Origin of the sequence: Algoriphagus aurantiacus, assembly GCF_035156405.1 — a bacterium.
Classification (GTDB): Bacteria; Bacteroidota; Bacteroidia; order Cytophagales; family Cyclobacteriaceae; genus Algoriphagus; species Algoriphagus aurantiacus.
In genome coordinates, this window is sequence record NZ_JAXRUT010000003.1 from 230,322 (window position 1) to 287,992 (window position 57,671).

The following is a 57,671-nucleotide window of genomic DNA, read 5'->3' on the forward strand; positions in this document are numbered from 1 at the left end:
CCAATGCTTTTCAGGGCATTTCCTCAGAAGTGGTTTCCTATATGACAGACCACGGAGCCTATCAATGGTATCTAAATAACATGACTTCGCTTTCAGAAAGGTACGGTTTTGCAAAAAGTCTGGACATGGAAAGAGGACAGCGAATCCTGATGTACCACAGAATTATGCTCGAAATGAGGGATGTTCTCAAAAAGTGGGATTACAAGCTGGCTATGTCGGCTAACATGCTTGCATTCCGAACGCTGAACCAGCGGAGAATAAATGGTGAAATCACCTTGTCAGATCCAAAGGATGAAGAGGAAAGAGCGAAAAGAATAGCCAATCAAACTCAAATTCTCCAATGAAAAAGCTAATTACAGGACTATCCATTTTCCTTGGAGTTCCCATCGTTGGATTTGGACAATCAGTCAATCATGACGAATACAAGGAAACAATCAGCTATCTGCAAGGGAATAGCATTTACGACAGGGGAGTAATGACCTTTTTTGAAGAAATGAGGGATTATGGTTTTGCCCATTCAGACCCTTTTATCAGAGATGCGCAGACTTTGGCTTGTATTTTCATGCTGATCTTCTTCAGCCTCAAATGCTACGAAATGATGGCAGGAGATAAGAAGCTTGAAATTATGCCTCTTTTGAGACCTTTCGCATTGGTAATCCTGCTTATGTGGTGGCCGGTTTTCTGTCAGATAATTGCTTTCCCTACTGACTTGATTGCTGCTAAAACTGAAGCACTTTTCAGTACTCAGAATGACACAAATAATGCCTTACGATTAGACCGTTCTGCCTACATGGTAGAGATGGCTGATCAGCTGGTGGAATATCAGGCAGTATCCGAAATGGCAGCGGAACAAGCGCAGGATTCCGACAAGGATTTGGGAACAGTGATAGTTGATGGTGTTAAAGGGTTTTTCTCCGATCAGATTCTTTCACCAATTGTACAAATGCGGATCAGAATGCAAACCAGTCTTCAGCTTTTGGCTACCCAGATCATAGAATTGCTGGCTATATGGATTCTCAGGGTTTGCGTCTATATCATTTTCATGATCCAGATTATCTATTCTACTGTTCTTGTCATTCTTGGTCCATTTTCCGTGGTCGCCAGTATTCTGCCAGCTTTTCGGGATGCTTTCACTACATGGATAGCCCGATTCGTATCGGTGAATCTTTATGTGGGAGTAGCTTTTCTGATTCTTTACATCACCGGAAGACTTCAGCAGTATGCGCTTGAGGTTGAAATAGACAAATATGAATACCTGCTTTCAACAGGTGGGGGAGCGGACAGGCTGGAAAAAATGGCTTGGCTTGCCTCCAACGGATTCTTGAGTTTCGGGCTAGTTATCGTGGCCTTTTTTGTCAGTGCTATCGCCATTGTAACCGTGCCTTCTATTTCTACATGGATCATTTCTACATCAGGAATCACATCAGCTGCAACAACTGCTGGAAGAATGGGTTCTTCCACCTCAAAATCTATTTCTAGAGCCAAACTAATCTAAGCATGATCATCAAAAACATTGAATCGAAAATCAGGTTGGCCACAGTTCTTTCCATTGGGAGTTTTCTGACTTCCATAATCATTTGCGGATTTGTCTCAGCTTATGCCTATAAACAAGTGGCCAATGCCAGACAGTCCATCTATATCTTAGACAATGACATTCCCATTTTGGCGAAGCAAACCAATATGCAGATGAACAGGCCAGCTGAATACAAGGCAGCCGTGGATTTGTTCCACAGCCTCTTTTTCAACCTTACGCCTGATGATAAACATATAGAATATCAGATGGCAAAGGCCATGTATTTTGTAGACGAAACAGGAGTGGGGCAATACAACAATCTCAAAGAAAAAGGCTATTTCAATTCAATCCTTTCATCAAGTTCAGTCCTTTCCATCCAGACGGATTCCATTGTCATTGAGCAAAAAAGATTTCGGTATTACGGAAAGCAGAAGATTGACCGCCGGAGCGCAACGATCACACGATCAATCATTACCGAAGGGGAATTGATCGATATCCCTAGAAGCGAAAACAACAGCCACGGGGTATTGATCACCAATTGGAAAACCATAGAAAATAAAGACCTGTCAAATGTTTCGAAAAATACCTTTTAAGGAAAGGAATACCACCGTATTCCGGGAGCTTAAAAAAGAGTTTTCACCTCAAGTTAAGGCAGTTGATAGTCTGGCCAAGGGGATTCTGGATCGGTACTCAAAAGTCATTTTTTGTGCCATGATTCTACTGATAGTTACCTCTTTCATTTTGACCTTTTTTGTTCTCAAACCCGAAGAGAGAACACAAAGTGAAAACTTTGAAAAAGAGCTGTATGGTATTCCTGAAGGGCTTGGTGGCGAATTTTCAGCATTGCAAAACTTGTCATCCAGAGCGGTGAAAATGGCTGAGTTAAAAGCTGAGATCGATCGGATCATATCTCAGGAGTCTATCTCCAAAGGAGATTCAGCATACCTAGAAAAAGCAATTGAACAGTTGCAATACTTCAACAAACAATCCAAAGAAGATGAACATTGATTTCAAACAGCCAAAATACATTCTGCCTATTATCATGCTTCCCTTTTTGTGTTTGCTTTTTTACGGCTATAAATCATTCAGCAAGGAAAGTATAACGGCTCCCACTCAGGGGCTAAGCGGTATCCAATTCGAAATAGGGAAGGTTTCCGAGCAGATACAGAACAAAGGAATCGATTCCAAAATGGAAGCTTCCAGAGAAACCTATAAAAGGGCAAATGATGGCTACACCGCAATTAAGGGGTTAGAACTCGATGTTGAAGAATCAAGCCAAATCAAAAGCCTTTACAACGAAGAGGAAAAGCGGCTACTGGATTCCATTGATAATGCCTTGAAAAATTCTGGGTTTTACTCGGCTACAGACAATGTATCCAATCCAGTTCCACCGATTACCCAGACGGTACCTAGTCAACAGGTTTATTCCAAAGAGGATGAGGAATTACTAAAGGCCATTAATCAATTGGAGGGAAATAAAACGCCAGCGCCATCCAATAAATATGAAGATCCAATGGATTTGTTTAAGGCGCAAATGACAGTGATTGACTCTATATCCAAAGCGAATGATCCAACCTTCCAAGAAAAACAGCAAAAGGAAAAGGAAGCTGAAAAAGGTGCCAATGAAACCGATAAGGAAGTTTACCGAGTCCAGAAATCTGACAGATCTGCAACCTTATTCAATACCGTCACCAGAGAAGAAAAAGGGAAGTTTATCGAGGCTATCATTGACCAGGACATTAAAAATGGGACACTGGGAGCCAGGTTGAGAATCCGACTTTTGGATGATATCATGATCGGTAATGCCATCGTCAGCAAAGGCACTTATCTCTATGCGTTGATTACAGGATATGAAGCTCAACGGGTGAAGCTTAGCATTTCCTCCGTGATGGTCGGTGACAAAATCTATCCTATAAAATTGTCGATTTACGATATGGATGGAATGGAAGGTCTTTATGTTCCGGCCAGTGCCTTCAGAGACTTTTCCAAAGAACTCGGAAGTAATACTACTGGTGGAATGAACCTGACGATGCAACAAAACTCAGATGAAATGAGCCAACTCTATATGTCAGCTCTTCAGCGAATGTTCACTTCAACTTCTCAGGCTGTTTCCAAAACCATCAAAAAGAACAAGGCCAATATCAAATATGGCACTTCTGTCTTTCTGATTGATCCTAACGAATTGCAGGAAAATGAAAAACTGATCCAAAACCAAAACTGATCCACTATGAAATCGAGAATCATAACATTAATCCTTTGGGCTGTTTCATTTTCAGTCTATTCCCAACAAAATGGAACGCTCTTAAAAAGTCAACTTCCTAAGATCTACATTGACGAGGAAATTTCCCTGCATTTCCTTTCACCTGAACCTATCCAATACGTGGATATTTCCACTAATAATATGATTGGGGATATTCCTCTAGAAAATGTGTTTCGGGTGAAGGCCGTCCATGACAGTGTTTCAGATCTAAATGGATATAATAAATCCCTTGGGGTAGTTACGATCATTGGGCAAAAGTTTATTGCTCAGTATGATTTGTGGTATGCACATGATGAACGTCAACTTAAAACCCAGATTGAGATTCTACCCATCAATACCAATCCTCTAGAAGTCGGCAAAATCCCAATGAGTGACCAAGAGCTTCGCTATTTTTCAGTTGAAGCCATCAAAGATAAAAAGAAGAAAAATGTAATCCGAAGCACTCAGTACGGGGTCACTGGTCAGGTCAATAATATCTATACAGTGGACGATTATATTTTCCTTGATATTTCCTTCAAGAACAAAACCAACCTAAAGTTCGACTTGGACCAACTGAGATTTAAAATAGAGGATAAGAAAATCACCAAGGCAACCAATGTTCAGTCCCTTGAAATAGAGCCGGAGTACCAGCTTTTTACTCCGGAAAGTTTTGAAAAGAATTACCGGAATATCTATGCTTTCAAGAAGTTCACCTTCCCAAATTCAAAGGTTTTTACCATCGAACTAACTGAATCCCAAATCAGTGGTAGGACGATCTCTCTTGAGGTGAAATATTCAGATCTCCTTGATGCTGACACCTTGTAAAAGCACAAGAAAGAATGGTTTTTCCCCTCAATTAATTTTTAGGCATGAATGAGAAAAGAGAATTAAAAAGTCTTCATGGAACCTTCCAGTTTATTGTTTATCTGATGGTGTTCATGGATATACTGCTGTTTGTCTATGCACCGCAGCTGATAATGCTGGAAGGGTTTGGACAAAACCTCATTCCACTTTTCAACAAGATCCTAAACCTGAAAATATACAGCAATGTTTTACTAGGTAAAATAGCCATTCTGGTTGCAATTTGCCTTTCGGCTATTGGGACAAAATCAAGAAAGAATCTGGATCTAAATCCCAAAAATCAAATTGTTATTCCCCTGGCAATCGGATTGATACTTTTCTTTGGATCTGTTTATATCTACACCTTGGAAAATTCCTTTCAGGTAATAGACTATACTTCAATTGAAAATCTGGGCTATATCCTAAGTGTTTTCCTTGGCGCTGTCCTCATTCATACCTCATTGGACAATGTTTCCAAAATGATCAAATCTGGCCTTGGTAAAGATGAATGGAATATAGAAGGGGAGTCTTTCCTGCAAGACAAGAAGAGGATAGAAAATCCCTACTCGGTGAACATTCCCATGAAATTCTATTACAAGGGAAAAGTCCGAAAAGGCTGGATCAATTTGGTTAATCCTTTTAGAGGAACCTTTGTGATCGGTACCCCAGGTTCCGGTAAGTCCTTTGGGATAATCAATCCCTTTATCCGTCAGATGATTGGAAAGGGATTCACTATGTGTCTATACGATTTCAAGTTTCCGGATTTAGCCCAAATCGCCTATTTCCATTATCTAAAAGCGCAGGACAAAAAGAAAAACCCCAATTTCAAATTCCATGTTATTAACCTTGACGAAGTGGAATATTCCAGGAGGATAAACCCAATCGACAAACGGTATTTGAAAACAGTTGCAAATACCTCGGAAACAGCTGAAGCTATTTTTCAGTCCTTGCAAAAATCCGATTCATCGGGAGGAGCAGACAAGTTTTTCGAACAGTCCGCGATCAACTTCCTTTCGGCCTGTATCTTCTTTGTTTCCAGATATAAGGATGGGGAATATTCCACATTTGCCCATGTACTTGATTTTCTGAACAGGGACTATGAGGACATTTTTAATTGCTTGACGAAATACCCAGAACTCAGATCAATGGTTTCTCCTTTTCGGAGTGCCTACGAAAAGAAGGTTTATAAGCAGCTGGAAGGACAGGTCGGGACCCTGAAAATTTTCCTTTCCAGATTGAATACCAAAGAAACCGCATGGGTATTCAGTGGGGATGATTTTGATCTCAAAATATCAGACCCGAATCACCCTTCCATCCTTGTTCTTGCCAACAGCACAGAAACTCAAAGCATCACCGGAACCTGTTATTCAGTGATCATCAACAGACTTACTAGACTGATCAATACCAAGGGGAATCTGCCCACAGCTTTGATTGCGGATGAAGCACCTACTTTCTATATACACAAAATTGAAAACCTGATTTCAACAGCGAGAAGCAATAAAGTAGCTGTTTTACTTGGGCTTCAAGAATTACCCCAGTTAAACCAATTGCAGGGTAAAGAAACAGCTTCAACCATGACTTCAGTAATAGGAAATGTGCTCTGTGGTTCAGTCCGTCACAAGGATACGCTCTCTTGGTTGGAGATGATGTTTGGCAAACGAAAACAATTGGGACAAAGTGTATCTATAGACCGTGATAGGACTTCCGTTTCCTTCAGCGAAAAATACGAACCACTTATCCCTGCCGGTAAAATAGCCTCGATGCATACCGGAGAAATAGCTGGGATTATCGCTTCAGAAGGAACGGAGTTCGATGGGAAATATAAAACCTCTAACATCCATTGCCGGATCAATCTTGATATGAAGGAGATTAGGCAGGAAGAAAATTCCTATCGCAGCACTCCGAGGTACTATGACTTCAAAGGAAAGAAGGAGGAAATCCTAGAAAAGAACTTTGAACGAATTCATAGGGAAGTAAATGAAATCATTGAGAGACACAGAGAAATGGCTTCGGTAGATTAATTCAGCATTCGTATGAAAAGGATTCTTTCAGTTATACTTTTTCTTTTTGTCGCTCACCAGGCATTCTCCCAATTCTATTCCATGGAATTTCAAAAGAAGTTGCCTGAGGTGAATGTGATTGGGCAGGTACCGAACCAACCGAATACAGGGAAGTCTGAATTAAAGTTTATATCCGAATTGATTCAGCCTGCAATAAAGGAGAGGGGAGTAGTGCTTGCTTCTGCCCCATTGGATGATTTTTCCATGACATCAAATTTCGGATTTCGCACCGATCCAATTTCCAACGAACACAAATTCCACAGAGGGATTGATTTAATAACCAGCCGTTCAAAAGTCTATTCAATGTTGCATGGTAAGGTTGTTTCAGTAGGGTATGATTCTCTTTTGGGAAATTTCATCAAAGTCCAACACGGGAAATATGAATCACTTTACGGTCACCTTTCCCTAATCTTTGTTTCTGCCAAAGAAAATGTTTTACCAGGATCAGTTCTCGGGATTTCTGGGAGCACGGGAAGGACCACTGGGGACCATCTTCATTTGACAATTAAAAAAGGTGAAGAGTATATCAATCCAAGCCTATTCATTCGAATGATATCCAAGATCTCCACAAAAGAAGAATTAATTACCTATTTATCAACACTATAATCTTATCAACATGAACAATCAAAAAGTATTACCCATGAAGGACTTGGAGATTTTCGGAGTCGTCAGAGAGGGGAAATTTACCATTCCGGAAAAAGAGGTTACAGCCCTGAAAAACGGTAGAATGACGGACATCGTGGAATTGAGCAATTTGAAGGGAAAGGACATTCATATAGATAAATTACCGGCAAGGCTTTCCATTGTAAGGGGAGAGGATGGGAATCCTGCTTTGCGGATAGATCCAGTCTATAGAGAGCCAGGCATCCATCCCGATCTAAGCGAAGTGGAACGAAGTCAACTTATCAAGAAGGAATTGGCGAATTCTAAAAAAAGCTATGTGGACAAGGAAGGAAACATACAGTCGGAAATCATTGAGTACGATCATAGAACCAATCAGTTTCTTTCCTATAACCCGCGAGACATCAAAGCCCCTCAATTGGTCAATGGTGAAGAATTAACGCCGCTGCAAAAGAAGAAATACAAAGAAGGGGAAACAGTGAAATTGGCTGATGAAACGGAGTTTCAGCTTTCACCATCTTCTCCTAAAGGGATCAGATCCAACTATAAAGGTTTGGTTCTATCGGTGATGCTAGATGGCGGATTGTCTTATCTGTTGATTACTGGTGTTCAGAAAATTCTAGGTAAAGAAAGCCAGGAGGAAAAAGCCTACAGTAAAGGATATCTTCAGGCAATCAAAGAGGTTCAAAAACAAGCAGAACGAAGAATAGCCAGAAATCCCAATGATAAGGATGCAGTCCATGATTTGAACAATATCAAAGAGGAGTACTCTAAAATTTCTGCAGACCCTTCTATACCCAAAGAGGTTCGGAATGATTTTGATATTCATAAAATCAAAGGTCTGAACAGCATTGATACAGAAGAAGGGAGAAATCCAAGAAACCAGTCAAAAGACAGGGACAATGATATGGAACAAGGCATTTGATATTTTGAACTACAAAGGCGTTGATAAAGATATCCAACGCCTATTTTCAAAATATGCTTCCCAGGATAATAAAGGGCAGATCATTTTTGATTTTTTTGATCATCAAGGACAACCATGCGATACTGAGATACTAAGTCTTCACCGGAATAAGCAGGCATTATGTGGTATTTCTGTGCTAAATCTTCCGGAAAATGTACATTCGGTTTTTGTCTCTGACTCCTATGCTTCTTTGATCTTTTTTGCCAATCAGTACAAAGCAAGAATTTCTTTTGAGGAAGCTGGTTTCCTAGTAATAGGGGCTGATTTTGATCAAAACTTAGTGAAGCAAGTTTTTGATAAAATGCCTACAAAGGTCAAAGTAAATACGGTTTTCAGTTCATCGATTTTGGGTAGAGTGATGGATTGCAAAGTTCAAGATTTGATCCATGATCGAGCTTGTTCTTATTTTTTGGCCAATGACCATATTCAGTTCGAAAGCGCAAAGAAGTTCTCATTAGAATCCATTCAATCATTTTCGCTTAGGACCTATTGCATATCCCAAGGAATGAAGCAAACAGTGAGGACTTTCAAACCACGAATCAAGGGAATTGAATCATTCTATCAACTCAATCAGGTGAATTGGAATGCGGTCAGATAATTCGTTTTGCTACAGTTAAAGATTGCATCCACCGGTGCAGAATGGTGTTTCTGCATCATCTGAGTAATTACGAACAAACCCTATCTTTTTGTCCTTATTTAGGGAGTTTAACATGCCGATTGAAAAACTCCCTTTATAACCATCTGTGCAATCAACGTCACAGGCAATGCCTAACAAACCTCCATTTTCATCAAACTCAAGAGATCTGTAAAAAATGCTGATACCATTTTCAGCTAGTTTATTCTTCACTTCCGTAAGTTCATCCAGGCTCAGATCATTGGTGAAAAATGCATTGACCTTTGCTATAGAATTGTCCTTATTAAGGTCGATGGTAAGATTCTTTGTTTTGTCCAAGGAGACCGATTGCGCATCTGTTTGGAAGATTTTCACGAAGAAAAAGCTAGTAAGCAATAGCGTTATAGATAGGATTGAAATCTTTTTCATGGCATTGGATTTTAAATTAAAGAGATCTTTAAAGAAGAATATAAATCGGCTCTGACTAGTGCTGAATTTTTGATTTTCAGTATTAATTTCAGGTGAGCTAAATTGATTATCAAGAAAATCATATTCAAGAGCTTCCGAAATTAACTTAATAGTGAAAGCTCTTGGAGTAACTGTGCCTGCCTCAATTCTCTGAACTGTTCTAGCTGTGATATTGCATCTTTTGGCAAGATCAGCCTGTGTTAATCCTTTGGCATTCCTGATTTCAAATAATTTTTTCCCGAAATCTGTATTAGTCATTTAGGTAGGCGTTTGAGATATGGTTTGGTCAATTTAGAGATTTATTTTAAACCTAATAGGGAGTTTACTACGACATTCAAGCGACATTTTACTGACATTTGATTTAGAGATGATGTTTTCAAATTTTCTCTCTGAATTTATATCATGGCGCAAGGTGTAGTGCAAACAAATCGCTCCTATAAACCTGAAATAAAGGGAATGGAATCATTTTTCGGTCTCAATCAACAAGTTTGGGAGGTGTTAAAATAATATGGTTTTGCTATATTTATCACTTGATTTCCTTTCAATGACTAAACCAATTCCACAATGAAAAAACTGAATTACCTTTTACTTTTTGTTCTTGCCAGCCTATTCAACGCCTGTTCCTCCGAAGATGAAGAACCCAAATTGGTGGAAAAAGATGTGACCATAGAAGTTGAAATGGGAGGGGATTACTCAGGATACCTGGTTAGCTTTTTTGTTCATAGCATGTTGAGTGGAGTATCCACTTTTGTCGCGCCCCAGATCGTTGAGCCAGCCTCACTTGAATGGACTCAGGTAGTAGAAGAGGGGAATTCTTACACGGTGACTTATGAACCTTCTGTGAGTTCAATTGAGGTTCAATCTTCTGCCGATATCCACAGTCTAGGCTTTTTGTTTAATGCGGTTCCACTGGACAGAGAACCGGATGACTCATTTGAGCTTTTGACTGCCACAATTCGAGTTTTGGCTGATGGAGAAGTATATAGAGAATACTATTATGAAGCTTTGCCTTATGACCAGACTTCGATTCCAATTTCGGAGAGTATTATAATTGAATAGCTGTTGATGAACATTGAATCAAATTTGGAGCTGGATATAGGCATTTATTTTAGTTGTCTATAATCACTCATAGAGGGATAGAGTACTTAAACAATATATGAACTAGTTTTTTCAAAAAATCTCAGGATTCGGTTTTAACAGTAATCGTATAATGTAATCTATGCTCAAACCCTTTTACATAATCTTTCATCACCTGATCATGGACTTTTTTGCTTTGTCTCTTACCATTCACATACAAAGCAAAATTTGTAATCTTGACAGTAAAGTTTTCTGGATCTGGGATAATATAGGCATTCTTTAATTGCTGAATTATCCCTTCTGAATCTACCCTGTCACTTTGATATGCAGAAGTATTATTATCTTGAAAAGCACTAAAAACAAATTTATTATCCCAATAAGAAGATTTGTCACTCAGGACAGCGCTTGTGAAAATAGCAGAAACCAAACAAGCCCCAAGAAAAAATTTCTCTAGATAGTTTAGGGAGGGACTTTGCATCCCAAAAATGCGTTTCACACGATTTAAAACTGATTTTTTATTGCTAGAAAATGCGACTTGATAAGCAGGTAATTTATGCTCCATGCATTTGACTAGCGTATTGACGTACTCTTTTTTATTTAATGTGATTTTCAGTGCAATATCATCACAACATTGTTCCCGTTCATTCCTTATCATAGCGGAAAGCCAAATAACTGGCGGGTTAAAAAAGAATATTATTTCGACGAGTGATTGGAATAAGTTCACCAAAAAATCTTTCCTTTTAACATGAGCTAATTCATGTGCAAAAATCGCTTCAATTTGATGAATAGGCATCATTGTAGCAAGTCCAATTGGCAATAATACCATCGGCTTGATGACCCCGATAATCATGGGAGTTTTTGCGATGCTAGATTCAAAAACTGCAATATTACTTTTCAGTTTCATTTTTCGAATAATGGATTGTAGGCTCTCCTCTACCCTTTGGTCCAGAATCCTTGTTCTTGAACCTTTAAGGTTTTGAATAAAAAGTAGATCCACAAACATTCGAGCTAGCTTGAAACATAAAATCACAAACCATATAAAAACGATAATCCTATCAAAATGTGCCAAATAAAAGTCATAGTATTCATAAACTCTATCTGCAACAGCCTGTATCGGATAGTCGATAACTGCCTGTCTATCATTTAAAATTTCCGAAGGTACAACTGCTGAACTAAAAAGAGACCCTTTCCTTGGGTTCATCTCCACAGAAAAAGTATAAATGCTAGCTCCCATGAACGTAAAAAGAGCTGCGGTAAGGAGTAAATACCTAGTGGATGACTGAATTTTTTTCCCTCCTATCACTATTATTCCTACTATAATAGCCAGTATCATTCCTTGCCATAAAGAATGAAGTAGGGTTTTGTAAATTGCATTAAGAAATATATCGAAATCCATTTTTCTCTTACTTCGAATTGTTTAAACTATAGGTTCTATTATATCTCGTCTTCCATATTTTTCATTATCTCCTTAATTTCTTCCAATTCCTTTTTTGATGAGATTCCCTTTCCAGTAAGCTGTACAAATAATGTACTAGCCGAACCTCCATAAAAATTGTTTATGAAATTATTTAACAAACTCTTCTTGGTTTTCTGTTCTTCCTCTACTGGACTGTACACATGCTTCATTTTACTATCGTCTCTTTTTAAGATTCCTTTTTCGAGCATAATCTGCATTAGCTTTAAGGTCGAGGTATATTTAACATCCCTATTTTTATTGATTTCATCATTTACCATCCGAACAGTAGCAGGACCGAGCAGCCACAGTAACTTAAGGATTTCTACTTCAGACTTAGTTAACGTATCGGTGTCAGAGTTCTTTTTCATTTGATTCAAAATTAGTAAATAAAGTTACGAATTAATTCGTAACAAAACACTTTGAATTCTTGATCTCACCGTATCCTGACCATGAATTATAATTCTAAAAACGAAAAATGATTTTTTCAACAGGCTATTTATCAAGTATATGACTTCTAAAATCTGATTTATTAGAAGTGTAATTTGAATTTTTGAATTACTATAAAACCACCAAAAAACCTCTGTTTTTTAAAAATTAATACATAAATATTTTTTCGTACGAAAAAAAACGTACCTTTGAAATTCAATCTTATTAAAACCCTAATTCTATGAAAAATTCGCAAAGTACTACCCCACAGCTCCCCTCAGCTATGAACATTAGTTCCTTCTTATTTAACAGTAATTTCCAATTTCTCATCTTATTCTTTGTATGCTTTCTGACTTCTGCTACCTCCTATGCTGAGGTGGAAATCTCAAGTGGAACAGAATTGATTTCTATGAAATCACTTGATGACCCAATACAAGTGACATTCTTAGACATTACCCAACCAGATGCTACAGAAGAAAGAATATCCAAAGAGAAAATGATTCAATACCTAAAGAAGCAGGGAATTATAACTGACCCAATGAATTATAAGGTGCAGTTGACAAATGAATTCATATCAGTAAACGGACACAAACAGGCAAAAAAAATTCATGAGTATATCATGAAGAATTTTGTAAAGAGACCAGCCGAACATCTTCAGTTTACCATGTCAATTACAACTGATTAACGCTATCCCACAAATAAATTTGAAATTGATGATCGTTTGAAAAATGGACTTAAAACACCTTACAGCGCTAGTATTTTTTTTCTATCTAGCTGGAATTACAATTATCCATGCACAAAGCATAACAGGTAAAGTAATAGATGAAAATGGAAATTCGATGGACGGTACTGTTTACTTAACTCCTATGCAGGATTCTACTGAAATCTTAAAGCTAGAGGTTACAGATGTCCAAGGGAAGTTCAAATTTGAAGAACTTGAATTTGGAGCGTATCAAGTCTATTTCTCCATTTTTGGGACAACAATAAAATTTCCTGAAACTGCAATTTTATCTCCGACTAACCCTATCCTGGAGCTAGCGGATTTTGTCATCAGAAATCAGGCCTTAGAGCTTGAAGAATTTGTATTGATAGAAAAAAAACCGTTGGTAGAGCAAAGAATTGACAGGACTGTGGTAAATGTGGAAGCCATCATCAGCAACCAGGGACTTACTGCACTTGACATCTTTGAAAAATCTCCTGGATTGAGAGTTGATGAAAATGGGGGGATCTACCTAAAAGGAAGGTCAGGAGTCACAGTATATATCGATGACAAACCTACCTATCTTTCTGGAGCAGATTTGGCGAGTTATCTGAGTTCTCTATCCGGTGCCTCTCTAGAGTCCATAGAAATCATGACGAATCCACCTGCAAGGTACGATGCGGCTGGGAACGGAGGTGTGATCAATATAAAAACTAAACGAAAAAACATCATCGGTTTCAATGTTGGGTTAAATCTTGGTCTCATTCAACACCAATATACTGAAACTAGAAATAGCCTAAATTTTAATTTCCGAAAAAACAAAATCAATGTCTATGGTAATTTTGGCTATGGTATAAGGAATGGTTTTGTCAATTTTTATGTCGACAGAAGTTTTCTGGATGACAATGGAAATACACTAACTAATTTTGACCAATATTCTTTCATAAGAAGAAAAGGGTACCAATTTACCTCAACCATTGGTGCTGACTTTTATCAAAGTGACAATACTACCTGGGGAATAGTTTTAGGAGGTATTTCTAGACATCCAAATAGCACAACAAATTCCACCATTGATTTTACCGATGTATTTGGAGTTTTGGATTCTACTACTACTACAAAAAATAGTGAATATTAAAATTTCACCAATGGCAGTATTAATTTGAATTTAAGACATAAGTTCAAGAAGAAAGGCTCAAACTTTGGATTAGATATTGACCATATTATTTACGAAACCGGAAACAATCAAAATTTTGAAGATGTTACTTATGGAGATCAACAAAATCTCTTAGCCCAAGATCTTTTAATCGGAACTTTAAATTCCAAACTTCAGATTTCATCAGCAAAAGCTGACTATACAAATCCTTTAGGAGCCTCTACAATTTTATCCTTTGGCGGTAAGGGATCGTTCACTAAAACTGATAATTCAGCAGAATATTTTTCAATAGTAGCCATGGACTCTATTCCTGACTATGGCAAGACAAACCAATTTCTTTATGACGAAAATATTATTGCTGCATATGTTAATTTGAATAAAGAGTATAAAAAATTAAGTCTTCAAGCTGGGTTACGATATGAAAGAACAATTTCGAACGGGCATCAGCTTGGTATTGCAACCAAACCTGATTCTACTTTTAAAAGAAAATATGATGGTTTATTCCCAACATTTTTTGCTCTATATAAAATAGATTCCTTATTGAAACATCAAATTAGGCTTAACTATGGACGAAGAATTGACAGGCCTTATTTTCAAGACCTTAATCCCTTTATCACCCCACTGAATAAATATACATTTTATGTAGGTAACCCTTTGCTTCTTCCTTCCTTCTCCAAAAAAGTTGAATTAAGTTATATTTTAAATGGGAATACCACTGCTACAATAGGTTACAGCCATTCAAAAGATCAGGTGAATGAAACTATTGAGATTGAAAATGAAATATATTACAGTAGACCAGGCAACATAGGAAGTACTAAACTGATAAACTTTTCTGTAGATGGCAACTATGACATTTCGGACTGGTTCAGATTCCAATTCTTTGGTTCTATGGATTTTGTGAACATCAGAAGTAATTTTTATGATGGTCCCTTAGAACACAAAGGAATCAATGGGTATTTACAAGCACTTTTCTCCTTTGAATTTGGAAATAATTGGAATATTCAACTAGATGGGAATTATCGTTCAAAAGTGACCAATGCCCAATTTTTATATAGTAGCAAAGGAGCTTTGAACATAGGTGTTTCAAAAAAACTTAGCGAGCGATCCTTTTTAAGCCTTACTGGGAGTGATTTATTGTACACCAACATAAATCAAGGTGAAATTAGAAATCTAGACCAGTCTGAAGCTAGATATAAGAATTTAGGAGATACACGAAGAGTTCTTTTAACGTTTCGATTAAACCTTGGAAAGGAGTTTAACAGTAAACCAAGGCATCAATCAAATGGAGCCGAAGATGAAATCAATCGAGTCAAGAATTAGATATAACGAAATATTGATTTTAGAGTGGGCACAGGTTATTCCCGTCTAGCTCAGGGGAATTGATTCCTGACCATCTTCCAATTTATATGGTTGATTTATGGATTAATCAATTTGATTAAAGAGGTACTTGTTGGTGACTAGATTATTGACCGATGCGATTTGACAATTCAGGATTATGAATTGGAGCATGCTCGGATATTTCCGATGCGTCATTATTATCCTCCCAATGTCAATTTGCGTCCGAGAAGAAAACGTATTCCTCCAAATCATTCGGATAGGGATACGTTTTTGGTAATGGATCGATCGCTATCACCGAAGAATAAAGCGCTGCTAAAAGAGCTCGAGGAGCTAAGCGCTCGGGTTGTGGCGAAGCTGAACAAGATAGGATACTCAAAGGGTTGGGAGGAGCGGAAAAGAAAGGAAATGATATCCGACTTCTCGTGGTTGATGCCATTCATAACCTAGAGCTGCGTAGATTTTCCCGCATGGGTGATGCGTAGCGGAAATTAGAAGAACTTGGACTAACTTTTACGAATAGGTGATTTTCTCTAATCTGATTTATGGTGCGTACTACCCATTAATCCTTCTTTTTCCTTGATTTATTTGCCGATGTATTCTAATGCCCCATTCCGGTTTTGTCCAATTGTATGCACAAAGGTCGAACTGTCAGTTAGCTTCAAAAAATTGGGGCTTTGAGCAGAATTTGCTAAAAACAGAGTTTCCTACGGACTGCCTCCCAGTTTTTAAATTCTAAATTTTTTGCGCTTTTCCGGTCCGTTCTAAATGACCCGCATAAATTTTAACTAAAACCAAAATAGTATGGCATTCTCAAAAAAGTACATCGGTAAAGGAAAGCAAGTTGAAAACATGGACATTGTGGAAGTAAGCCTTAACATGGCTGAGCTTCAAAACCACACCTTCGAATATGAGAGCGAAACCTACATAAAGTTCAATGTCGCCAAACTGAAAGAACCAGATCAGTATGGAAAAACTCACACGGTTTACGTTTCTGTCAAAGAGCCGGAATCTGAGGAATCTTGATTGAAAAGCCCTTCGGGGCTTTTTTACTTAGTAAACATATTTTAGGACAAGATTGTAATTAAGTTACATACGTCCCTTGCACTTTGCAAGGGACGTTCAAAATATCTTAAGTTTTTACTTCTCATCCTTTTCTCTATTTTTAACTTACTCTTTCGCACCATATTTTTGATTTATCAATGCAAGCATTTGAAGTTCATAAAAAAATAGTTGAGGATTATAAGGATTACCTGAAAAGTTTTAACATCATTAAAGACTTAAGAATCAACGACGTTGTAGACAGAGCATTTAAAGATCATGAGTACATTCCTGAACCTTTAATCCAGTTTAATCCATCTTTCAAAAAGGCTGCTGCATTAGATGATTTGGTAAAGGAAGGGCTACTTCACCCAAATATGAATAGGGTTTTCAAAGGATATCATCTTTTTACCCATCAAGAACAAGCAATTAGGCTTGGAGCAAACGATCAATCATTCATTGTTACTTCGGGAACTGGCTCGGGCAAATCATTAACATTTCTTGGGACTATATTCGATTTCCTATTTAAGAATCCGGAAAAATCAGGAATCAAAGCAATTTTGGTTTATCCTATGAATGCTTTGATCAATTCTCAATTTGAGGAGATTCAAAAATTTGCATATAATTATGGAGATGATTTTCCTATCTCATTTAAGAAATATACTGGACAGGAATCTGAGCAAGACCGTCAAGAAGTAGAGGGTAATTTTCCTGACATTCTTTTGACAAACTATATGATGCTTGAGTTACTTCTGACGAGAGGAAAAGAGGCATCTATCCGTAATTCAATATCAAATAATCTTCAGTACTTGGTATTCGATGAACTCCACACTTATAGAGGAAGACAAGGTGCTGATGTGTCCATGCTCATTAGAAGATTGAAATCTATTTGTTCAAATAAAGTGATTTCAATAGGCACCTCAGCGACTATGGCATCAGGAGATGATAATCTTGATGAAAAGCAAGTTGTTGCAGATGTAGCCACCGAGATTTTTGGAGAGGACTTTGACAAAGAGCAAATCATTGGAGAAACTCTGGAGACAATAACGAGAGTAGTGAATAAACTGCCATCTGCAATTGACCTTCAAGAAGCGATGGCTATGGATATTGATTTGGAATGGTCTGAAGATCAGTTTAAAACTCATCCATTAGCAATATGGCTGGAAAATGAAATAGCACTTACAACTGGAAATCTTGGTGAAATTAAAAGAGCTAAACCACTTGCGCTTAGCAAGGTTATTGAAAAATTAAATCAAGCATCTAAGCTCAATAATCTATCCAAATGTCAGCTCTTTCTAACAAGGTTTTTTGAATGGTCCGAGAAGCTGAATATCAAAAATGTGTCAAAAAGGCTCTCGTTCTTGCCTTTCAAGATTCATCAGTTTATTTCCCAAACAGGAAATGTATATGTTACTCTTGAGAATAGAGGAAAGCGCAAGATTACACTTGAAGATGGACGATACCTCAAAGAAAATGGAGATGAGAAATTTATCTTTCCAGTTTTATTCAGCAGATATACCGGACATGATTTTATATGTGTCAAAAAGAATTTTTCTGACAATAAGTTCGAGCCTCGTGAGCCGGACGATCTTCCTGCCAGAATCACCAAAGATGAACTTAAGGGGAATAGAGACGAGAAGCGCACAAAGAAAAAACTTGATGAGAAAAATTTCGAAGCAGGTTACTTGGTATTGCCATCCAGTGAGGGGGAAGAGATATGGAATGATGAAATGATAGAATCACTTCCTGAAACTTGGTGGAAAGAAAAAAAAGGTGAAATCCAGATTGATAACTTTTATGAATTTCGTATCCCCAAGAAAGTTTATTTTGATGAACAAGGAAGGTTTTCAGAGGAGCCTATTGGCGGTTTGGATTTAACAGGCTGGTTTGTCGCAGCTCCATTATACCTTGATCCTACTTGCGGGGTAATATATGATCCTCGCACGAGGGAAAATACTAAACTCATGAAGGTTGGGAATGTAGGGCGAAGTACAGCCACTACCATTTCTACTTTTAGTATTCTCAAAGCTCAGTATGAACAAAAGGTATCGAAGAGTGATCAGAAGCTTTTAAGCTTTACAGACAATAGACAAGATGCTTCTTTGCAAACAGGTCATTTTAACGACTTTCTAATGATCGGGAGATTGAGGTCTTCTATATACAGAGCATTGAAATTGGCTGAGAATTATAGTTTGGGAATAGACACAATCTCTGATTCAGTTTTTAAAACCTTGGGTTTAAAAGAAGAAGATTATGCTAAAAACCCAAGTGATCCAGAATGGCCTGATGAAGACAATGAGAAGGCACTTAAGGATTATTTAAAAGTTAGAATACTTTATGATTTGAGAAGAGGGTGGCGATATAATACGCCGAATCTTGAACAGTGTGCTCTTTTAAATATAGATTACTATAGGTTAGATGAGTTCACTCAGAAAGAGTCTTTTTTTGCTGGCAATGAGTTGTTAGAACCTATGGAGCCAGAAGGGAGACAGCAGATTCTTCTTCATGTACTCAATTATTTCCGAACCGCTTTTGCTTTCGATTTTTATCTCTTTGAAGAAGAGAATAGAGAAGCTCTACAAGAGAGATTGAAGCAACGACTGGATTCAAATAAGGAATGGTCTCTGGACGCTGATGAAAGATTGGAGCGACCTCCATTTTTGACATACGAACGAGCTGGAAGAGTAAAAAAGAGAGTGTTCCTTGAAAGTATAGGGGCCACTTCCAACTTAGGTAAGTACATTAAGAGACTATTTATTAGATATGATTTAGGTCCTATCAAAGGGAAAGAGCTTACTGAGTTTATTGATTCTTTATGTAACCTTCTGAAGAAGGGAAATTATCTTTCAGAGAAACCAATCACCGGAGACAAAGGAGTAGTTCGAGGTTTTCAGCTAAGAGTTGAAAAGGTGATTTGGAAGCTTGGAGATTTGGAAAACGTATTGCCCGATGAAGTAAGGATTAATACAACCGGAGAGAGTGTTCAAATTCAACCTAATCATTATTTTAAAAAATTCTATCAACAGGATTTTACACGATTCGATAAATTCTTCAAAGCAGCTGAACATACAGGACAAGTCGGTGCTCAGGATCGAATTATGCGAGAAAAGGATTTTCGAACTGGAGAGATTTCAGCTCTTTACTGTTCGCCAACAATGGAGCTTGGGATTGATATAGCTAATCTGAGTATTGTGCATATGAGAAATGTCCCTCCAAATCCAGCAAATTACGCTCAGCGAAGTGGTAGAGCTGGTAGAAGTGGGCAAACTGCACTTGCATTCACTTATTGCTCAAGCATGTCTCCACATGATCGCCATTATTTCAGGAATTCAATTGATATGGTAGCTGGTTCGGTAAAGGCGCCAAGAATCGACTTGATCAATGAGGAATTAATTGCTTCTCATTTGAATGCCTTCATATTCATGAATTTGGGATTGACTAATATCAATAGTTCAGTTAAGGACTTTGTTGACATCGATCAGAAAAAGGATTTGCCAGTTTTTAAGAAGACTCTTGATTTTATTGAAGATCAAACCAAGCATTTTAAGGATTCATGGATTATAGGATTTAAGAAAGTTATCCTTGACAAACATTTTTATTTGGCAAAATCAAATTGGTTTACGGATGAATGGTTAGATATAAGGTGTAGTGAGTTTGGATCAAACTTGAATAAGAGTTTTGATCGATGGAGAACCTTGTTCAAAAATGCAGCAAAACTTATAGAACAATCCAATAGAATTATTGAAGATCCTACTTATAGTAAGGATAGCTCGGAGGCAAGAGAGGCAAAGCGTATGCAAGCCATTGGTCAGCGTCAAAGGGATTTGTTGTTAAATGTTTCTAAAAGAGATGGTACTAATGATTCTGAATTTTATGTCTACAGATATTTAGCTGCAGAAGGATTTCTTCCAGGGTACAATTTCACTCGACTTCCTGTCAGAGCATTTATAGGCAAGAGGAGTCAAGACGAAGGAGTATTTATTTCGAGGCCTCGATTTATTGCTTTAAGAGAATTTGGTCCAGGTAATTTGATTTATAATAATGGAGGGAAATTCAGAGTTACACGGATGCAACTTTCTGAATCGGATGCCAAGACCGACTTTTTAAAAATCTCCACCAAAACAGGGTATGCTTGGTTGGGAGAAGAAGGAAAGACAGTAAATAATGACCCGATCACTCAAGAGCCATTAAAGGGTCAAGCGAATGCTGCAGTCTATAATAACATCATGGAGCTTGTAGAATCCGACACATGGCCACAAGAAAGAATATCTTCAGAGGAAGAGGAAAGAATGTCATCCGGCTATGAAATAGAGCAGTTTTTCAACTTCCCGAAAGGGATTGATAGCACACAAAAAACAGTTCTCAAATCTTCAGGTCATGCACTGATGAATCTCACCTTTTGTCCCGCAGCGAAGCTCATTCAAGTAAATAAGCGATGGAGATCTTCGAAAACTCCTGAAGGTGATGAAGAAGTAGGTTTTACTATTGGGAAAGTTTCTGGTAAATGGTTAAAAAAAGCAGAATTGGATAATCCTGATCGTGAAAATGATCCTGCTATGACAGTTCATTTATATACTACTGATACAGCGGATAGCCTTTACATGCAGCCCATAAAAGCATTGGCACTGGATGAGGATGGAGTTATATCTCTCACATACGCTTTGAAAAGAGCGATTGAACAAGTCTTCCAGATAGAGGAATCTGAAGTTGGGGTTTGGTTCTTGGGACCCGAAGATTCCAGGAATATTTTAGTCTATGAGTCAGCGGAAGGAAGTTTGGGTATACTTTCTCAGATGGTTCAGAATCCAGCTAAGCTAAGAGAGGTTTTTAGTACAGCTTATTCATTAATGCACTTCGATCCACAAACCAAAGAAGACACTGCGCCCGATAAGCCTAAAGCAAGCTATGACGACCTGTTATCTTATTATAATCAGAGATATCATGAAAGCTTAGACAGGTTTAAAATAAAGTCAGCTCTTGAGCATTTAATGATTTGTGAAGTTGATACAAGTGGAGCTGGAAATAGTGGACATAGCGAAAGGAATGAACATTTTCATGAATTATTAGCTCGGTATGATACAAGTTCAGATATGGAGAGACGTCTGATTGAACACTTGTATAAAAATGACTATTTGCTACCAGATAAAGCTCAAATCAATCTTAGTGGCAGTCTTGGATTTTATATTAGCGCTGACTTTGTTTTCTTAAACCCTGATAAAACCATTCGTACAGTATTATTCTGTGATGGCTCCGTTCACGATCGGAAAGAGGTTCGCGAGGATGATAGTCACAAAAGAACCATCTTGCGTGAAAGCGGGATGGATATTATAGAATGGTATTATTCAGAGTCAATTCCTGATTTGATAGAAAGAAGGAAAGATATTTTTAGAAAAACATGATTACAAAAGAAAAACCATCTCCGGGTAAACTAATATCTCTTCGAGGTAGAGAATGGGTCGTATTACCTACTGATGACGAAGATATACTTAAGGTAAAACCCTTAGGGGGTTCTGATGATGAATCAACTGGAATCTATTTACCATTGATGATTCCTGAAGATCAATGGAAAGAAGCCACTTTTCCAAAACCAGAAAGTACAGACTTAGGAGATTTTGAAACTGCAAAGCTACTTTTTGAAGCTTCCCGACTTTCATTTAGAAATGCCAGCGGTCCATTCAGAGCTATGGGGAAGCTTTCCTTCAGACCAAGATCCTATCAAATTGTACCATTAGTGATGGCGCTGAAGCAAGAAGTCGTGAGGCTTTTGATTGCTGATGATGTAGGGATTGGTAAAACAGTAGAAGCGCTGATTATCTTAAGAGAACAGATTGAAAGAGGTGAAGTAAAGCGTTTTGCAGTAATCTGTCAGCCACACTTGTGTGAGCAATGGCATAAGGAGCTGAAAGACAAATTGGATCTTGATGCTGAGATTATTCGTAGTAGTACAGTTTCATCTTTGGAGAGAAAACTTACAGGTTCGGAAAGCATATTTAAAGCGTTTCCATATCAGGTCATCTCAATTGATTACATCAAAAGTGATCGAAGGAAACCAATATTTCTAAATGATTGCCCAGAGTTTCTGATAGTAGATGAAGCTCATACTGCCACCAAACCTGCAGGTGCAAGCTCCCCTTCTCAACAGCAGCGATATCACTTACTTCATGATCTTGCCAAGGATCAAAAAAGACACATTTTGCTCCTTACAGCTACACCTCATAGTGGGAAAGATGAAGAGTTTCAGGCGCTGTTGGGCTTGCTTAAGCCAGACTTTGAGAAAATCAATTTGGAAGACTTCGATCAGAAAAAGCGGGAAGAACTTTCCAAATATTTTATCCAGCGAAAAAGAGAGCAGATCAAAAAGTGGCTTTCTGAGGAGACTCCTTTTCCTGATCGAGACATCAAAGAAATAGGCTATAAGCTCTCTGCAGATTACATTCACTTTTTTAGAGAGGCTCAGTCTTTTGCAAGAGGATTGACTCAAGGAGCTGAGCAACATAAAGGATTAAAGGGTAAGTATTGGGCAGCCTTAGCATTGCTTCGAGGAATTATGTCTTCCCCGGCAGCAGGTTTGGAGATGCTAAAAGGAAAGATTCAACGTAGTGAAGAGGATGCTCCAGAAATAGTCTATGAAGAAAACCCAGTCATAGAAAGAATTGAAGAAGATACAGATTCCACACAATTGGAACTTCTGGATCAGGCTGGACTGGAAGGGGCTGAGATAGAGGTTTTAAAAAGCCTTGCTGCAGACTTGGAGCAATTGGCAAATATAAAGCAGGATAAAAAAGTAGCTAATGCATTAAGTATTGTAAAGAATTGGATTAAGGAAGGTTTTCATCCTATTATTTTCTGCAAGTACATAGCGACGGCGAAATATTTGGAGGAAATATTCCAAGCTAATTTACCGAAATCTATAGAAGTCCAAGCAATCACTTCCGAGCTCCCTGATGAGCAGCGTAAGGAGCGGATTGAGGTAATGGAGAAATGCGATAAGCGTGTGTTGATTGCTACAGATTGTTTAAGTGAAGGGATCAACTTGCAAAAAGGGTTTAATGCTGTACTGCACTATGATTTACCCTGGAATCCAAATCGCTTAGAGCAGCGGGAAGGAAGGGTTGATAGATATGGCCAAAATAGCCCAGAAGTAAAAACATGGCTTTTGTGGGGTGAGGACAATCCTATTGATGCTATTGTACTAAAAGTATTGATTCGGAAGGTTAGAGATATCCAGAAATCAACTGGTGTATCAATTAGCCTTGGTGAGGATAACCGTTCCATTATGGATGCAGTTCTTAATGAAGTACTACTTGATCCTCAAAAAGCATTGGAAAAATCTCAGATCAGTCTCGATTTTGGTTCAGATTATCAAGAGTCCATTATCACAAGAGAATTGGAAGCCGCTAAGCTTAAAGCTCAAAATTTAAGAAGCATTTTCGCACACATGTCGGTCCCACAGGAAGAGATTGAAGATGATTTAAAGAAGGTAGATGAGGCTATCGGTGATATCCAGTCTGTGGAAACATTGGTGTTGAATGGTATAGTACATCTGAAAGGAAGTTATAAAAAAGAAGATCATGGCTATCGAATTTTACTTCAAAACCTTCCTCCTCATCTTAGAGAAGCTTTGGGGACTAAGTCGGATTACCGAGTTAGTTTCTATTCTCCTACCCCTGAGGGCTATCAATACATTGGCAGGAACCATAAGTTTACGGAGCAATTGTGTCAGTATCTACTTTCACTGGCTTTCGAGAAAAAAGCTGATTTTGACCAAGTAGCACGTGCTGCAGTAATTCAAACTTCTTCAGTCAAAACCCAAACTACCATCATTCAATTTCGGGTAAGAAATGTGATCAAAGAGGTACAGAGTAAAATTGAGAATATTTCAGAAGAGATGTATCTGTGGGGATTTGAAGGCCTTTCACAAGGAGGCGATATTTTAGACTATGCATCTTGCAAGAAATTACTGTTTGAGGCTGAAAGTACCCAGAACTTATCTAAGGAAAGGCAGATAGACACATTTAGTCATCAGATGTCGCTCTTTCAAGGAAGACTGGATGAGTTCGTTGAGATTGCTGAAGAAAGATCTGTTCAGTTAGTGGAAGCGCATGGCAGATTCAAGAAATTGGTTGGAGGAAAGCGCTATGAAGCAGTTCATCCGATTCTGCCTCCAGATATTTTGGGAGTTTATGTATTCCTGCCTACACCTGTACAATTTGTAATAAATTGATATGGCGTTACCAATTAACATTAATGATTTGCTATTAGGGCGTGCAGTTGAGTCTGAACGCGTAGAGTATAAGCGCGGCTGGAATCCCGGCCCGATCTATCGCTCAATCTGTGCCTTTGCCAATGACTTCAATGATATTGGAGGTGGATATGTTATCATAGGAATAGACGAGGAGAATGGGATGCCTATACTTCCTCCTGTCGGGTTGAAGGAGAATGAAATTGATGGGATTCTGAAAGACATGGTTGGCATGAATAATCTGATCAACCCTACCTATCATCCAAAAATTAGTATAGAAGAAGTCCAAGGAGCAAAAGTACTGGTGATCTGGGTCTATGCTGGAGATAACAGGCCTTACGAAGTGCCGGACGAGATCAAAGCCAAAGAGAAGAAGTATAATTACTACATCCGCTATGGATCCAGTAGTATTAAGGCCAATAAAAGCCAAAGAGAAGAGCTTATCACGTTAAGTGGAAAGATTCCTTTTGATGATCGGCCAAACACGCTGACAAGTTATGCCAAGGTTTCGATGATCTTGGTTAAGGATTATCTGAAAAAAGTAGATAGTAAACTTTTGGAGTCTATAGAAACGCTTAGCGTTGAACAGGTTCTTTCACAGATGCAATTGCTTTATGGCCCGCCGGAAATGCTTCATCCCCGCAATGTGGCCTTGATGATGTTTACCGAAAACCCAGAAATTTACTTTCCCTATTCTCGCGTGGAAATTGTCCATTTCCCAAATGGGGAATCTGGCCCTGAGTTTTTTGAGGTACCACCAATTAATGGTCCTGTAGATCACATGATCAAGCAAACATTGGATTACTTAAAGATCAACGTACTGAAACAGAAAACTACAAAGATCAAAGGGCATGCGGAATCTGAGCGGGTTTGGAATTATCCTTATGAAGCGTTAGAAGAAGTAGTTGCTAATGCCTTATACCACCGGGACTATCAAACACGTGAGCCAGTGGAAATCCGCGTTTATCCAGATTGCCTAATGGTCATCAATTATGGAGGGCCAGATCGTAGTATCAAGCTTTCTGAGTTTAAAAATGGGACGGTATTTCCGAGAAGGTACCGGAACCGTAGATTGGGAGATTTCTTGAAGGAGTTGGATTTGACCGAAGGTAAAGCAACTGGGATTCCTGCCATCCGGAAAGCGATGAAGATAAACGGTTCACCTGCTCCAGTGTATAACACGGATGAGGATCGTAGCTATTTTCATGTGACTCTTCCCGTTCATCCAGCCTTTTTGGAGTCAACTAAAGTTCGGAGAAAAACGAAATCAGGTTCGGAGAAAAGCACTGATCTTGCTCTTATGAGTTCGGAGAAAATCATAGAAGAGTTCGGAGAAAACTCCTATAAAATCCTCCTTGCTATCCAGGAAGATCTCACAGTTTCAGCATCTGATGTAGCTCAAAAAATCCACTTGTCAAGCCGTGGGGTAGAAAAAAACATTGCAAAATTAAAGGCCACAGGGGTTTTGGAAAGAATAGGTCCTGATAAAGGAGGGGAATGGAAGCTATTGATCAGAATCAAAAACGATTAGAAAATGAGTATTTTCCAGTTCGGAGTAAAATCAACTAAAGTTCGGAGATCAAAAACTAAAGCTCATAAGACACTGCTTTTGAGTTCGGAGGAAAATTAATCAGAATAGAGAAAACAGCTCAAAATGCCAAAGAGACTAAGAAGAGAACCAATTTATATAGCTCCTCAAATTATTGGGAAAATCAATGAAGATGGTAATCCATGGGTTTTTGATGAGATTACGATGGAGGAGTTAAATCCAAATGAACCCTATGATAAAATCAAAATTTACGAGCGACAGGTAAAAGGATGGTTTTTGGAACCAGCATTTAAATTGGCAAGATATAAAAACGAAAATAAAGGCTTCATTGTCCTCATGATTTGTCTTTCTTATATAGAGGGAGTTGAAGAATATAAAACCGGTCAATCAAGTCGAGATATGAGTAAAGAATTTTTCCGAAATGGTTTACACCGAATTTATCCTGAATTATTTACTAACGACCAATTAAACAGACTCTATAGAGAAGCTCGCTGTGGCCTTTTTCACAACGGCATGGTAAGGGGGCAAATAATTATTAACAATCAATTTGAGAATAGTTTGTCATTTCCTGATGAAGAAACGATAAAGATTAGTCCTCCAAAATTCCTAAAAAAAATTGCCGATGATTTTGATTCTTTTCTTGAATCCCTACAAGAAGATGAAACAGCAAGAAGTAGGTTTAGTGCACGGTTTTCAAATGTTAACAATTAGCAATAACACATGAACTTCCCCAGCATAACCATACAAGGCTCAATTATTAGTACTGAGACACTTGATAAAATTTCTCGCGATGAGATCGATTTTCAGCGCAGCCTGGATTTTGGTTTTAAAAAGGATATAAAAATCAGAGATGAAATAGGTCTCGCCTATGCTATTGCCCGTGGCTATTGGAATAGCTTTCGCTTAAAAGTAGAGCGATTGAGTCTCAACGCAGCGGCAACGACCGAAACACGTAACCTTTGGATGATTCCTTTTTTAACTGAGCTCGGCTATACCGTGGAAAAGGCTAATCAGGAGGTGATCAATGGGAAATCCTACGCAATTTCCCATCGAGCTCAAAATTTAGAGCGATTCCCAATCCATATTGTAGGGATCCGGCAAGACTTAGATAAACGCGATGATTTTACTCAAACCAGACTTTCCTCGCATGGTTTGGTTCAGGAATACATCAACATGACCGATGACCACCTTTATGCGTTGGTCACCAATGGACAAACTCTACGAATTCTTCGCGATTCATCCAGGTTGGTCAAACTTGCCTACGTGGAGTTCAATTTAGAAAAGATTTTTGAAGAGGATCTCTTCTCAGACTTCGCCATCCTTTTTCGTTTGATCCATGCTTCCAGAATGCCTCAACAATCTGGAGAAGGTGAAAAAGCTATTATTGAAAAATACCATCAGTTTTCGCTTGAATCCGGTAATAGAATTCGTAAAAATCTTAGACAAGCGGTCAAAAATTCTCTCGATATTTTGGGATCAGGTTTTTTATATAACCGGTTAAATTCTGAATTTTCTGAAGCAGTGCAGGTTGGTAAGATAGAAGCAAAACCCTACTTCGATACTTTATTAAGGACGATTTATAGACTTTTATTTCTTATTGTGACTGAGGAGCGAAAGCTTATCTACCCTGTGGATTCTCAAAACTCTAAGTCCAGAACTATTTATTTCAACTATTACAGTATTGAACGACTTCGAAGACTTGCCCTCAAGCGCAACTTTGTAGAGAATGATAAAATTGACCTTTGGGAAGGATTGAAAACGACATTCAAGCTTTTTGAATCTAATGGCTATGGTAAACCTCTTGGGATAGAACCTTTGGGTGGAAACCTGTTCAGCGAATCTGCTTTCCAAGTAAATGACTTTTCGCTGCATGAATTAAAGCTGACAAATAAGGACTTGCTTCAAGTTATTGCTAACCTAACGCTAACTCGAAATGAATCAGGAAATCTTTCGAGGGTCAATTATAGTGACTTGGATGTAGAAGAGTTGGGGTCTGTTTATGAAGGGCTCTTAGAACTTCATCCTGTTTTCTATACAGAAAGTAGTTCTCCTACTTTTGGTTTCACAGAAGGATCTGAACGGAAATTAACTGGTTCTTATTACACACGCCATGATCTGGTGGCACAGCTGATCAAAACTTCCCTCATCCCTCTCATAGAGGAGCGACTGTCCGAAGAGTCTAATCCTGCGGATAAAGAAAAAGCCCTGCTTGATATCAAAATCTGCGATCCGGCAGCTGGATCAGGACATTTTCTCTTGGCAGGGGCGCGAACGCTGGCCTATTATCTGGCTGTGGTGCGCTCTGGGGAAGACAATCCAGGTGAAAAATGGATGACACAAGCCAAGCGTGAGGTGATCCAACGTTGTGTCTATGGTGTAGATTTAAATCCGGCAGCAGTCGAGCTTTGCCGTTTGGCCTTATGGATAGAAGGGCACAATTCAGGTAAGCCACTCAGCTTCTTAGAGCATAAAATTAAAAATGGAAATGCCTTAGTCGGGGTAGATAAGCTTGGACTTCTAACAGACGGGATACCCGATGGGGCTTTTCAGGTGGCGGTCGGTGATGAAAAGGAAGTGCTCAAAGTCGAAAAGAAGATTAATGATGGGTTCCGTAAGAAAAAGCAGTTCTCTCTATTTATGGGCAAAACGCATTTCGACGAGGATATCCACCGGTTTGCAGAGAGTAATCGAGCGATCGATGCCATCCGTGGAGATTCTCTCTCAGAAGTGGAGCAACAGAAGAAATGCTATGAGGCTTCACGGGCCAATCAAGGCTGGATGAAGACCATAACCGCATGTAATCTCTACACCTATTCGTTTTATCAGCCGTACAATTCTGATCAACGGCACTTTGTGAACTCCGAATTTCTGGCCCAATACCTGCAGTCAGCAGGTAGCCTAAATGCTCAATTGGAAGCTAAAGCCTTTGCTCAAGGAGTAACCTCGAAGTTTTTTCACTGGGCCTTAGAATTTCCGGAAATCATCGAGAAAGGTGGATTTGATTTAATCTTGGCCAATCCGCCGTGGGAGCGGATTAAGCTGCAAGAGAAGGAATTTTTCATGGAAAAAGACTCAGAAGTAGCCAAAGCAGCTAATTCTGCCTCCAGAAAAAAACTGATTCAAAAACTTCAAGATAAAAATCCCAAACTCTGGTTGGATTTTCTGAATGCTCTCCATGAGTCGGAGTCTTCTTCAAAGTTTGTAAGGGAGAGTGGGCGTTTTCCATTGGCAGGAAGAGGGGATGTCAATACCTATTGGGTATTTTCTGAATTAATTGAAAAGACCACTAATGATCAGGGTGCAGCTGGTTTTATCGTTCCTACTGGAATTGCTACAGATGATACCACCAAGTTTTATTTTGCTGACCTGATTGAGAAAGGAAGGTTGGTCTCTCTATTTGATTTTGAAAATAAGAAGGGGATATTCCCACAAGTCCATCGAAGTACAAAATTCAGCCTAATAACCCTTGGTGCTATCAAAAAAAGGCGACAGTCCACCTTTGGGTTTTTCCTACATGATGTGTTGGATATTTTGGACAAGGAGCGAGTGTTCACTTTAGGTCAACGTGATTTTCTTAACATTAATCCCAACACAAAAACCACCCCGATCTTCCGGACTCGAAAAGATGCGGAACTCACTGCCAAAATCTATAGTCGGGTGCCCGTTCTGATCAACGAAGCCAAAAACCAAAACCCATGGGGGATTAGCTTCAAGACTATGTTCCACATGAGTAGCGATTCTCACCTGTTTAAGACGGAACCAGAACTCTGGGAAATGGGCTTTACCCTAAAGGGAAACCGCTTCCAACAAGGAGAGGAGCTATGGCTTCCGCTGTATGAGAGCAAAATGATCTGGCACTATGACCACCGCTTCGGTACTTATTTAGGAGTCGACAGCCGTACCAGTACCCAAACTCCAACACCATCTTTGGAACAATACCAAGACCCTAACTATTTGATCAAGCCATGGTATTGGGTGGAAAGAAAAGAGATCTTAAAGCAAACCAACTCAAACTTTTTTCATGGATTTAGGGATATCACAAATTCAACAAATGAGCGATCAGTTATTTCCTGTTTTAATGGGTTATCTGCCATTGGACATACTCAACCTATATTAGTTTTCAGTAAATCTAATCCTGTAGATCAGCTGGTCTTCAATAGTTTAATTTCAAGTCTTACACTTGATTTTGTATCTCGACAGAAAGTTGGAGGGACTCATTTGACATACAACTATTTTAAGCAGTTACCAATACTGATTTTTTCTTCGATTTCAAAAATTACGAAGGAGGAGATTGTTTCCATTTCAATTGACCTCATCTACTCATCGTGGGACATAAAGTCCTTTGCCGATGAATTGTGGGAAGAGGCAGATCAAGATCTTCGAAACGCCATTCAAGTCCAATGGGAAGAGAATAGAGCCGAAACTAGTGGGCATAGTATGGACTTGCCCGAGTGGAAAAATGCCTATCCTGAGATCGCTTGGGAAAAAGAGAAAGGTTGTCCACTGCCTCCCTTCAAGTGGGATGAGGAGCGAAGGGCGAATCTTAAGGCGGAGTTGGATGCTTACTTTGCCTTACTCTATGGTTTGGAGCGGGATGAGTTACGCTATATCCTCGATCCTCAGGATGTTTATGGAGACGAGTTCCCCGGGGAGACCTTCCGTGTCCTGAAAGAAAAAGACATCCGAAAGTATGGCGAATACCGTACCCGTCGGTTAGTCCTCGAAGCCTACGACAGCCTCCGTCCCAATTGGGATATGGAAGCACATTTGGAGCTATTGCAGAAGATATGGGAAGAGTGTCAGGTTGATTTGAATTCAGGAGAGAAAAGCCTCAATAAAACCACTCAAAAGAAAACAGTTGTTCGAAAGCCGCAGATAGGCTTAGATTTATTTAATCAGCCAGATAATCAAAATATTATGAAAGAATTTGGGCTAAACGATGGAATTTACTCCATTTCAGATGCTGCCGAAATATCGGGTTTCTCAAGAGACAAGGTTAAAAGGTGGTTTAAAGAATTGGCCTCAGAAAAATACGAAGGGATTTCTGGTTTTGACCCGACTGATCAGGAAAAAACCAGAATCAGCTTTCATGGTCTAATTGAGTTGGTGGTCATTGGTTCACTAAGGGAATACTGCAGCCTGAAGGATATTTTAGTAGCGAGGAAGGATTATGGGGAACGTACTGGTAAATCCTATCCTTTTGCTAATAATAATGTTGATAAAGAAATCAAGGCGGCTGGGAAATCAGTTGTGTTTGAACTTTCAAATGGCGAGTTTATTACTCTGAATGGCAGCGGACAGTATAACTTTTATTTTATAACTGAATTCTTTAAGGATATTAAATTTAATAAAGAAGGAATTGCCGAACGAATGATTCCTTCTAAGGGAAATGGTTCTGTAATTATTGATCCAAAGCTTGCTGGAGGGCTTCCTTATGTCAAAGGAACGAAAGGGGTTACTGCGAAAATGATAGAATCTTTTTATACTGGATCCAACTCTTTGCCTATGATCTCAAAAATGTATAAAATCTCGATTGAGGAAATAAACAATGTATTGAATTACTCCTCATGAAGAGATTAAAGATTTTAATTGACCCAAGCTTTCCAGATCAATTAGTGGATTCGTTGAAGGCAATCCATGATCTTCAAGACGAAAAGAAATACGAGATATTTACATGGTCCGAAGGTATTGAAGAACAATTTTCCTTATCCGAGTCAGTATTTCTCGCTGTTGATCATTCAAAAAAAGGGCTCTCCGAAATTGTGGTGAAACAATTAGAAGATGGGTATAGCATGTTTGTAATGAAATTGGGGACTGGATTAGATTTTTTTGAATTTGCCATGACAGTTTTAAGAGTTTGGCCTTTTATAATCAAAAAATCAGAGGATAGTACCTTGGGTACCTTTTGCTATACTTTTAACTATGGAGGAAGGAAATTGAAACAAGTAAACTGGAATTAGATAATTGACTGGGGTCTAACCACTAATGAATATATCAAAGTCATAAGCTGCAAATTTGAATATCAATGTCGATTCAAAAACCGAAGATCATTTCGAAGGTAATGTTGAAGAACTGAATATAAATAAAATATAGACTCCAAAAAATGACTCCTTCACATGAAAAGTGAAAATACTGATATTGAAAAATTAAGAATTTACTGTCATGATGTGAGTTTTCATTCATTTGGAAAAACGTATATATTTCAAAAGAGGGTAGGTGCATATACTAAATTGATCAATTTCAATACTGTATTGGGTATAATTATACCTGTTTGTATTGGTGCAACAGTATTAGGGTATGGAATTGAAAATCAATTTCTTCAATATTTAATTCTCGTTGCTATCCCATTATCAATTTTTCAATTGTTGGTATCAACAATATCAGTAGCTTTTAAATGGAGTGATGAACTTTCCTATGCAAGTGAAGCAATACAGTCACATCAGTATATTTCAGATCGATTCAAAAAACTGGCAGCTTTTTCAAAAAACAGCTTTGATGATTTGGATAGAGAATATGAAATACTAAATGCAGTTCTGCAATCACGAAAAGATCAAGACTCTAAGCACAATTTGAAGGACTGGGAGCTGAGAATGGGAATGAGATACGCATTAAGAGAGTTTCAAAGGGAATGCGTAAGCTGTAAAAAAGTCCCTCTATCTATGGAAAGTACAACTTGCCCAGTTTGCGGAAATTTTGATAATCTAATGTACAAATTACTATGAAAATCGATGTAGATAAAGTCAAACTTTTGTATTCCGAATTAGGAATAGATGAAAGGAAGGAAGTCAGAGAATTTATCCAAGAGTATGAGGGTAAATTTTATGATGAGAAAAAAAGGTTGAATGAAGATTTGAGAAAAAGTTTAGGTCCGTTAAGTTCTGCAAAGTGTGCATATTGTGGTAAGTAACGCTCAAAAATTTTCCGATCTTCATAAGCAAAAGGATGTGGAAGCATTCTATGAGCAGAAAGGCAAGTCTGTGCCGGAGGAAGTGAGTAGGTGGTATTTGAAGGGGTATAAGAAGATTGCGCAGAAGAAAGTTAAAACAAAAGTTCCTTCCACGACTCCACAAACGAGCTTATTCGAGGCCACTACTCCTTTATTTTCTAAAGTCGCAGAGTTAAAAATAAGTATTGGTTCTAAGGTTACTATCCGAAGCAGCAACGCCAAGGAAATGAAGTATATCATCCAAGACCATGGCGAAAAAGGCAGCTTCACTTCAGATGGCTATAAAATCATCTTAGCTGATTCTGCACTTGCTCAGGCCATGCTTGGAAAAGGCGAAGGAGATCAGTTTGAGTTTGGAGAAGTGCGGTATAAGGTGATTAAAATTGTTACATCATGAAATTAATAGTTAAAGTCCTTTTTCTAAATCTGGTCATTCTGTTAGTTTTGGCCGTTTCCTTAATGATTACACTACTTATATCATTGATGATAAATTCAAATCATCCTTTTAGAGTAGAATTACTTGAACTACATAAATGGGCTACTTCGGGAGTATATATAGGCTACTTCATTGCCATAGTGACAGCATTACTTGCATTTTTATTCCCAATTTCATTGACTATCGTCCAAAATAGTGCAGGCATTAGTGGCTTTAGTAGTAAAGAAGTTTCTGACTTTGTTTTCAAGAGCCCTCACTATCAGCTTTTAATGGTAAATGCCTTTATTTTAATTATCTTTTCTATTCAATCATTTTTTAATGAATTCTATTGGTGGCAGACTGGATGTAATTTTATTTTATTGATTGTTTCTCTTCTAATTTCTTTCAATTTCATAAAGTTATTAGAAGAGGTGATTTCTGACTTTTCCGAAATTGTTAGGGGGAAAGAAAAAATTAGTATATCTGAAATTATTGGAGAAAAAGAGAAAAGTACTGTTTCTAAATTTTTTAATACCCAAAGTAAAAATGGATAAGATAGATAAGTTAAAAATATCGATTGAACGGCTTACAAAAGTTTGGCTTTCAAAAATAAAGTATGAGGAAGAGGAATTAGTAGCTGAGGATATGATTTGGCTTTCTGAAAGCTTTGATGGGTTTTTTGAAAAAAGAAATTTTGATGATTTCGTGAACATTGCAGGGCGATATGAAGAAGCTAAAGAAATAGAAGACTTCAGCTTTACGGATATATTAGAGTCCATAAGCGTAGCTAATTCAAATAAAGATGAATATTGGAAGAAGCGTAAGGTTGAAAGGCCAAATCAATTTGATTACTTTAAACAATTAAATGAATTACGTGCGCAAAATAATTATCAATATAATGTAATTGACTCCTATATTAAGGTCATAAAAATACTATACTACGCTGCAAATAAAAAGGATTTGCAACGCACCAAGTCCATTTTAATCTCTGTAGTGTCGGATTTTATAAGAAAGGTTTGTGTGTTTGAAAGGAGTGATGTTAATGAGTTAGTACTTTTAAACAATTTTCTCATTGATTTACGGAGTCTTTTCTCCGAAACAGAAATAAGAGATGGTCTGCCGAGTAGAGCCTTTCTTAAGTCTGTTTTGTTCGAAACAATATTTTTAATTTATTATCAAAGTTGGGTTGATTATAAAAAAGTTCCAATCTTAAATCAACATTTTTTAAGTGTTTTTAAAATGCTTATTTTAAATAGAAATGATGATTTATTAGAAGATTTTCTTTCATCATTGTCAAATATGACTTTGAGTTCATGGATATTTCGAGAAATTGATATATATGATATAAAGAAGGATTTGAGATCAGAAGATTATAATTCTGAATTTTATTTGAACCTTAGGAAGGTTTCAGAGAAAAACTCGCTCATTATTTCAAAAGATGATCTCGAACAATTCTTAGATCTAATTGAAAAAGTAAAGAATGATTATGTTCCTGATTACTTTGAAGAAAATAAGAGAGATTACTTTTTAGATGTTGAAAAGAATAGAGCAATAGAGATTTATAAATTTCGTCAAATTCAGGTTTTTATTTTAGAATACTTAGGTCAAGTATTGCATTTCAACGGCAAGGATGTGTTTGTGAATTCTGTTAAGATTCTGAGAAGGAATGAAGCTTTGTCAAATCATCTTAAATTTTTTCCTGATTCATCTTCAGGGATAGTATTATGGTTAATTCTCTTTGGGAATTTGGAAAGAAGAATGGTGTTATCTTTTGAGCCTTCTTTAGGATCAAATTACCGAAAATATATTCTTAATTATATACTAACAGTTAGTGGTTCAGTAGAACTAAGAACGCAGGAAATAACCGATTTTTTATTAGCAAACGGATTAGATAAGGATTCAAGTTTCCTTAATTCCCTGATGAATCTTTCAAATAGTATTGAAAAGGAAGTCGAATCCTCCGAATTATTAGAACATATTCAGAAGAAACGAAGTGGAGAGTTTTGGAGTTTTTTGAGTGATTATTTTAAAGAGCAAGTGAGTAAAAGTGAAAAAGATATTTTAATTCCAGATTCTAAATTTAATGATTTTGCCTTCTCAATATTTAGAAGGTATAGTGAAAAATCGTTGATATATCAATTATCCAGCGCCTTAAATAATATTGGTGTTGGACTTCAAAAAGGAAAGCAGATCAAGACACACGTTCAGATTAATGACATCTTATTTAGAAAATATTTGATTCCTGATTGGCATGTCCCCGTTTATGGTTTGAACGAATCTATTGGAAATAGCTTGGTGGAAGATGAGGCTATGAAATTTGAGTTTGGTCTTTTTGATAGATATTTTATCAATAACAACGACAAAAAATACAAGCGAAATGATGTGAAAATTCTTTTTGAGAATCTTTCACCTAATTCAATACTCCTTTTTCGAAATGTCTTTCCTGACTATTGGCTTCGTCAAATACCTGAAGGGGAAATAGACAGGAATAATGTGTTTGAATATAAAACCTATGATCGGAATCCTGGATTGATTATCATCCCTAAGGGTACCATATCGGTTCAGTATATATATGAAAAAGATGTTGAAGGGATGAAGCAATTTGAAGATAAATTTTTCTGGGAGATTTTGGATTTGGGAGCGGGTAATTTTCATAATATCATGGAGTTGAAAAAAAGGAAAGGGTTTTTGGAAAGATTTAAATTGAGTGATGTAGAATTTCAGGATTTTTTCTGGATGAAATTTTCAGCTCAATCACTTTCCTTGGTATATGCAAAAGATTCGATTAAGGCTTATTCTTTGGATCCATATGGTGAATAATCAAAAAATCATAACCAACACCAATTATGTTTAATGAGCTTATTGAGTATGTTTATCTTACTTTTTCTTAAAATGAGAAGTTATTTTATAAACATATTTGAAATTGTAGTTATGAGAATGTATTGCCTTTTTATTTAATGGATTGATCAATATGGGAGCTTCTGATTTTTTAACAATTCTGACAATTGGAGTTGCAGTCTGGACTGTTATTCCAAAAAAGGAGAAAAGGTTTTATCTCTTATTTTTTTCCAACTTAGAACTTGGTTCTTTGGTATTTGGGATTTTATTCCTTCATTTTTTGATGGAATTTAATTGGATAGAAGCAAACTGGATTCCTTCTTTAAATTTTTTTAGACTTCCTGGCGGTATCCCTGCCAACAAGTGGGCCTACTTTTTAGCGCTTATTTTAATCGTTTATCCATTTTGGAAAGTGTTTTATGGATACTTTCCAAAATCAAACAAAGATGAACTCATTGAATATTACCAATTTCTTCTTAATGAGAAAGAGTTTGATTTACTAATTGAATGCATTCAGAAGTATCATCTTGAATTCATTTATTCTTATTTGAAATATTGTTCTAAAATCAGAGAAATAAGTAATATGGAAATAGTTCTAAAAAGGAATTCTGCTTCAGATGACGAATATTCCAGATTAATTGATAATAAAAAAATTGGAATAGGTGCATTAGTTTATGATCAGATCCTAAAGAGAGGTAGCCTTATCAGCGATACTTCATCTAAGTATCCTTATGTTTTTTCCAAAGTGATTAGTGGAATGGAGTCTCGAAAAGTTGCGGATAAGGACTTTGTGTATAACTACTTGGAGGTTTTGCTAAAGTCTCTGAATCATGAGCTAATTGAAGAGTTGAAAAGATTAGATGACTCTTTTGATAGTATTAACGAAAGATTAGAAAATACCGAGCTGCCTATAATGTCCGCATTGTTCGCTTTTAAAGATGCTGCTATCCAGAATCATCCTTGGATGCCAATAGGGGAGGTTGTTATAAAATCATTAAAGTATGATATTACTCAAATTGATTTCTTGAAAAGAGATCATGATTACGATATTGAAGAAGAAACTTGGAATTACCCAATTAGAAGTGGGGTAGTGTTTTTTGATTATATGGTCCGAGAAAGTATTTACAACAATTGGGGCTATCATATGTGGATGTTTTATTTCAGATCTTTTATTCCATTGCTTATTCATGTTTCACCAGAAGAGAATTATCCTGAGAATGGAGGGGAAACTCCTAAATTCTCCCATTTTTTCATCAAAGAAATTTTTAATCGAATGTTTGGGTGGATTGAATTGGAAATAGAATTGGGTGAGCCAAATGAGGGTGTTTCTGAAGTAGATGAATCTTTACAGGTTTTCACTTTATCAGAGAAAGAGAACGCCGAGTCTTTGGAGGGAACAAATACAGCAGTAGATGATGAAGTCAGTGACTTTAATATTATTGATACAATTCGGTGTTTGGGTCAATGCTTTCAAGCTATATTCAAAGCTTCCGAAGACCAAATTCCAAGAAAGTTAAAACTTAATCTTCTTGAAAGAATGGTTCAATTTTATTGTGACTATTCTTTAAATGAAACTAATCCAGCTTGCTATGAGGCAGTTAGAGTGTTGGGTCAATTTTTTTTGAATCCAAAAGGAGTAGATTTTGGCAGTCCGGAAATAACTAATGAATACAGGTCCCTTTTAGATGAGGTTTGGGATGAATTTGATAAAGAACCTTTTAGCTATCATGGTCATGGTTGGATCTTGAAGAAATTTGAAAATGAAATATTGATTCCCTTAGGGATCTTTAACCAATAATAGAAATGAAAAACTTTTGGCACATTCAGTTACATCCAAATAACCAATCAGAATTCCCTCGAGAAAAGGTGGAAAGAATCCTTAAAGAAACCCATTATATCGGGATGGGACAATGGGAAGATGGAAGGGTTTATATTGATCAGTTTACAAACGTGATGAAAACTGGTGACATTGTACTGGTTAGAAGCAAGGGACCTTTGGCATTGGTTGAAGTCATAGGCGAGCCAGAAAAGACACCTAATCCCAATCTTGATTTTGATTGGTTTGAGAATAGAAGGCTGATAAAAGTTCTTCAGTTTTTTGATGAAAAGGTTCAGGAACAGATTGGTAAAAAGGTAGATGGAACATATAATCCAGGAACCTTTGCCTCCGCTAATACAAGCGAGTTTATTAAAAAATGGTATTCACTATATTCAAAAACCAATATACTAACTCAGGCTAAATCACTTTTAGAATATAAAAAGCAAATTATCCTTCAAGGCCCTCCAGGTACAGGAAAGACTTTTTTGGCTAAGCAGATAGCCATGAGTTTATGTCAATCTCAGGAATTAACAAATGACCTCATCAGGAATACTTTTCAGCTTGGAATGTAGATCAGAAGTTCCTCCAATAGTACCAAGTATAAAGTTGAATTAATGGATGACATAGGTGTCACAGTAATACTTGAATCTGGTACTTCATATAGAATTCCATATTCTGGAATAATTGAATCTTACAAAAAAAAGCTTTGGGTAGGAGGACTCAAGAATAATCAGGATTCCTATCGAGCTGCTTTGGCAAAATACATTTATGAACTAAACCCAAAGAGTGAATCGGATGAGTTCAAACTTATCCAATTCCACCCTGCCTATTCTTATGAAGATTTTGTACGCGGGATTGTAGCAGAGACTGATGGCGGAGTTGCCACATACAGATCGATAAATAAGATATTTGCGGAATTAGCAGAAAAAGCTCATCAGAATTATAATGATTCTTTAAAGTCGCCAGAGCAACTTTCTAAGGAACAAGAGGCGGATCAATATATTGATTTATTTCGTGATTTCTTGGAAGGCGAAATAGAAAAAAGCGGTGGTAAACTTTTTCTCGATGGAACGACGACTTATCTATTCCAAGTAGAAGATGAAGCTGTAAGGTATACTGGTGATAACTGGAATTTAGCCACTGGTCAACGTCTTTTGTTTTCAGATGTAAAGATACTATTTCTTGCAGGAGCTAATTCAAGGCAGGAAATTAAGACCAACCAAAATGTATCAGGTCTTGCAAAACATCATTCTAGTTACTTCTTAAAGGTTTTGACACTTCTCAAGGATTTTGTGAAAAATCAGCATGTATCGGTAGAAGATAAAAATCAGGTTACTGAAAAGAACTATGTTTTAATTATAGATGAGATCAACCGAGCCAATTTGCCTTCTGTATTAGGCGAATTAATTTACGGTCTTGAGTATCGTGGTGAGCCGATAGAGTCTATGTATGAGGTGAATGGAGATCGAGAAATGATAATTCCTCCAAACCTATATGTTATTGGGACGATGAACACTGCAGACCGTAGTGTTGGTCATATTGATTATGCGATTCGAAGAAGATTTGCTTTTGTAGACGTGTTGCCGAGTAACCAACCAGTCATAGATGTCATCAAGGATCAAGGAACCCAGGAAAAGGCTTTGAAGCTATTTGGACAGGTTAGTGAATTGTTTGGTGATGCTTTCCTTAACCCAGACTTTAAGGCAAAAGAAGTACAATTGGGCCATAGCTATTTCTTAGCTGAAGACGAAGATAAACTCAGGCTCAAGTTAGAATATGAAATTAAGCCATTGCTACACGAGTATATTAAGGATGGAATTTTGAAGGAGAAAGCTTCAACAATTGTAGAGACACTTTCTTTCTAAAGATGGAATATCTGTTCAGGGAACATATTAAAAAACAGATTACTGGGCCTACCGATGGGAAGACTTTATCTGACATTTGTTTCCAGCATAGGCAAGAAGCTAAATGTGCGCGATTTTTTGAGGACTCAGGAAACTATCATGTAGAGTGTTCCTACTATGTCGGAGCAGATTGGGTTCCTCATTTAGAGAAGAAATGGATGTATGTTGAGCCTAAGCTCAATATCAAGTTTGATGGAGAAACAGGGGCAGAACAAGACTCTCAGGAAGAAAATGCACTGGTTCAGGTTGATGTATTGAAAATGCTTTTTCAAGCACTTGAGGAACCGGAAGTTCGTGATCATACGCAAGAACTTTTTGAAATCAAGTTTGACAGTTCATGGATTCCTTTGCAGAAGCATAAGGATTTGATTTCTCCACTGATTATGATCCAATTCCTGAACCAGGTAAAGGACATAGTCAGGAAAGGCTTAAAGAAAAGTTACTACAAAATAGAGCGGAATCTTTATGCGAAAGTAAAAGGGAAGGTATTGGTCAGTAAGACGATAAAGCAAAACCTCGTCAAGAACAAAAATTTAAACACATTCTGCCAATATGAGGAATTTGGCATAGATGGGTTGGAAAATCGACTACTGAAAAAAACACTGACTTTTATCAAACGATACCTTGCCACTATTAAGGGTTTGGAATCAGACGCATATTTCCAGGAAATATTCAGTTTTATTCAACCAGCTTTTGAAGAGGTTTCTGAAGAAGTCCCCCTTCATGAAATAAAGCATTTCAAATTCAATCCCTTTTACAAAAACTACGAAAAAGCCATCGAGTTGGCGAAGCTAATTCTACGACGATTCAGCTATAATCTAAACACGATTCAAGATCAGGATACTATCGAAACCCCTCCTTATTGGATAGATATGAGTAAGCTATTTGAGTTGTATGTGTTAGGATTGTTAAAGAAAGAACTTGGATCTGCTATCACTTACCATGAAAGAACCTATGGGAATGAGGTGGATTTCTTGTTCTCTGATGGTGTTGACTCTTTAGTCATTGATGCTAAATACAAACCAGGCTATATTGGGAAAAGTCATCAGGGTCTTCATGCTGATATCCGTCAGGTAAGTGGATATGCAAGACATAGGGAAATCAGGAGGAGGCTTAAAGTAAAGGACAATAACTTGCTACTGGGATGTGTGATAATATATCCTGATCTGAGTTTAAGGGAAGAAAAGATTGGTGACCTTAGGATTAAGGAAGTTGAACAGTATGAGAAGGCTTGGAAGATAGGAGTGAAGCTGCCGGTAATGTGATTTCATCATCCAATTACCGTTAGAAGATTTTGTGTTTACAATTTAGCTTGATGAATTTCTTCGCTGCGTTGTGAATTTTATTGTTGGAGAATTTATAAGACGGCTTCCATACCTTGTTGCCTTGCTCTTTTGATAGATTTGTTTTTGATGCTATCCTAAAGCATATAAAAGATGAATCGAAAATGCACGTGGTGAGTTGGTTATATTGCAAAGCCATCCGGTTTTTACTTTAACGGCATGAGAATTTTAAACAGCAAATAAAAATATGTCTTTTTGAAATACATACATTTTGATATGAAGTAAGATAGTTAGTTAGCATATAAAAAAAACCAACCTGCCTTCGTCCTTTCATTTTTTTCAGTTTCAAATTGGCGCTGATCGCTCAAAAAAAGGGAGTTGTTAAAAAATTCTTTTTGTAACCTAGAATTCCTCACAAAGTTAGTCCTCTGGGCTCTGGGCGACCGTAAGCTTCCGGCATAAAGCCGCTTGCTTCGCTGCGCTTTTTATTCCTTTGCCTTTCGGTCTTTGTCGTCCAAGGCCTGATGAAGCTTCATAATTCATTGTTCCACAAAAACGAAAAAGATTATGGAGACTTCCGAAAGAAAAATTGATTTGTTTGAGGTAGCTGAGATTAAGCTGAGCTATAGTGCAAAAATTAAAAACTCACTTCGTCCTAAGGTGGGTACATCAAGACAAGTATATGAAGTATTTGCTCAAGCTTGGGAAGATGATAGGATAGAGTTTGTTGAGGATTTCAAAGTGATGTTGCTATCCAGAGCCAATAGAGTGCTGGGCATTGTGAACATCAGCTCAGGAGGAACAGCAGGAACGGTAGTCGATGTAAAACTTGTCTATGCAGCTGCCATTAAAAGTGCCGCCCAGTCAATCGTGCTTGCCCACAATCATCCTAGTGGGAATTTAATACCATCAGAACAAGACAAAAGATTAACCTATCGGATCAAACAAGCCGGTATTATTCTGGATATTCCGGTGCTGGATCATTTGATCATGACCTCAGAAGGATATTATTCCTTTGCAGATGAGGGAGAGCTTTAGGGCTCTCTTTTTTGTTAAAGAAAACTACTCCGGTTCATTTAGTCAATTCTTTTAATAGAATCGAAATCCAAGTTTTCCTTTGAGATTTTAATGCAGAATCAGAATAAAACTTGAATCATTTCTGCAGTTAATTATATACTTGTATAGTTATCTATCTTCCATTACCGTTGAGATTACGATCACCCAACATTCAATAAATTCAAAGAAGATACTTGGCTACTTTCTACCACATAAACAATAACCCAGATTGCAACTGGAAAAGAGGGGCGAAACATATCCTCGTTAAACAGATTAGTTAATCTTTGTGCTTACTTTCGGACGGGCAATTCGCTCATTAGGAATTTTCAACTTCAAAAAAACATGTCGGATACTTTTTATTATAGATTATCTAACATTGAAAAAAATCGAATAGCCCAAAACCTGATTGATATATTTCAGAAAGATGAGAAAATAACTGATGAAGCAAGAATTTTTATTAAAAACTGGATACTCACTGTTGGAAGTGAAAAAAGAAAGGCATTTTTTGATGTTTGGGAAATCGTTTTAAAAAACTTTTTACCAGAAACAAGACCCATTTTGTTTCGGGCTTGCAGTAGGATTACAAAAAAACAAAAGGTTTCCAGTTTTACCGGAAGTTTAGATTGTGCTTCAAGGTTTAGCAAAAGAAAAGGGTTCTTACTAATGTGTGATACAAAGGATACTCTGAAATATGAAGGGGAATTATTAAAACCAGGTAGATATATGCATACATTTTACCCCATTGTTGATTTGTTAAAAAAGGCAAGAGATGCCAAAGATTGGGGGTTTTCTGAAAGTTTTATATCTGATTATATTGGTGAAGATGAATATATAATGAAAGTTGATTGGTATGGAATGAATCGCTTTAAATGGCTACCAGAGCCAAAGAATTAATATCGCTCTTTCTGTTTCCTCATGGTTGTATATTCTAGGACCAAAAAAATTTCCCAATTATTCCGCCCAAAGCAAAAGCAGTTACTATTAACCACCAGTAGTTTTTTAATAGCTGAAAAAACCCGTTTTGTTCAACTAAATCCCTTATTGTCTTTTCTTGGTCTCTAATAGTTTGTTGATATTTTAAATTCTCATTTTGGAGCTTTAGATTTTCTATTTCAAGTTTAGTTTTCTCACTTTCAATTCGTGATTCTTCCAAAATTTCATTGTACTTGGCAGTGAAACCTCCTTCAGTAAGAAATTCTTTGGTATAATCATTCATTTTGATGTTCCAACAACTATCACTTAAACTTCTTTGAAATGAAGCTGGTGAAGGTTGCTGCGTATATGCCATAAGATCAAATAGATGTTTCAGTTTCTCAATTGAACCCGACCTCAAATAAATTTTTTGAATATCTGATGGGCTAAACCATTTTGTAGGGTTGGAAATTAAATGCTCCAAAATTTTATCGCAAGCCTCATATTGATTCAGATATTCTGTCATTCTTCTTAAATTTTTTAAACATTAAAAATACAATCAATTTTTTATGATCGAAACACCAGCTAAGCCCTGATTGGAGAAACGGGCTTCCCTTGAATTGGATTATTCTTTCAATCTTTCTCCCCTGTCGTTCTTAAAATATTTCTGTTACTATCCTTAAGCCAATTTCCCCGCCTGCAGCACATTTCCCTTTTCTTCGTTTCTTCGATCCGGTCAAAGAGCTTTCGGCTCCGCTCAGCCACACATTCAATCCGGTAGAATTTTATCAATTGTTTAAGCCGAACCAAGAAAATTCACTCCTCGAATACGTGGCCTGTGCCTCCTTTAGGGGGTCAAGCCGTTTTCCGATTTTCCTACCGACCCCAAGGGATTTTTGACTGTGCTGGTCGGTGGTCGATTCGTTCCATTTTTCCTTTTTGATTCTTTGGTATTTGGATGTATGACACGACTTAGCAAAGGTTGAGTGCGAGCCTGCACTAGTCAAAAGTACGCTCCGCCCTGAGCTAAAAAACAGGGTTTCCTACGGACTGCCTCCCAGTTTTTAATCCCAGGCTTTTGCCCTATGCAGAACCACCCTCTATGGGTTGCATGTCGGTCAGAACCTCAATACCAGTGGATTAAAAAAAAATGTCACTTCACGCTCACATATCGTCCTTCACTCCCAAAAATCTACCCCTTGTGTTCGGGGAAAATCTTGGGTTTAATGTCGGGTCGAACTTCCTAATATCCTTGGATGTAATACAGGGAAGTAGGGTAGATGATCAAATGAGTGGGGTGTCTTTTTTCAGCTCAATTAAATCTATACTACTATGAAAGCTTGGGAAAATTTCAACAAACTAGCAGAAACCGTAACTAACGAAATCATCGAAGGTATTCAAAACGAAAATCTTACATGGGAGAAAGTTTGGAGTCCTAAAAATGCACCTAAAAATTATGCTTCAGACCGCCCTTATTTAGGCTTTAATTCACTTTGGCTTTCATGGGTGACTATCTCCAAAAAATTTACTAGCCCTTATTTTCTGACCTATAAACAGGCCAAGCAAATGGGAGGAAATGTGAAAAAGGAAGAAAGAGGAACGAAGGTTGTATTCTGGAAGATCTCGAAATTTGTCAAGGGAAAGACCACTAATGAAGAAGGCGAACACGAGAATGTTTTTGGTAGAAAGTTTACTCCCTTCATCTGGACGGTTTTCAACATCGATCAAATAGAAGGAATTGATTTTTCAATAGAAAACACCGAGGAGGAGAGGATCTTTTCGCCTATCGAAACTTGCGAGGCTATTATTTCAGGTTATAGGGATTGTCCAAATATCCTATATCAAGGAGCTGAACCATATTACAGCCCGCTCAATGATTATATTAATATGCCCGAGAAAGAAGCCTTTCAAGGAAACGAGCAATTTTATTCTGTGCTTTTTCATGAAATTTGTCATAGTACAGGACATGAAAGCAGATTAGGTAGGTTTTCAGATAGACCTGTTTTGGTTGGCTACCAATCTGCAGAATATTCAAAGGAAGAATTAGTTGCGGAAATGGGAGCCAGTTTTCTAAATGCATATGCTGGGATCAAGGAAGCCAATTTTAAAAATTCTTTGGCATACCTCAAGGGATGGCTCAAGCCCTTAAAGGATGATCCAAAAATGCTGATCTATGCAGCGCAAAAGGCACATCAAGCGGCTAATTATATTTTAGGAATTGATTATAAGGGGGAGGAGTAACCCCCTTTTTTTCCTATGATATCATTTACTGCCTTTCAAAATTTCAATTTTCTCCTGTTCGCTTTTTAGCAAACGTTCATAAAGCTCAACAATTTTATCAATTGGATTGAAGTTGTTTTGAATAGAGCTATCATGGAAATTATTGATATTATTGAAGACTGTTTCTAAGCTAAATGCTTCAATTCCCTCTTTAGTTACCCCCAAAACATCTGCTACCCTTGTGAGAAGCTCATCATCAATTGTCTCACTATTTTCAATTTTTGATATCAATTGTTGGGATACCCCTAACTCAAAGGCTAAAGCATCTTGCTTCATACCCTTTAGTTCTCTGATAAGGGAAATTTTCCTTCCTATATGTGTGCTATTTGATTTTTTCGCTGTCTCCATATATACAAATATAGAAAAATCACTATGGTAAAAAACAAGCAATTAGGTGTAAAAGACCATTCCTAGTGGTTGAATACCGTGCCAGTGCAAATGAAATTGCCAAAAACGATAGCTATGGGAATTCAATTGTTAAGATCTGATCAAGATCGTGTGGCACATTTCAAGGGATTTCTTGAGCAACTGGTTGAAAAATTTCAACCAGTGAGGATTATCTCCTTTGGAAAACAAACCATACAAAATGAAATTGTTGGATGCTTTGGTAGCAAACAGTTAGTACATCAACACTATTGCCTGCTAATGGTCACTGAATCCCCCACAAGAATTGACTATGAGGTTCAGGATTTTACCACTAAACATTATCATAATGGGCAAATCACAATCGTCTGTCATGGTGAAACTTCCATTAATGATGCTATTCAATCAGATAGCAGGTTTTTCATAACCGTGTTAAGCCAGGGACAGTTATTATATTCCAAAGACGGATTTTCAACTTTTGATTCTGTCCCAGCACTTAATCCTATAAAAGCTCTGGAAAAGGCTGAGCAAAGCTTTTTTCATCGTATGCCAATGGCTGAAGGATTTTTGGATTGTGCTCATGGCTGCCTGTCAAGGCAGAATTCCAATATCTGCACTTTTTTAATGCACCAGGCAGTGGAACAATCATGTATTGTACTCATAAGGGTTTATACGGGTTACCGATCAGAGTTTCACAATCTAAGTCGCTTGCTAGGATTTATCCGGTGTTTTTCGGACGACCCATATGATTTATTAGTTGGTGGAAATCCTTTGGAACGAAAGCTCTTTGATATCCTAATTAAGAGCTATTCACAGGCCAGATACGCCCCATCCTTTACAATTGAGCAAAAAGATGCGGAACAACTCTTTGTCAAGGTCTCATCATTTGTTCAGCTGATAAAAACCATGTGCGTAAATAAAATGGAAGACCTCGCAAATGAAGTACAGCAATTTAAAATCAACCATGAAATTGAAGGCAACTATGAATAAGACAGCAATAGAAAATGGCGAAAAATACTTTTTCAAATTACCATTTGAGCCTGGAACATTTAAGTTAACTGACAAAACCTTAAATCAACATTCAGAATTTAGTCGATTCCATCACCATTATTTCCGGATTAAAGTGAGGAAAATTAGCTTTCGAAACGAAATTCTCACCCTGGGTGTCAAAATTCTAGAAGAGGCAGAAGAACGCATTTTCATTAAGGTAACTGAAAAAGAACTCTGGGTCAGGTGCTCTGTAGATACTGATCGAACTTACTTGAGCAGATATGCCTATTTTGCTTTAATCAAAATCATGTTTTTGAATTACTACAATTTTGAAAGATTTTATTGGCCGGATTTTTTTGACCAAAGCACAGGGAAAAGCAAATTCCTCGATATCATTAATGACAGGCAAGGCCTGGATATTACATTAAAATCAAAATATCCCCATTTCTATAAGCCCGGTGATGTGTTACTTAAATTGTCGGAGCAGAAAACGAAGGTAAAAATCAGAGAAACACCTACTGTGTTGGATGAAATTCCACAGACCGATCATGCGATAGGCTATTTTTTGGTAGATACTAACCTAAATTCAAGTCATTCCAATCACTTCCCTTTTTTGGTTCCTTATTATGGCAAACTGACGAAAGGAAAAGAAGCGATTAAATCATATACGTCATTTTTGACCGATGAAGCTGACACACAGTTTTTGACATTTACACCCAATCAAGAACTTCTAAATGAAGTCTGCTTTAAGATGAAGAAAATAGCCCCATTAGAGCCAACTTATTGTAGAATAAAGGAACATGTAGGAATAGAGGAAGAAAAAAAAGGACGGCTATTATTTGACCTTTGGCATGAGTCTTTGAAACTTATTATTTCACAAAGGTATTTTTCTTATCATTTTATCTATGGCATGTTATACTTAAAGGGAAAACCACGTAAGAGTAACGTGTATGGATGCAGAATCAGTCAGGAAACACCCCAACTCTTCTTTAGAAAGATTGATAAGAAAACCCATTACCAATTTGAGCTACGCTTCAAAATTCTTGGAAAAGCCTACATCCCAAATGAAAGTCATACGGAGTTTTTCATCAATTATAACAAAGACCCCTGGACTTTTCACCTTTTAGGCAGTTTCCAAGATTACCAGGTAACTTCATTCTTTGCTAAATTTAAATTCAAGCTTGGGGTATTAAAAGCTCACTACAAAGATGATTTGAAGGATTTTGCGGATGGTTTAGGAAGACACTATGAGATTAAGGAATTTTGAGAATGTAACCATATTTATACAGCTAAATTTTTATATCGTCTTGCACGGGTCACTTAAATCACCATGATTCAACCACTTTTAATTGTCATATCACTTCTTGGAACTGGATTTATACTTTCCCTGATCCAAGATGCACACCTAAAAAAGCCCTTTCTCTCCAGAATGGGCTTTACGTTGGTTAGTGTTAGTTCGATATTCTTTTTTCTGTTGGGATCTTTTGCGTCTTTGAAATTCCTTTTTGGGTTCTAGAGCTTATCCAGAATTTCTCTGATTAGCCTTTCTTTGTCTAGTTCCTTTTTTCTTTTTGCTCGCAAACTGAATATGTAAATGATCCAAACTCCCCATGCGACAGCAAAAAGAGGAAAAGGATTTTCTGCTCCCAATGCCCCAATCATGGCATTGAAGCTGATGAAAAGTGTTCCTAATAATTTTATTATTGACCACATAAACAGATACTTGATTGTCTAGTTTACGATTTATTTTCAAAGAGAGTTCTTGAAAAGATGAATAAATAAAGATGTTTTTATATAAAAATATAATAGTCGAATTCTCATTTATCAACTAATTTTCTGCTGTTTTCTGTGATGCGGAAAAGTAAACTACGGCAGCAAAAAAGAAAAAGAGAAGCCCATGCTGAGGTGGGATTAAGCTGTAATTCTCGCCCTCTGTTCGGTTTGTACATCTCTTATTGTACGAATGTACAAGAATAGAAGAAGAAATTTTTTGACTCTTTAATGTTGAAGACTACTGTATCATAAATGAAAATATTGAGTTTAATAGACTTTGATTAATAAGATGAGTTTTTAGACACTAACAAATTGGATTTTTAGACTGATTAATTGGTGCCAGAATGGGTCTCAAAATTCGATCGTTTTTTGGGAAGGTATTTTAGGATAAAACATTCAGTCAATAATTTCATAAAAGATTAAATTTTTTTTATTTGATATATCAATTATATTTGTATCAAATAAAGCAATATGAATCTAGAATTACCGACCGATATAGTTATTTATTCAATAGAAAAAGCAATTAAATCGTACAGAAAAATGGCCCAAAATAATTTCCAAAATAGCCAAATCCATATAACTATAGATCAGGCTCAACTATTAATCCTTTTAAAAAATAGGCCTGAATTGACCCAAGTAGAAATGGCGGAAATCCTTTTTAAGGATATCGCTTCTGTAACACGAATGATTGAACTGATGGTAAAAAATGATTTTTTAAGCAGAAGCGAACATATTGGCGATAGGCGACGAAAAGAGCTTTCTGTTTCAAGTAAAGGTGTAGCAACAATAAAAAAACTCCTCCCGATAATACAAATTAATAGAAACACAGCACTTGAAGGATTATCCGAAGCTGAAATAAATCAATTGGACAAGCTCCTGAAAAAAATCACATATAACTGTACTTAATATCCTACTCGATGAAAAATTTCAAAATTAGACTAATACTAACATTAGGTATACTTAACATATTGAATTCTGCACTATGTCAAAGTCATAGCCAAGAGTTGGCAAAGGAAAATGCAACATCTTCAATTCTATCTGCCAACAAACAGGTTGATAAGCTTTTTGCCGAGTGGGATAATGACCATTCTCCAGGTGCATCCGTTGCTATCATTAAAGATGAAACCATTATCTATAGTAAAGGATATGGGATGGCCAATCTTGAATATAACATACACAATGCACCTTCAACCATTTTTGGAATCGCTTCCCTGTCAAAACAGTTTACCGCTTTCGCCATTCTATTGTTAGAAAAAGAAGGTAAACTAAGTTTGGAGGATGATGTTCGAAAATATATACCTGAAGTTCCAGATTTTGGAATTACTATCACATTACGAAATTTAGCAGAGCACACTAGTGGATTGAAAGAACAAAATTTTTTGCTTAGGATGTCTGGTTTGCTTTTTGATGATGCAATTACAAGAAACCGAGTTTTAAATCTTATAACTAGACAAAAGGAACTAAATTTTGTTCCAGGTAATGAACTTTCTTATTCCAATACGGGGTTTGGACTGCTTGCAGAAGTCGTAGCTAGAGTCTCTGGAGTCTCTTTCGCGGAGTTCACTCGAACTTACATTTTCGAACCTTTAAAAATGACGAGCACTCTCGTTAATGATACTCGCGAAGGAATAATTAAGAATAGGGCCAGTTCATATGAATATCATGCAGAAGGTTATGAAAACGCTATATTGAACTATGACATTATTGGATCTACGGGAGTATATACGACTGTTGAAGACTTAAGTCTTTGGGTGAAAAATTTCTCAAACCCTATAGTTGGTGATGCTGACCTAATAAAAAAAATGAACACACCAACCATTTTAAACAATGGAGAAACTACAAACGGCGCTCTTGGTCAATTTTTAGGGAATTATAAAGGAGTAAATGAAATTTCACATTCAGGGAAGAGTGCCGGTTTTAGAGCTTATCTCCTTCGTTTACCAGACCTCAATTTTTCCGTCATTGTATTAGCTAATTATGGTGAAATCTTTGTTCCGGATTTGGCATACAAAATTGCTGATATTTATTTAGAAGACCAGTTAGTAGTTCAGCCCGAAAAAGAAACTACTGATGAGATTGCTAGTTCCGTACCAACCTCTAATGATTTTTCTACCAGTCTCTCTGATTTCGAGGGTGATTATTTTAGTGAGGAACTTTTGGCCAGCTACACTCTTAAAGTTGTTGATAATCAGTTAACAGTCCAAAATATTCGAATGGATGACATCATTCTAAATCAAGTTAAGGAAAATGTTTTCTCAGGAAATGTATGGTTTTTTTCAACTGTTGAATTTAAAAGAGATAAAAATAATTTAGTTACTAGCTGCATAGTTTCCGGGGAGGGCTCAAATATTACAATTAAGAAAATTAACTAAAAATCGGGCATGTTTCATTTTTGTATGATGTAAAAATTATATGTATATCCACAATGGCACCATCAGCCAAATAAGTAATATTGTAGATGGCTACTATATTCGTCCACTGCTTTTCCATCTTTGGAAGTTTTACCAAAATTATAAAAAGTTGTCCCGGCAGATTCAATTAAGGCTATGGCGATACTCGGAGTAGCTCCATTCGCTATGCGATTTTCAATGGTTTTAATGACATCAGAGGGAAGACTGTTTAGACTTTTTTTATCTGAACTTATCTGACACTGAAAACTAGCAGCCGAGATCAGAAGAATAATTAAGATGATTCTAAATGCTTTCATTTACTTATGATTTAAGGTATTTAGCTCAACCAGCTACCTAATGATCCGATATATCAGTATATGCCTATGGAGTGGATCCTACTCTTAAGTTAACGGGTAAAGTACAGCCTTTAATTATTCGTTGTCCGTGCTGACTAAAATACCGGAAATGGAATGAAATGAAAGAACTCGATCATTTCCCCATCAATTTTCCTAGCGCTTCTTTTTTAATATACCCATATAGCAAATCCAAAAAAGTCCCAAAAGATGAGGTAGGTACTTACTACTGTCATTGAAGCAGCAAGCCCAATCGTCCATATTCTATTTGATAAGTGCTCGAATTTGTGCTTCAACGTTTGAATAATTCCTACCGCAGTTAAAAGTGGGAATAAAATAGTGCATAGAAAGAGAGCGATGCTCCAAAAGTTTGGTTGATGCATATTCTCCAACGTTCCCACAAATAGATAAAGTACCAAACCGATTAACAATACTGAAGAACCTAACTCTAAAGTCAGCTGCGGAGTTAAAACTGTGCATTTCTTTTTTATCAAAGTTACTATCCTTACCATTAATGATATCTGGGACAAACAAATAAGTAAAAATGATGCTGTTAATAGTATAGCAAGCCCCGAAATAAGTAAGAAAGGAACCTTCTTATATTGAAAGCCTAAAGAAGTGTAAAGCAGATCTATTGAATCTGATTTTTCGAAGATATACTCATAATCGTTCCTGCTTCCTGAATAAGAAAAGCTGTTATCCCCAGTTTGGATTAATTCTGATTTCTTCCCGTTGATTTTTGAAATTGACATTTCTCCTTTGTCAATATCAATAAAGATTCCTTCAGTGAATAGTTCTGTAAAAGGGTAAAATAATTGATTTCGCGGGCTGGTCAAAATGTAATAACCTTTAAGAGCCTCTTTGGCACTTGTCCGATTCACCTCTTCTAAGACAGTTTGGGGTTTTGAATTCTGTGGAAACTCCGCATGAAATGCGTTAAGAATCCAATTTACTGTTTTTACGGCATTCGGACCGTTTGATACGACGAAAATACCTATTCCTAGTTCGTGACTGTACTCAAATTCTGAATTGTACTTATTTATTGAACCACCATGCCCCAGCCATTCTGTACCCTTGTAAAATCGTGGGTAAATGCCTAGCCTGAAACCATTTTTTGTTCCTTCAAAAACTTTAATACTGTGGTGCTTTTCAAAATTTCCGAAGGTATCTTCAGATAATATAGGTTCTCCTTTATTCAACAACATCATTAAAAATCGCCCCATGTCATCTGTAGAACTTATTAATGAAGCTGAAGGACGACCGATAACATGTTTATAAGGCAATTCTTTCCCGGAATAGGAAAAGGATTTGGCCAACAATTCTTGATCAATGTCCTTAAGCCGTAAAGAAGAATTTTTCATTTTTAGTGGCTCTAAGACTTCCTTGCTTATATATTCATTGTAACTTCTTCGAGAGACTTTTTCAATCAAATATCCACCTACTAAGTAACCTGCGTTGGAATAAGCGAATCGACTTCCCGGTTTCCAACGTGTCTTGAGTGAGTTTTTGGCGATATTTATTCCATCTAATAATGGGAATTCGTCATCCAGAATAGGAACACTCCTGTCTTTTAAGTGCAGTTCGTCAAAACCTGATGTATGTTCCAGTAAGTGATGGACTTTCACTGGAAATTTATCCGCCCATTTGTTTGTAATCGGCAATTCTGGTGCAATATTTAATACCTCCTCATCTAAAGATATTTTACCTTCTTCCACAAGTTTCAGGATCCCAAGTGCAGTGAAAGTTTTGGTAATAGATCCAATGGCGAACAAAGTAGAGCCCGTAACTCCAGAATGATCCAGATTCGCATGGCCAAACCCTTTAGAAAATAAAACACTATCCTGATTCACAATTATGATTGAAGCTCCAACACTACCATGCTGCTTTAATAGGTTTTCCGCCTCTGATTCTAAGTTAGACCAGTCTTTAAGTGATTGACCTTGTGTTGAAAAGGTTAAAATGAATAATAATGCAAGAAATGAAACAGTTCCAAACAGGTTCAGGCCATTTTTCATTCGCCTATTTGGGAGGAATTTCCGGTGTTTATGCACCGGTTGTTTTTCCTGCTATTATTATATTCTTGCATATAAATCTTTTGCATCTTTGGAATTCCTTTTTGGTTTTTAGAGCTTATCTAGGATCTCCCGAATCATTCGCTCTTTGTTAACTTGCTTTTTTCTTTTTGTCCGTAAGCTCAGGATATAAATAATCCATATTCCCCATGCAACAGCAAAAAGAGGAAATGGATTTTCTGCCCCCAATGCTCCGATCATTGCAATGAAGCTGATGAAAAGTGTTCCTAAAAATTTTATTGTTGGCCACATAATCAGCTGGATTTGGTTAAACTACATTATACGAATTTATGATTTGACTTCAAAGTATACTTGTGTAAAAACGTAAATGAGTAAAGATGTTTTTATATAATTCAATTAAAATTGAGTCTTAATCAAAGGGGGGCAATAGATGGCATCTGAGCGCTTACATGCGCTTTTTTCTATAATCCCTTGATGGGAATAAATTAAACCGTATTCCCCGTTTCGCTAGCTTCCTGAGTTTCGATCTGTCAGCACTATTTATCAAATGACAGCTTCCTTCACTTCACTCTGGGAAAGGATACGATTAAGATCAATTAATCTTACTCAAATCGAGAGCAGTCTTAGATCTCAACCAGTGATACAGCTGAAATTGCTTTCGTACCAATCGTACGCCTCGTACATCTCGTATAGTACGAGTTGTTCGAGCCTATTAATAATGAGAGCAAGTGAAATTTAGAGTAAAAGATCTGGGGGGTATAAAATCCAAAAAAATTCATCCTAGTTTAGATCTAAGACCCTGAAAAGATCCCTGAACCTAAAAACAAAACCCTAACTACCAGTACTTCAGATAGTTAGGGTTTTGTCTTGCAGAGGAAGAGGGAAGTGAACCTACGTCTTATGTATCTGGTTTTCAGTACCTTACAATTGTAAATTTTTAAGAACTACACGATTTACGCATGATATTTAAATTGTTGATTTACAATATCTTACGATGAAATCTTCCTTTTTTAACCTGTACTATTTCTATTATTTGAATGAACTTTATTCCATGTTAAATTTACAAAAAACAGTAAGAAATTTTAGCATAGATATGAGATTGTTGGTTCACTAAAATAAAATAAGGCAATACACTTAAATAATGATGTACTAATTCACTAAAACAATGAGATAATTAGCTGTGCAGCCGGCTTTTTTTCGTGTGCCCTAGGCCGCAGTGTAAAAAATAGGGCTTCCAAAGCATCCATGTTAGTTTTTATGAAATTATGTATTAGAAGTCACTTAACCCGAACTTAAAAGTCAGGCTGAAAGTATTGACTCAAGAAAATACTCGCTACAACCTGTATGTTGATATTAATGGTTATATCACCATAGGTTGTTGTTTAATGAGTGGATAATCGGAAATTCTCCGATTCTAGCCAAATATTTTGACAATTGAAGGGTGGGGGATTATAATCTCACTCGTCTGATTGACTAAAAGCCAAGGCCTTCAACTCTTGTTGAGCTTTAGAGATTCCAAGAATGTTGGCCAAGTTCCGCCAGTTTTTTATAGAATTTTTTACAGCAATTATAATTTCCTCAGCTTCTCTTTTGTCCAATCTAAAGAACTCGTGCACGTCCATAGCCAGGCCTAATTCAAGAGAGTTGTCATTTCGGAAATGTTGAGTTTCACAAATGTCCGTATTTTTCACCCATCCTTTTTTAATTTTAAGAAGGAGTAATTCAATAATTTCAACCTATCCAAATAGGTCTCTTTATAAATCTTTTTTGCTTCATCACTGAGAAAACTTCGCTGGGTCATTAACTCTACTTCTGGGTGGTGATTTGCTAACTCATTTAGAATTCGTCGTACTCTCGGTTCTAATAAACCAATCTTTATTCCGAATTCAAAGAAATCATCATAAGCATGAAAACCATTGGCCTCATTACTTTTTGTGTAATAGTCATTGTCAAACAAACCATCTTTTAGAGCTAATTCAGGATCTTTGACATGAATCTTTGTATTCACTAAATCATAGGCCGGGCTCATTTGGTAATCGCCTTGAGGTGTTTCTAATAAACTGAAGTTCTTCAGATGAGCATCTCCATTTGAGAAAAGGAAATTGAATGCTACGAGCTTGAAAAATTCTTCAAGTGCAACTGGGTAAGCGGCAACATATTTTTTAATTAACGAGGCTATCCCTTCGTAACTGTAGTTGTATTTAAATTCATTACCATCCGTTTCTTTCGTTTTACCTGCAAGCGTGGCGAAGTCTTCCTTTCCCAACTTTTTTGAAGTCTCCGAATCAATATCAAATCGTTTGGTTATATATGCAGGTTCTCCCTTCTCAAAAAATATCATAGCGTTCTCAGCGACCTTTAACTTAAACACTTGCTTAGCTATCTGCATCGTCAAGTGTTCATTCGCGGGTACTTGATCAATTTTATCCAAATCCCTGGGAATAGGTTTAAGTATATAGGTTCCTTGTTCTCCTTCCGAGGTTAATCGAATTTGGCCTTTGTCCCACAGCACAGATAGCTTTTCTTGAACTCCGGAAATCGATATTCTTTTCCGGTTGGCTATAAGTTTTGCGAGTTCTTGATCCTCGCTGGGACTGTGGCTTTCATAAGGAAGGATATGAGATGTCTTCTTACCATTGAAAAGTTGCCTAAGACAGACTGGACTATAGGTTTGATAACCTTCAGCAAGAGTGCCAGGGCAGTTCAAAAGTTCTTTAATGTAAGTTGAATTAGTCATTTATAGGTTCGATGGTAATAGCTCCAATAGTATCGGAATTTGCAGTCAGTAGTAGAAGGGAAAAGAAATCTTCTTCGTCAACTTGGTATTGCCTCGCCTGTAATTTAAGGTTTACACCTTCTGAGAGCATATTGAAGAAGAAAGGGAAGAGATGGTTTGACGAATATTCCTTTGCTAATTTGGGGAGGGTAAGACTGACTGCAGGTTTTTTGGCATCCTGATACCAGGCATCATCATAAGTGAAGGCATAGGTGCCCTGTTTGGATTTCGAGAGGATTCCTACCAGTTCGCTATTCCTGAGTACTTTTGCGCTTTTCATAGATTAAAGCAACTTTTTCACTGCGATAGATAATTCCAACCCAAGAACTTCAGCCAGCTTATTAAGCACTTTCACGGATGGATTTGCCTCGCCACGTTCAATCTTGTAGAGCGTATTGATGCTAACCTGAGCCATTTCTGCTAAGTCAGGTTGTAAAAGGCCAAGTAACTGTCTCCTTTCTCTAATTACAACTCCGATTTCTTTAATTGTCATTATAATGTGATTTCCGTTAAATATAAAGGGTATTTAAAGGAAAATGAAACAATAATCACATTATAGTGTGATTATTGGTAAAATATAGAAGGTTTTTCTTTGTTAAACCAGAATATCACAATATAGTGTGATTTTAACTATCTATTTTTGTTTAATGAGTGGAAAATTGTGATGTCACCGATTTTAGCTAGATATCTTGATTATTTGGGGGTTGGTGGAATATAATCTCACTCGTCCAAGGCTTTTAGTTTTTTTGTCTCAATTAGTGCTTTTTAGGCGCCCTATTTTTTGTTATCAATCCTGCATCTTGTAGTTTTCTTCCTAGCTTATCATCTTTAGCCAAATTCAGGATATCGCTTTCAAGTCCTAAAACCCTTAGCACATTTAAATAATAGCCAATGCTTACACTTGGTGAACCTTTTTCTATACTATAGATAGTCCTTCTGCTGATTCCAGTCCTTTCAGCCAGCTGATCTGCACTCAACTTCCTGCGTAGTCGAGCAAGCCTGATCTGCTCACCGACTTGATCCATGAGTTGCTGTAACTTTGGCAATACTATTGGTTTGCTCTTTCCCATAACTTGCAATTAGAGTAACAAATTTATTATTATTTGTGCATTTAATTGCCACTTATAAATAGAATTATTCGACTGTAGCTATTGTGTCGTCTGATCCTGTCTATATTCAACGGTTTCTAAAAATATTTCCACAAAAAAATCTAACCAAATAACGACAATTCTAGATAACGCAA

The 57,671-nt window shown here is 37.1% G+C and carries 51 protein-coding genes (1 of these 51 only partly in view); 37 read left to right on the forward strand and 14 right to left on the reverse strand.

Annotated features, from left to right (window positions below; translation table 11 throughout):
• The 10 genes in view from SYJ56_RS04645 to SYJ56_RS04690 are tightly spaced (at most 44 nt apart) and all read left to right on the forward strand, a layout consistent with a single transcriptional unit that may run on beyond the window.
• A protein-coding gene (locus tag SYJ56_RS04645; protein ID WP_323832467.1) for a hypothetical protein crosses the window boundary here: on the forward strand, positions 1 to 344 show its final stretch. Its footprint begins 439 nt before the window's first position; only the last 344 of its 783 coding nucleotides appear in the window; its start codon lies off the left edge, out of view; its stop codon occupies positions 342 to 344.
• Positions 341 to 1,495, forward strand: a complete 1,155-nt coding sequence (locus SYJ56_RS04650; protein WP_323832468.1) for a plasmid transfer protein — start codon at positions 341 to 343, stop codon at positions 1,493 to 1,495. The genes SYJ56_RS04645 and SYJ56_RS04650 overlap by 4 nt, the downstream gene beginning before the upstream one ends.
• Before the next feature lie 2 nt (positions 1,496 to 1,497).
• Positions 1,498 to 2,106, forward strand: a complete 609-nt coding sequence (gene traK / locus SYJ56_RS04655; RefSeq protein WP_323832469.1) for a conjugative transposon protein TraK — start codon at positions 1,498 to 1,500, stop codon at positions 2,104 to 2,106.
• A complete protein-coding gene (locus SYJ56_RS04660; RefSeq protein WP_323832470.1) occupies positions 2,084 to 2,521 on the forward strand; it encodes a hypothetical protein in 438 nt (145 codons plus the stop codon). The genes traK and SYJ56_RS04660 overlap by 23 nt, the downstream gene beginning before the upstream one ends.
• Positions 2,511 to 3,734, forward strand: coding sequence for a conjugative transposon protein TraM (traM, locus tag SYJ56_RS04665; RefSeq protein WP_323832471.1), 1,224 nt, complete (start codon positions 2,511 to 2,513; stop codon positions 3,732 to 3,734). The genes SYJ56_RS04660 and traM overlap by 11 nt, the downstream gene beginning before the upstream one ends.
• A 6-nt stretch (positions 3,735 to 3,740) precedes the next feature.
• Entirely contained in the window at positions 3,741 to 4,577 is an 837-nt protein-coding gene (traN, locus tag SYJ56_RS04670) for a conjugative transposon protein TraN (protein WP_323832472.1), read from the forward strand.
• A gap of 44 nt (positions 4,578 to 4,621) precedes the next feature.
• Positions 4,622 to 6,613 (forward strand): type IV secretory system conjugative DNA transfer family protein, encoded by a 1,992-nt coding sequence (locus SYJ56_RS04675; RefSeq protein WP_323832473.1) that lies wholly within the window; start codon positions 4,622 to 4,624, stop codon positions 6,611 to 6,613.
• Between the two features lie 12 nt (positions 6,614 to 6,625).
• Complete coding sequence (locus tag SYJ56_RS04680; protein WP_323832474.1) at positions 6,626 to 7,258, forward strand: M23 family metallopeptidase; 633 nt, start codon at positions 6,626 to 6,628, stop codon at positions 7,256 to 7,258.
• A 10-nt stretch (positions 7,259 to 7,268) separates the two neighbouring features.
• Positions 7,269 to 8,198 (forward strand): DUF4099 domain-containing protein, encoded by a 930-nt coding sequence (locus SYJ56_RS04685; protein WP_323832475.1) that lies wholly within the window; start codon positions 7,269 to 7,271, stop codon positions 8,196 to 8,198.
• On the forward strand, positions 8,176 to 8,835 hold the full coding sequence (locus tag SYJ56_RS04690; RefSeq protein WP_323832476.1) for a hypothetical protein: 660 nt from the start codon (positions 8,176 to 8,178) through the stop codon (positions 8,833 to 8,835). Before SYJ56_RS04685 ends, SYJ56_RS04690 begins: the two co-directional genes overlap by 23 nt.
• 15 nt (positions 8,836 to 8,850) lie before the next feature.
• Here the strand turns inward: SYJ56_RS04690 and SYJ56_RS04695 are convergent, their stop codons facing one another.
• On the reverse strand, positions 8,851 to 9,576 hold the full coding sequence (locus tag SYJ56_RS04695; RefSeq protein ID WP_323832477.1) for a helix-turn-helix domain-containing protein: 726 nt from the start codon (positions 9,574 to 9,576) through the stop codon (positions 8,851 to 8,853).
• Between the two features lie 306 nt (positions 9,577 to 9,882).
• Here SYJ56_RS04695 and SYJ56_RS04700 point away from each other — a divergent pair, with 306 nt between their 5' ends.
• A complete protein-coding gene (locus SYJ56_RS04700) occupies positions 9,883 to 10,377 on the forward strand; it encodes a hypothetical protein (protein ID WP_323832478.1) in 495 nt (164 codons plus the stop codon).
• 121 nt (positions 10,378 to 10,498) lie between these two features.
• On the opposite strand, the gene SYJ56_RS04705 is transcribed toward SYJ56_RS04700, so the two are convergent.
• Together SYJ56_RS04705 and SYJ56_RS04710 are read right to left on the reverse strand one after the other, a co-directional pair.
• Positions 10,499 to 11,791, reverse strand: coding sequence for a M56 family metallopeptidase (locus tag SYJ56_RS04705; RefSeq protein WP_323832479.1), 1,293 nt, complete (start codon positions 11,789 to 11,791; stop codon positions 10,499 to 10,501).
• 38 nt (positions 11,792 to 11,829) lie between these two features.
• The gene (locus SYJ56_RS04710; protein WP_323832480.1) at positions 11,830 to 12,219 is read right to left on the reverse strand and encodes a BlaI/MecI/CopY family transcriptional regulator; all 390 of its coding nucleotides are present in this window, start codon (positions 12,217 to 12,219) and stop codon (positions 11,830 to 11,832) included.
• Between the two features lie 299 nt (positions 12,220 to 12,518).
• On the opposite strand from SYJ56_RS04710, the gene SYJ56_RS04715 reads away from it, so the two are divergent.
• From SYJ56_RS04715 to SYJ56_RS04815, 21 genes are all read left to right on the forward strand, one after another.
• Complete coding sequence (locus SYJ56_RS04715) at positions 12,519 to 12,962, forward strand: hypothetical protein (RefSeq protein WP_323832481.1); 444 nt, start codon at positions 12,519 to 12,521, stop codon at positions 12,960 to 12,962.
• Between the two features lie 43 nt (positions 12,963 to 13,005).
• Entirely contained in the window at positions 13,006 to 14,112 is a 1,107-nt protein-coding gene (locus tag SYJ56_RS04720; protein WP_323832482.1) for a TonB-dependent receptor plug domain-containing protein, read from the forward strand.
• Between the two features lie 24 nt (positions 14,113 to 14,136).
• Positions 14,137 to 15,450: an outer membrane beta-barrel family protein gene (locus SYJ56_RS04725; RefSeq protein WP_323832483.1), complete on the forward strand. Its 1,314-nt coding sequence runs from the start codon at positions 14,137 to 14,139 to the stop codon at positions 15,448 to 15,450.
• An 819-nt stretch (positions 15,451 to 16,269) separates the two neighbouring features.
• On the forward strand, positions 16,270 to 16,491 hold the full coding sequence (locus SYJ56_RS04730; RefSeq protein ID WP_323832484.1) for a hypothetical protein: 222 nt from the start codon (positions 16,270 to 16,272) through the stop codon (positions 16,489 to 16,491).
• Positions 16,492 to 16,667: 176 nt separating this feature from the next.
• Positions 16,668 to 21,905, forward strand: a complete 5,238-nt coding sequence (locus SYJ56_RS04735; protein ID WP_323832485.1) for a DEAD/DEAH box helicase — start codon at positions 16,668 to 16,670, stop codon at positions 21,903 to 21,905.
• Positions 21,902 to 24,730 (forward strand): helicase-related protein, encoded by a 2,829-nt coding sequence (locus SYJ56_RS04740; protein ID WP_323832486.1) that lies wholly within the window; start codon positions 21,902 to 21,904, stop codon positions 24,728 to 24,730. Before SYJ56_RS04735 ends, SYJ56_RS04740 begins: the two co-directional genes overlap by 4 nt.
• A 1-nt stretch (position 24,731) precedes the next feature.
• The gene (locus SYJ56_RS04745) at positions 24,732 to 26,279 is read left to right on the forward strand and encodes an RNA-binding domain-containing protein (RefSeq protein WP_323832487.1); all 1,548 of its coding nucleotides are present in this window, start codon (positions 24,732 to 24,734) and stop codon (positions 26,277 to 26,279) included.
• Between the two features lie 123 nt (positions 26,280 to 26,402).
• Complete coding sequence (locus SYJ56_RS04750; protein ID WP_323832488.1) at positions 26,403 to 27,008, forward strand: hypothetical protein; 606 nt, start codon at positions 26,403 to 26,405, stop codon at positions 27,006 to 27,008.
• Positions 27,009 to 27,017: 9 nt separating this feature from the next.
• The gene (locus SYJ56_RS04755; protein WP_323832489.1) at positions 27,018 to 31,868 is read left to right on the forward strand and encodes an Eco57I restriction-modification methylase domain-containing protein; all 4,851 of its coding nucleotides are present in this window, start codon (positions 27,018 to 27,020) and stop codon (positions 31,866 to 31,868) included.
• Positions 31,865 to 32,257, forward strand: a complete 393-nt coding sequence (locus SYJ56_RS04760; RefSeq protein ID WP_323832490.1) for a hypothetical protein — start codon at positions 31,865 to 31,867, stop codon at positions 32,255 to 32,257. Before SYJ56_RS04755 ends, SYJ56_RS04760 begins: the two co-directional genes overlap by 4 nt.
• A 156-nt stretch (positions 32,258 to 32,413) precedes the next feature.
• Entirely contained in the window at positions 32,414 to 33,019 is a 606-nt protein-coding gene (locus SYJ56_RS04765) for a mobilome CxxCx(11)CxxC protein (protein ID WP_323832491.1), read from the forward strand.
• Positions 33,016 to 33,204, forward strand: coding sequence for a hypothetical protein (locus SYJ56_RS04770; RefSeq protein ID WP_323832492.1), 189 nt, complete (start codon positions 33,016 to 33,018; stop codon positions 33,202 to 33,204). Before SYJ56_RS04765 ends, SYJ56_RS04770 begins: the two co-directional genes overlap by 4 nt.
• Positions 33,194 to 33,640, forward strand: a complete 447-nt coding sequence (locus SYJ56_RS04775; RefSeq protein WP_323832493.1) for a GreA/GreB family elongation factor — start codon at positions 33,194 to 33,196, stop codon at positions 33,638 to 33,640. Before SYJ56_RS04770 ends, SYJ56_RS04775 begins: the two co-directional genes overlap by 11 nt.
• Complete coding sequence (locus SYJ56_RS04780) at positions 33,637 to 34,212, forward strand: hypothetical protein (protein ID WP_323832494.1); 576 nt, start codon at positions 33,637 to 33,639, stop codon at positions 34,210 to 34,212. The genes SYJ56_RS04775 and SYJ56_RS04780 overlap by 4 nt, the downstream gene beginning before the upstream one ends.
• The gene (locus SYJ56_RS04785; RefSeq protein ID WP_323832495.1) at positions 34,205 to 36,478 is read left to right on the forward strand and encodes a hypothetical protein; all 2,274 of its coding nucleotides are present in this window, start codon (positions 34,205 to 34,207) and stop codon (positions 36,476 to 36,478) included. Before SYJ56_RS04780 ends, SYJ56_RS04785 begins: the two co-directional genes overlap by 8 nt.
• Before the next feature lie 151 nt (positions 36,479 to 36,629).
• Positions 36,630 to 38,294 carry a hypothetical protein gene (locus SYJ56_RS04790; protein WP_323832496.1) on the forward strand — a complete coding sequence of 555 codons (1,665 nt, stop codon included), beginning with the start codon at positions 36,630 to 36,632 and terminating at the stop codon, positions 38,292 to 38,294.
• A 5-nt stretch (positions 38,295 to 38,299) separates the two neighbouring features.
• Positions 38,300 to 38,887 (forward strand): nSTAND3 domain-containing NTPase, encoded by a 588-nt coding sequence (locus SYJ56_RS04795; protein ID WP_323832497.1) that lies wholly within the window; start codon positions 38,300 to 38,302, stop codon positions 38,885 to 38,887.
• Positions 38,888 to 38,929: 42 nt separating this feature from the next.
• Positions 38,930 to 40,180 carry an AAA family ATPase gene (locus SYJ56_RS04800; RefSeq protein WP_323832498.1) on the forward strand — a complete coding sequence of 417 codons (1,251 nt, stop codon included), beginning with the start codon at positions 38,930 to 38,932 and terminating at the stop codon, positions 40,178 to 40,180.
• 2 nt (positions 40,181 to 40,182) lie between these two features.
• The gene (locus tag SYJ56_RS04805) at positions 40,183 to 41,484 is read left to right on the forward strand and encodes a 5-methylcytosine restriction system specificity protein McrC (RefSeq protein ID WP_323832499.1); all 1,302 of its coding nucleotides are present in this window, start codon (positions 40,183 to 40,185) and stop codon (positions 41,482 to 41,484) included.
• 585 nt (positions 41,485 to 42,069) lie between these two features.
• Entirely contained in the window at positions 42,070 to 42,540 is a 471-nt protein-coding gene (locus SYJ56_RS04810) for a JAB domain-containing protein (protein WP_323832500.1), read from the forward strand.
• Positions 42,541 to 42,900: 360 nt separating this feature from the next.
• Positions 42,901 to 43,452: a hypothetical protein gene (locus tag SYJ56_RS04815; protein ID WP_323832501.1), complete on the forward strand. Its 552-nt coding sequence runs from the start codon at positions 42,901 to 42,903 to the stop codon at positions 43,450 to 43,452.
• Between the two features lie 34 nt (positions 43,453 to 43,486).
• Here the strand turns inward: SYJ56_RS04815 and SYJ56_RS04820 are convergent, their stop codons facing one another.
• Positions 43,487 to 43,996, reverse strand: a complete 510-nt coding sequence (locus tag SYJ56_RS04820) for a hypothetical protein (RefSeq protein ID WP_323832502.1) — start codon at positions 43,994 to 43,996, stop codon at positions 43,487 to 43,489.
• 806 nt (positions 43,997 to 44,802) lie between these two features.
• Here SYJ56_RS04820 and SYJ56_RS04825 point away from each other — a divergent pair.
• Positions 44,803 to 45,711: an ArdC family protein gene (locus tag SYJ56_RS04825; RefSeq protein ID WP_323832503.1), complete on the forward strand. Its 909-nt coding sequence runs from the start codon at positions 44,803 to 44,805 to the stop codon at positions 45,709 to 45,711.
• Between the two features lie 21 nt (positions 45,712 to 45,732).
• Here SYJ56_RS04825 and SYJ56_RS04830 read toward each other — a convergent pair whose 3' ends face one another.
• Positions 45,733 to 46,098: a helix-turn-helix domain-containing protein gene (locus tag SYJ56_RS04830; protein WP_323832504.1), complete on the reverse strand. Its 366-nt coding sequence runs from the start codon at positions 46,096 to 46,098 to the stop codon at positions 45,733 to 45,735.
• Positions 46,099 to 46,212: 114 nt separating this feature from the next.
• Here SYJ56_RS04830 and SYJ56_RS04835 point away from each other — a divergent pair, with 114 nt between their 5' ends.
• Positions 46,213 to 47,103 (forward strand): HEPN domain-containing protein, encoded by an 891-nt coding sequence (locus SYJ56_RS04835; RefSeq protein ID WP_323832505.1) that lies wholly within the window; start codon positions 46,213 to 46,215, stop codon positions 47,101 to 47,103.
• A complete protein-coding gene (locus tag SYJ56_RS04840; protein ID WP_323832506.1) occupies positions 47,078 to 48,370 on the forward strand; it encodes a hypothetical protein in 1,293 nt (430 codons plus the stop codon). The genes SYJ56_RS04835 and SYJ56_RS04840 overlap by 26 nt, the downstream gene beginning before the upstream one ends.
• A gap of 245 nt (positions 48,371 to 48,615) precedes the next feature.
• On the opposite strand, the gene SYJ56_RS04845 is transcribed toward SYJ56_RS04840, so the two are convergent.
• Entirely contained in the window at positions 48,616 to 48,816 is a 201-nt protein-coding gene (locus tag SYJ56_RS04845; protein WP_323832507.1) for a hypothetical protein, read from the reverse strand.
• Positions 48,817 to 49,347: 531 nt separating this feature from the next.
• Between SYJ56_RS04845 and SYJ56_RS04850 the strand changes: the two genes are divergently transcribed.
• Positions 49,348 to 49,782, forward strand: coding sequence for a MarR family winged helix-turn-helix transcriptional regulator (locus tag SYJ56_RS04850; protein WP_323832508.1), 435 nt, complete (start codon positions 49,348 to 49,350; stop codon positions 49,780 to 49,782).
• Between the two features lie 11 nt (positions 49,783 to 49,793).
• Complete coding sequence (locus SYJ56_RS04855; protein WP_323832509.1) at positions 49,794 to 51,248, forward strand: serine hydrolase domain-containing protein; 1,455 nt, start codon at positions 49,794 to 49,796, stop codon at positions 51,246 to 51,248.
• A gap of 62 nt (positions 51,249 to 51,310) precedes the next feature.
• On the opposite strand, the gene SYJ56_RS04860 is transcribed toward SYJ56_RS04855, so the two are convergent.
• The 8 genes from SYJ56_RS04860 to SYJ56_RS04895 form a co-directional block, all read right to left on the reverse strand.
• On the reverse strand, positions 51,311 to 51,583 hold the full coding sequence (locus SYJ56_RS04860; RefSeq protein WP_323832510.1) for a hypothetical protein: 273 nt from the start codon (positions 51,581 to 51,583) through the stop codon (positions 51,311 to 51,313).
• 206 nt (positions 51,584 to 51,789) lie between these two features.
• Entirely contained in the window at positions 51,790 to 53,634 is a 1,845-nt protein-coding gene (locus SYJ56_RS04865) for a serine hydrolase domain-containing protein (protein WP_323832511.1), read from the reverse strand.
• Positions 53,635 to 53,742: 108 nt separating this feature from the next.
• Complete coding sequence (locus SYJ56_RS04870; RefSeq protein ID WP_323832512.1) at positions 53,743 to 53,943, reverse strand: hypothetical protein; 201 nt, start codon at positions 53,941 to 53,943, stop codon at positions 53,743 to 53,745.
• A 1,166-nt stretch (positions 53,944 to 55,109) separates the two neighbouring features.
• Positions 55,110 to 55,343, reverse strand: a complete 234-nt coding sequence (locus SYJ56_RS04875; RefSeq protein ID WP_323832513.1) for a hypothetical protein — start codon at positions 55,341 to 55,343, stop codon at positions 55,110 to 55,112.
• Positions 55,340 to 56,389, reverse strand: coding sequence for a type II toxin-antitoxin system HipA family toxin (locus SYJ56_RS04880; RefSeq protein WP_323832514.1), 1,050 nt, complete (start codon positions 56,387 to 56,389; stop codon positions 55,340 to 55,342). Before SYJ56_RS04880 ends, SYJ56_RS04875 begins: the two co-directional genes overlap by 4 nt.
• Complete coding sequence (locus SYJ56_RS04885; protein ID WP_323832515.1) at positions 56,382 to 56,708, reverse strand: HipA N-terminal domain-containing protein; 327 nt, start codon at positions 56,706 to 56,708, stop codon at positions 56,382 to 56,384. Before SYJ56_RS04885 ends, SYJ56_RS04880 begins: the two co-directional genes overlap by 8 nt.
• A gap of 3 nt (positions 56,709 to 56,711) precedes the next feature.
• On the reverse strand, positions 56,712 to 56,921 hold the full coding sequence (locus SYJ56_RS04890) for a helix-turn-helix domain-containing protein (protein WP_323832516.1): 210 nt from the start codon (positions 56,919 to 56,921) through the stop codon (positions 56,712 to 56,714).
• 262 nt (positions 56,922 to 57,183) lie between these two features.
• Entirely contained in the window at positions 57,184 to 57,498 is a 315-nt protein-coding gene (locus SYJ56_RS04895) for a helix-turn-helix domain-containing protein (protein ID WP_323832517.1), read from the reverse strand.
• Positions 57,499 to 57,671 lie beyond the last annotated feature (173 nt).

Excerpts from the sequence above, each read along its gene's own strand:
- SYJ56_RS04650 (WP_323832468.1), top strand. The coding sequence starts at position 341 with ATGAAAAAGCTAATTACAGGACTATCCATTTTCCTTGGAGTTCCCATC.
- traK (WP_323832469.1), top strand. The coding sequence starts at position 1,498 with ATGATCATCAAAAACATTGAATCGAAAATCAGGTTGGCCACAGTTCTT.
- SYJ56_RS04660 (WP_323832470.1), top strand. The coding sequence starts at position 2,084 with ATGTTTCGAAAAATACCTTTTAAGGAAAGGAATACCACCGTATTCCGG.
- traM (WP_323832471.1), top strand. The coding sequence starts at position 2,511 with ATGAACATTGATTTCAAACAGCCAAAATACATTCTGCCTATTATCATG.
- traN (WP_323832472.1), top strand. The coding sequence starts at position 3,741 with ATGAAATCGAGAATCATAACATTAATCCTTTGGGCTGTTTCATTTTCA.
- SYJ56_RS04675 (WP_323832473.1), top strand. The coding sequence starts at position 4,622 with ATGAATGAGAAAAGAGAATTAAAAAGTCTTCATGGAACCTTCCAGTTT.
- SYJ56_RS04680 (WP_323832474.1), top strand. The coding sequence starts at position 6,626 with ATGAAAAGGATTCTTTCAGTTATACTTTTTCTTTTTGTCGCTCACCAG.
- SYJ56_RS04685 (WP_323832475.1), top strand. The coding sequence starts at position 7,269 with ATGAACAATCAAAAAGTATTACCCATGAAGGACTTGGAGATTTTCGGA.
- SYJ56_RS04690 (WP_323832476.1), top strand. The coding sequence starts at position 8,176 with ATGATATGGAACAAGGCATTTGATATTTTGAACTACAAAGGCGTTGAT.
- SYJ56_RS04695 (WP_323832477.1), bottom strand. The coding sequence starts at position 9,576 with ATGACTAATACAGATTTCGGGAAAAAATTATTTGAAATCAGGAATGCC.
- SYJ56_RS04700 (WP_323832478.1), top strand. The coding sequence starts at position 9,883 with ATGAAAAAACTGAATTACCTTTTACTTTTTGTTCTTGCCAGCCTATTC.
- SYJ56_RS04705 (WP_323832479.1), bottom strand. The coding sequence starts at position 11,791 with ATGGATTTCGATATATTTCTTAATGCAATTTACAAAACCCTACTTCAT.
- SYJ56_RS04710 (WP_323832480.1), bottom strand. The coding sequence starts at position 12,219 with ATGAAAAAGAACTCTGACACCGATACGTTAACTAAGTCTGAAGTAGAA.
- SYJ56_RS04715 (WP_323832481.1), top strand. The coding sequence starts at position 12,519 with ATGAAAAATTCGCAAAGTACTACCCCACAGCTCCCCTCAGCTATGAAC.
- SYJ56_RS04720 (WP_323832482.1), top strand. The coding sequence starts at position 13,006 with ATGGACTTAAAACACCTTACAGCGCTAGTATTTTTTTTCTATCTAGCT.
- SYJ56_RS04730 (WP_323832484.1), top strand. The coding sequence starts at position 16,270 with ATGGCATTCTCAAAAAAGTACATCGGTAAAGGAAAGCAAGTTGAAAAC.
- SYJ56_RS04735 (WP_323832485.1), top strand. The coding sequence starts at position 16,668 with ATGCAAGCATTTGAAGTTCATAAAAAAATAGTTGAGGATTATAAGGAT.
- SYJ56_RS04740 (WP_323832486.1), top strand. The coding sequence starts at position 21,902 with ATGATTACAAAAGAAAAACCATCTCCGGGTAAACTAATATCTCTTCGA.
- SYJ56_RS04745 (WP_323832487.1), top strand. The coding sequence starts at position 24,732 with ATGGCGTTACCAATTAACATTAATGATTTGCTATTAGGGCGTGCAGTT.
- SYJ56_RS04750 (WP_323832488.1), top strand. The coding sequence starts at position 26,403 with ATGCCAAAGAGACTAAGAAGAGAACCAATTTATATAGCTCCTCAAATT.
- SYJ56_RS04755 (WP_323832489.1), top strand. The coding sequence starts at position 27,018 with ATGAACTTCCCCAGCATAACCATACAAGGCTCAATTATTAGTACTGAG.
- SYJ56_RS04760 (WP_323832490.1), top strand. The coding sequence starts at position 31,865 with ATGAAGAGATTAAAGATTTTAATTGACCCAAGCTTTCCAGATCAATTA.
- SYJ56_RS04765 (WP_323832491.1), top strand. The coding sequence starts at position 32,414 with ATGAAAAGTGAAAATACTGATATTGAAAAATTAAGAATTTACTGTCAT.
- SYJ56_RS04770 (WP_323832492.1), top strand. The coding sequence starts at position 33,016 with ATGAAAATCGATGTAGATAAAGTCAAACTTTTGTATTCCGAATTAGGA.
- SYJ56_RS04780 (WP_323832494.1), top strand. The coding sequence starts at position 33,637 with ATGAAATTAATAGTTAAAGTCCTTTTTCTAAATCTGGTCATTCTGTTA.
- SYJ56_RS04785 (WP_323832495.1), top strand. The coding sequence starts at position 34,205 with ATGGATAAGATAGATAAGTTAAAAATATCGATTGAACGGCTTACAAAA.
- SYJ56_RS04790 (WP_323832496.1), top strand. The coding sequence starts at position 36,630 with ATGGGAGCTTCTGATTTTTTAACAATTCTGACAATTGGAGTTGCAGTC.
- SYJ56_RS04795 (WP_323832497.1), top strand. The coding sequence starts at position 38,300 with ATGAAAAACTTTTGGCACATTCAGTTACATCCAAATAACCAATCAGAA.
- SYJ56_RS04800 (WP_323832498.1), top strand. The coding sequence starts at position 38,930 with ATGGATGACATAGGTGTCACAGTAATACTTGAATCTGGTACTTCATAT.
- SYJ56_RS04805 (WP_323832499.1), top strand. The coding sequence starts at position 40,183 with ATGGAATATCTGTTCAGGGAACATATTAAAAAACAGATTACTGGGCCT.
- SYJ56_RS04810 (WP_323832500.1), top strand. The coding sequence starts at position 42,070 with ATGGAGACTTCCGAAAGAAAAATTGATTTGTTTGAGGTAGCTGAGATT.
- SYJ56_RS04815 (WP_323832501.1), top strand. The coding sequence starts at position 42,901 with ATGTCGGATACTTTTTATTATAGATTATCTAACATTGAAAAAAATCGA.
- SYJ56_RS04820 (WP_323832502.1), bottom strand. The coding sequence starts at position 43,996 with ATGACAGAATATCTGAATCAATATGAGGCTTGCGATAAAATTTTGGAG.
- SYJ56_RS04825 (WP_323832503.1), top strand. The coding sequence starts at position 44,803 with ATGAAAGCTTGGGAAAATTTCAACAAACTAGCAGAAACCGTAACTAAC.
- SYJ56_RS04830 (WP_323832504.1), bottom strand. The coding sequence starts at position 46,098 with ATGGAGACAGCGAAAAAATCAAATAGCACACATATAGGAAGGAAAATT.
- SYJ56_RS04835 (WP_323832505.1), top strand. The coding sequence starts at position 46,213 with ATGGGAATTCAATTGTTAAGATCTGATCAAGATCGTGTGGCACATTTC.
- SYJ56_RS04840 (WP_323832506.1), top strand. The coding sequence starts at position 47,078 with ATGAAATTGAAGGCAACTATGAATAAGACAGCAATAGAAAATGGCGAA.
- SYJ56_RS04845 (WP_323832507.1), bottom strand. The coding sequence starts at position 48,816 with ATGTGGTCAATAATAAAATTATTAGGAACACTTTTCATCAGCTTCAAT.
- SYJ56_RS04850 (WP_323832508.1), top strand. The coding sequence starts at position 49,348 with ATGAATCTAGAATTACCGACCGATATAGTTATTTATTCAATAGAAAAA.
- SYJ56_RS04855 (WP_323832509.1), top strand. The coding sequence starts at position 49,794 with ATGAAAAATTTCAAAATTAGACTAATACTAACATTAGGTATACTTAAC.
- SYJ56_RS04860 (WP_323832510.1), bottom strand. The coding sequence starts at position 51,583 with ATGAAAGCATTTAGAATCATCTTAATTATTCTTCTGATCTCGGCTGCT.
- SYJ56_RS04865 (WP_323832511.1), bottom strand. The coding sequence starts at position 53,634 with ATGAAAAATGGCCTGAACCTGTTTGGAACTGTTTCATTTCTTGCATTA.
- SYJ56_RS04870 (WP_323832512.1), bottom strand. The coding sequence starts at position 53,943 with ATGTGGCCAACAATAAAATTTTTAGGAACACTTTTCATCAGCTTCATT.
- SYJ56_RS04880 (WP_323832514.1), bottom strand. The coding sequence starts at position 56,389 with ATGACTAATTCAACTTACATTAAAGAACTTTTGAACTGCCCTGGCACT.
- SYJ56_RS04885 (WP_323832515.1), bottom strand. The coding sequence starts at position 56,708 with ATGAAAAGCGCAAAAGTACTCAGGAATAGCGAACTGGTAGGAATCCTC.
- SYJ56_RS04890 (WP_323832516.1), bottom strand. The coding sequence starts at position 56,921 with ATGACAATTAAAGAAATCGGAGTTGTAATTAGAGAAAGGAGACAGTTA.
- SYJ56_RS04895 (WP_323832517.1), bottom strand. The coding sequence starts at position 57,498 with ATGGGAAAGAGCAAACCAATAGTATTGCCAAAGTTACAGCAACTCATG.